The sequence below is a fragment of the Woodsholea maritima DSM 17123 genome (genome assembly GCF_000382325.1).
GTDB classification, from domain to species: Bacteria; Pseudomonadota; Alphaproteobacteria; order Caulobacterales; family Maricaulaceae; genus Woodsholea; species Woodsholea maritima.
This window is the reverse complement of sequence record NZ_KB908060.1, coordinates 111,813-169,483: the sequence shown is the minus strand read 5'-3', so window position 1 is coordinate 169,483 and position 57,671 is coordinate 111,813. Positions and strand designations below refer to the sequence as shown.

Annotated in this window: 49 protein-coding genes and 1 pseudogene (2 of these 50 cut by a window edge); 21 read left to right on the top strand and 29 right to left on the bottom strand. The window is 54.5% G+C overall.

From position 1 onward, the window contains the following. From H151_RS0112850 to rsmA, 4 genes are all read left to right on the top strand, one after another. Positions 1–750, top strand: the 3' portion of a protein-coding gene (locus H151_RS0112850) for an LPS-assembly protein LptD (protein ID WP_019962072.1). The gene continues 1,506 nt to the left of window position 1, outside the view; the window shows 750 of its 2,256 coding nt (coding positions 1,507–2,256); the start codon falls outside the window, past its left edge; the stop codon is at positions 748–750. A gap of 79 nt (positions 751–829) precedes the next feature. Further along, the gene (locus tag H151_RS0112845; RefSeq protein WP_019962071.1) at positions 830–2,068 is read left to right on the top strand and encodes a peptidylprolyl isomerase; all 1,239 of its coding nucleotides are present in this window, start codon (positions 830–832) and stop codon (positions 2,066–2,068) included. Continuing rightward, positions 2,068–3,063 (top strand): 4-hydroxythreonine-4-phosphate dehydrogenase PdxA, encoded by a 996-nt coding sequence (pdxA, locus tag H151_RS0112840; RefSeq protein WP_019962070.1) that lies wholly within the window; start codon positions 2,068–2,070, stop codon positions 3,061–3,063. The genes H151_RS0112845 and pdxA overlap by 1 nt, the downstream gene beginning before the upstream one ends. A 9-nt stretch (positions 3,064–3,072) precedes the next feature. Then, a complete protein-coding gene (rsmA, locus tag H151_RS0112835; protein ID WP_019962069.1) occupies positions 3,073–3,927 on the top strand; it encodes a 16S rRNA (adenine(1518)-N(6)/adenine(1519)-N(6))-dimethyltransferase RsmA in 855 nt (284 codons plus the stop codon). 29 nt (positions 3,928–3,956) lie between these two features. Here the strand turns inward: rsmA and H151_RS0112830 are convergent, their stop codons facing one another. The 8 genes from H151_RS0112830 to fabD form a co-directional block, all read right to left on the bottom strand. Further along, the gene (locus H151_RS0112830; RefSeq protein WP_019962068.1) at positions 3,957–5,876 is read right to left on the bottom strand and encodes a S9 family peptidase; all 1,920 of its coding nucleotides are present in this window, start codon (positions 5,874–5,876) and stop codon (positions 3,957–3,959) included. A 70-nt stretch (positions 5,877–5,946) separates the two neighbouring features. Next, complete coding sequence (gene gmk / locus H151_RS0112825; protein WP_019962067.1) at positions 5,947–6,624, bottom strand: guanylate kinase; 678 nt, start codon at positions 6,622–6,624, stop codon at positions 5,947–5,949. After that, on the bottom strand, positions 6,614–7,507 hold the full coding sequence (locus H151_RS0112820; RefSeq protein WP_019962066.1) for a YicC/YloC family endoribonuclease: 894 nt from the start codon (positions 7,505–7,507) through the stop codon (positions 6,614–6,616). The genes gmk and H151_RS0112820 overlap by 11 nt, the downstream gene beginning before the upstream one ends. Positions 7,508–7,528: 21 nt before the next feature. Then, the gene (mltG, locus tag H151_RS0112815) at positions 7,529–8,566 is read right to left on the bottom strand and encodes an endolytic transglycosylase MltG (protein ID WP_019962065.1); all 1,038 of its coding nucleotides are present in this window, start codon (positions 8,564–8,566) and stop codon (positions 7,529–7,531) included. Between the two features lie 17 nt (positions 8,567–8,583). After that, on the bottom strand, positions 8,584–9,873 hold the full coding sequence (gene fabF, locus H151_RS0112810) for a beta-ketoacyl-ACP synthase II (protein ID WP_019962064.1): 1,290 nt from the start codon (positions 9,871–9,873) through the stop codon (positions 8,584–8,586). 14 nt (positions 9,874–9,887) lie between these two features. Beyond that, the gene (locus H151_RS0112805; RefSeq protein ID WP_019962063.1) at positions 9,888–10,124 is read right to left on the bottom strand and encodes an acyl carrier protein; all 237 of its coding nucleotides are present in this window, start codon (positions 10,122–10,124) and stop codon (positions 9,888–9,890) included. Between the two features lie 177 nt (positions 10,125–10,301). Further along, on the bottom strand, positions 10,302–11,039 hold the full coding sequence (gene fabG / locus H151_RS0112800) for a 3-oxoacyl-[acyl-carrier-protein] reductase (protein ID WP_019962062.1): 738 nt from the start codon (positions 11,037–11,039) through the stop codon (positions 10,302–10,304). Continuing rightward, positions 11,039–11,989 carry an ACP S-malonyltransferase gene (gene fabD / locus H151_RS0112795; protein ID WP_026354007.1) on the bottom strand — a complete coding sequence of 317 codons (951 nt, stop codon included), beginning with the start codon at positions 11,987–11,989 and terminating at the stop codon, positions 11,039–11,041. The genes fabG and fabD overlap by 1 nt, the downstream gene beginning before the upstream one ends. 316 nt (positions 11,990–12,305) lie before the next feature. Here fabD and rpsF point away from each other — a divergent pair, with 316 nt between their 5' ends. The 11 genes from rpsF (at position 12,306) to H151_RS0112740 (ending at position 22,214) form a co-directional block, all read left to right on the top strand. Then, positions 12,306–12,665, top strand: a complete 360-nt coding sequence (gene rpsF, locus H151_RS0112790; protein WP_019962060.1) for a 30S ribosomal protein S6 — start codon at positions 12,306–12,308, stop codon at positions 12,663–12,665. Positions 12,666–12,677: 12 nt separating this feature from the next. Then, positions 12,678–12,929, top strand: a complete 252-nt coding sequence (gene rpsR, locus H151_RS0112785; protein WP_019962059.1) for a 30S ribosomal protein S18 — start codon at positions 12,678–12,680, stop codon at positions 12,927–12,929. Positions 12,930–12,942: 13 nt separating this feature from the next. Further along, positions 12,943–13,527 (top strand): 50S ribosomal protein L9, encoded by a 585-nt coding sequence (gene rplI / locus H151_RS0112780; RefSeq protein WP_019962058.1) that lies wholly within the window; start codon positions 12,943–12,945, stop codon positions 13,525–13,527. 190 nt (positions 13,528–13,717) lie between these two features. Beyond that, a complete protein-coding gene (locus H151_RS0112775; protein ID WP_019962057.1) occupies positions 13,718–15,202 on the top strand; it encodes a replicative DNA helicase in 1,485 nt (494 codons plus the stop codon). 4 nt (positions 15,203–15,206) lie between these two features. Then, the gene (gene alr / locus H151_RS0112770) at positions 15,207–16,298 is read left to right on the top strand and encodes an alanine racemase (RefSeq protein WP_019962056.1); all 1,092 of its coding nucleotides are present in this window, start codon (positions 15,207–15,209) and stop codon (positions 16,296–16,298) included. 51 nt (positions 16,299–16,349) lie between these two features. Beyond that, the gene (locus tag H151_RS0112765; protein ID WP_019962055.1) at positions 16,350–17,129 is read left to right on the top strand and encodes an MlaE family ABC transporter permease; all 780 of its coding nucleotides are present in this window, start codon (positions 16,350–16,352) and stop codon (positions 17,127–17,129) included. 9 nt (positions 17,130–17,138) lie between these two features. After that, positions 17,139–17,897 (top strand): ABC transporter ATP-binding protein, encoded by a 759-nt coding sequence (locus H151_RS0112760; protein ID WP_019962054.1) that lies wholly within the window; start codon positions 17,139–17,141, stop codon positions 17,895–17,897. A gap of 81 nt (positions 17,898–17,978) precedes the next feature. Continuing rightward, entirely contained in the window at positions 17,979–19,364 is a 1,386-nt protein-coding gene (radA, locus tag H151_RS0112755; protein WP_019962053.1) for a DNA repair protein RadA, read from the top strand. Positions 19,365–19,399: 35 nt separating this feature from the next. Next, entirely contained in the window at positions 19,400–20,038 is a 639-nt protein-coding gene (locus H151_RS0112750) for a CvpA family protein (RefSeq protein ID WP_019962052.1), read from the top strand. After that, a complete protein-coding gene (gene purF, locus H151_RS0112745; protein ID WP_019962051.1) occupies positions 20,035–21,501 on the top strand; it encodes an amidophosphoribosyltransferase in 1,467 nt (488 codons plus the stop codon). Before H151_RS0112750 ends, purF begins: the two co-directional genes overlap by 4 nt. Beyond that, complete coding sequence (locus H151_RS0112740) at positions 21,498–22,214, top strand: SDR family NAD(P)-dependent oxidoreductase (protein ID WP_019962050.1); 717 nt, start codon at positions 21,498–21,500, stop codon at positions 22,212–22,214. The genes purF and H151_RS0112740 overlap by 4 nt, the downstream gene beginning before the upstream one ends. Before the next feature lie 95 nt (positions 22,215–22,309). Here the strand turns inward: H151_RS0112740 and H151_RS0112735 are convergent, their stop codons facing one another. The 11 genes and pseudogenes from H151_RS0112735 to H151_RS0112685 all read right to left on the bottom strand — a co-directional run bounded on the left by H151_RS0112735 (position 22,310) and on the right by H151_RS0112685 (position 31,063). Then, positions 22,310–22,618 (bottom strand): hypothetical protein, encoded by a 309-nt coding sequence (locus H151_RS0112735; RefSeq protein WP_019962049.1) that lies wholly within the window; start codon positions 22,616–22,618, stop codon positions 22,310–22,312. Positions 22,619–22,799: 181 nt separating this feature from the next. Further along, positions 22,800–24,224, bottom strand: a complete 1,425-nt coding sequence (der, locus tag H151_RS0112730) for a ribosome biogenesis GTPase Der (protein WP_019962048.1) — start codon at positions 24,222–24,224, stop codon at positions 22,800–22,802. 17 nt (positions 24,225–24,241) lie between these two features. After that, complete coding sequence (locus H151_RS0112725) at positions 24,242–25,612, bottom strand: PQQ-binding-like beta-propeller repeat protein (RefSeq protein ID WP_019962047.1); 1,371 nt, start codon at positions 25,610–25,612, stop codon at positions 24,242–24,244. A 2-nt stretch (positions 25,613–25,614) separates the two neighbouring features. Then, the gene (locus H151_RS0112720; protein ID WP_019962046.1) at positions 25,615–26,382 is read right to left on the bottom strand and encodes a tetratricopeptide repeat protein; all 768 of its coding nucleotides are present in this window, start codon (positions 26,380–26,382) and stop codon (positions 25,615–25,617) included. 153 nt (positions 26,383–26,535) lie between these two features. Then, the gene (gene panB, locus H151_RS0112715) at positions 26,536–27,357 is read right to left on the bottom strand and encodes a 3-methyl-2-oxobutanoate hydroxymethyltransferase (RefSeq protein ID WP_019962045.1); all 822 of its coding nucleotides are present in this window, start codon (positions 27,355–27,357) and stop codon (positions 26,536–26,538) included. Positions 27,358–27,478: 121 nt separating this feature from the next. Continuing rightward, a complete protein-coding gene (locus tag H151_RS0112710; protein WP_019962044.1) occupies positions 27,479–27,853 on the bottom strand; it encodes a beta-ketoacyl-[acyl-carrier-protein] synthase family protein in 375 nt (124 codons plus the stop codon). Beyond that, entirely contained in the window at positions 27,850–28,368 is a 519-nt protein-coding gene (locus H151_RS0112705) for an RNA polymerase sigma factor (RefSeq protein WP_233354583.1), read from the bottom strand. The genes H151_RS0112710 and H151_RS0112705 overlap by 4 nt, the downstream gene beginning before the upstream one ends. A gap of 48 nt (positions 28,369–28,416) precedes the next feature. After that, a complete protein-coding gene (locus tag H151_RS16460) occupies positions 28,417–28,839 on the bottom strand; it encodes a hypothetical protein (RefSeq protein ID WP_019962042.1) in 423 nt (140 codons plus the stop codon). A gap of 42 nt (positions 28,840–28,881) precedes the next feature. Continuing rightward, positions 28,882–29,484 carry an NnrU family protein gene (locus tag H151_RS16455; protein ID WP_019962041.1) on the bottom strand — a complete coding sequence of 201 codons (603 nt, stop codon included), beginning with the start codon at positions 29,482–29,484 and terminating at the stop codon, positions 28,882–28,884. A gap of 108 nt (positions 29,485–29,592) precedes the next feature. Then, a pseudogene (locus H151_RS17845) lies at positions 29,593–30,359 on the bottom strand (YggS family pyridoxal phosphate-dependent enzyme). A gap of 2 nt (positions 30,360–30,361) precedes the next feature. Continuing rightward, positions 30,362–31,063, bottom strand: coding sequence for a glutamine amidotransferase (locus H151_RS0112685; RefSeq protein ID WP_019962038.1), 702 nt, complete (start codon positions 31,061–31,063; stop codon positions 30,362–30,364). 61 nt (positions 31,064–31,124) lie between these two features. Here H151_RS0112685 and H151_RS0112680 point away from each other — a divergent pair, with 61 nt between their 5' ends. Continuing rightward, entirely contained in the window at positions 31,125–32,420 is a 1,296-nt protein-coding gene (locus H151_RS0112680; RefSeq protein ID WP_169336759.1) for an aminotransferase class I/II-fold pyridoxal phosphate-dependent enzyme, read from the top strand. A gap of 17 nt (positions 32,421–32,437) precedes the next feature. Here the strand turns inward: H151_RS0112680 and H151_RS0112675 are convergent, their stop codons facing one another. Continuing rightward, complete coding sequence (locus tag H151_RS0112675; RefSeq protein ID WP_019962036.1) at positions 32,438–32,932, bottom strand: TlpA disulfide reductase family protein; 495 nt, start codon at positions 32,930–32,932, stop codon at positions 32,438–32,440. A gap of 187 nt (positions 32,933–33,119) precedes the next feature. On the opposite strand from H151_RS0112675, the gene H151_RS0112670 reads away from it, so the two are divergent. Next, positions 33,120–33,575, top strand: a complete 456-nt coding sequence (locus tag H151_RS0112670) for a carboxymuconolactone decarboxylase family protein (protein WP_019962035.1) — start codon at positions 33,120–33,122, stop codon at positions 33,573–33,575. Between the two features lie 11 nt (positions 33,576–33,586). Next, positions 33,587–34,543, top strand: coding sequence for a sigma-70 family RNA polymerase sigma factor (locus H151_RS0112665; protein ID WP_019962034.1), 957 nt, complete (start codon positions 33,587–33,589; stop codon positions 34,541–34,543). Here H151_RS0112665 and soxR read toward each other — a convergent pair. Continuing rightward, complete coding sequence (gene soxR, locus H151_RS0112660) at positions 34,504–34,983, bottom strand: redox-sensitive transcriptional activator SoxR (RefSeq protein WP_019962033.1); 480 nt, start codon at positions 34,981–34,983, stop codon at positions 34,504–34,506. The genes H151_RS0112665 and soxR overlap by 40 nt on opposite strands. Positions 34,984–35,059: 76 nt before the next feature. Here soxR and H151_RS0112655 point away from each other — a divergent pair, with 76 nt between their 5' ends. Further along, on the top strand, positions 35,060–35,638 hold the full coding sequence (locus H151_RS0112655; protein WP_019962032.1) for an NADPH-dependent FMN reductase: 579 nt from the start codon (positions 35,060–35,062) through the stop codon (positions 35,636–35,638). A 37-nt stretch (positions 35,639–35,675) separates the two neighbouring features. Here the strand turns inward: H151_RS0112655 and H151_RS0112650 are convergent, their stop codons facing one another. Further along, positions 35,676–37,127, bottom strand: a complete 1,452-nt coding sequence (locus tag H151_RS0112650) for an alpha/beta hydrolase (RefSeq protein ID WP_026354006.1) — start codon at positions 37,125–37,127, stop codon at positions 35,676–35,678. Between the two features lie 141 nt (positions 37,128–37,268). Between H151_RS0112650 and H151_RS0112645 the strand changes: the two genes are divergently transcribed. After that, the gene (locus H151_RS0112645; RefSeq protein WP_169336758.1) at positions 37,269–38,804 is read left to right on the top strand and encodes a LytTR family DNA-binding domain-containing protein; all 1,536 of its coding nucleotides are present in this window, start codon (positions 37,269–37,271) and stop codon (positions 38,802–38,804) included. Here H151_RS0112645 and H151_RS0112640 read toward each other — a convergent pair. After that, the gene (locus tag H151_RS0112640) at positions 38,760–39,257 is read right to left on the bottom strand and encodes a DUF2938 domain-containing protein (protein WP_040759600.1); all 498 of its coding nucleotides are present in this window, start codon (positions 39,255–39,257) and stop codon (positions 38,760–38,762) included. The two genes, H151_RS0112645 and H151_RS0112640, sit on opposite strands and share 45 nt — an antisense overlap. Before the next feature lie 98 nt (positions 39,258–39,355). Here H151_RS0112640 and H151_RS0112635 point away from each other — a divergent pair, with 98 nt between their 5' ends. Next, positions 39,356–40,000, top strand: a complete 645-nt coding sequence (locus H151_RS0112635) for a metalloregulator ArsR/SmtB family transcription factor (RefSeq protein ID WP_019962028.1) — start codon at positions 39,356–39,358, stop codon at positions 39,998–40,000. 3 nt (positions 40,001–40,003) lie between these two features. On the opposite strand, the gene H151_RS0112630 is transcribed toward H151_RS0112635, so the two are convergent. The 6 genes from H151_RS0112630 to H151_RS17590 form a co-directional block, all read right to left on the bottom strand. Further along, entirely contained in the window at positions 40,004–40,504 is a 501-nt protein-coding gene (locus tag H151_RS0112630; RefSeq protein ID WP_026354004.1) for a MarR family winged helix-turn-helix transcriptional regulator, read from the bottom strand. Between the two features lie 751 nt (positions 40,505–41,255). Further along, the gene (locus tag H151_RS0112620; protein WP_019962026.1) at positions 41,256–42,023 is read right to left on the bottom strand and encodes a SapC family protein; all 768 of its coding nucleotides are present in this window, start codon (positions 42,021–42,023) and stop codon (positions 41,256–41,258) included. Positions 42,024–42,101: 78 nt separating this feature from the next. Next, entirely contained in the window at positions 42,102–55,547 is a 13,446-nt protein-coding gene (locus H151_RS0112615) for a filamentous hemagglutinin N-terminal domain-containing protein (RefSeq protein WP_169336757.1), read from the bottom strand. A 66-nt stretch (positions 55,548–55,613) separates the two neighbouring features. Further along, entirely contained in the window at positions 55,614–56,033 is a 420-nt protein-coding gene (locus tag H151_RS0112610) for a hypothetical protein (protein WP_156823501.1), read from the bottom strand. A gap of 14 nt (positions 56,034–56,047) precedes the next feature. Further along, complete coding sequence (locus H151_RS0112605; RefSeq protein ID WP_019962023.1) at positions 56,048–57,586, bottom strand: putative porin; 1,539 nt, start codon at positions 57,584–57,586, stop codon at positions 56,048–56,050. Positions 57,587–57,610: 24 nt separating this feature from the next. Beyond that, positions 57,611–57,671, bottom strand: partial view of an energy transducer TonB gene (locus H151_RS17590; RefSeq protein ID WP_019962022.1) — the 3' portion only. 623 nt of this gene lie beyond the right edge of the window; 61 of the gene's 684 nt are visible here — the last part of the coding sequence; its start codon lies beyond the right edge, outside the window; its stop codon occupies positions 57,611–57,613.

Sequence of the window (57,671 nt, the reverse complement as noted above, 5' to 3'; positions counted from 1 at the left end):
ATTCGCCCGACACAATGGGGTCATGTTATTATATCTCCGCGTATTCAAGCACGAATTTCAGGCGGTTTAGATGATAAATTCCCCTCTATCTTAGAAGATAGCACCAGTCTTGATCTCGACCGCTCCACCCTTTTCGCGCGTCAACGCGCCGCAGGCTATGATGTCTGGGAAGATGGCGCTTACCTAGACTACGGTGTTGAAGCCAGCCTCACCCATTATGCCTGGAACACTGACGTAGAAATCTTTGCCGGTCGCAGTTACCGCATGGAAGGCGATGCAACCTTCTCCGCCGCCTCGGGCTTAGAGCTCAGCCAATCGGATTATGTCACCGAGCTGTCGGTGAATACAGGGCCATTTAATGTGAATGCCCGCGCGCGGATTGATGAAGACAGCAACGACCTTAACCGCCTGGATCTCAATACCGGGCTCAATGTGTGGCGAGTGTCATTCAATGCCACCTATACGCGTCAGGCCGATGACGATGCGCCCTCCGGGCGCCGACTAGAAGAAATAATCGGGGCTCTCAATGTCAAGCTCACCGATAATTTCTCCACCGGTTACCGTCTGACCCATGACTTAGATAAAGACAATACCCGCAAGCAACAGGCCCATATCACCTATCGCGACGAATGTTCTGAATTCAAAGTGATCTGGGAACGCGAAAACTTCCAAATCGGCGATCTTGGCCCAACTTCGTCCATAAAGTTCCGATTTAATCTCTACACTTTGGGTGGTTTCAACGGTGAATAAGACAATTGCAGTACCCGGTCATTGCATCTGCGGCTCCGTTAGGTATCTTCGCTAAAATTTCAAGTTGGGCAGGGTCTCCATGGCGTTAAAAAAAATCTACGCGTTCGCTTGTTTAGCCTGTAGTGCATTTGCGCTTCTTTCAAATGCGCAGGCACAACAGGTCGAAGGCATCGCGGCCATTGTAAACGATAGTCCGATCACGACCGTAGATGTGCGCAATCGTATGCGCTTGATTCTTGATGCGGCCTCTGTTCAGCTGAGTGAAGAAGCCCTGCAGCGCGTTCAGGAACAAGCCCTTGATGGCCTTGTTGATGAAACGCTGCAATTACAACAAGCCCAGGAATTTGATCTTGAAATCGATGCCGGCGAAGTCGATGCCGCGCTGTCTGATATCGCGGCGCGTAATGGCTCGACCCTCGAAGAGATCAGCCAAGAATTAGCCCAATCCGGGGTAGATGTTGAAACACTGCGCCAACAAATTCGCGCTGAGATCGCGTGGCAAACCCTGGTTAACGGGCGTTATCGCTCGCGCGTGCGGATTTCAGATCAACAAATTGATCTCGCCTTGCAGCGCTATGCCTTAAGCGCGGCTCAGACACAGTACCGTGTCGCTGAGATTTTGGTTGAAATCCCCAGTGCAGGCAATGAAGAGCAAGCCATTGGCGTTGTGCGCGCCATTTATGAGCAGCTTAATCAAGGCATTCCCTTCCCAGCCCTGGCTCAGCAATTCTCCGATGCGCCGTCCTCCTCCACGGGCGGGGATACAGGTTGGCTCACCACAAGCCAGATGCGTCCGCAAGTGCTGCAAGTTGCCCAGCAAATGCAATCGGGACAAATCTCCAACCCGATCCGGGTTCCTGGTGGCGTCATGATCATCGCGGTTATTGATAAGCGCGAAGGTCAATCGGTTGAGCAATATACACTTAAACAAGTCACCCTCACCCCGTCGAATATTACCCCGGAGCGTCGTCAGGCACTGACCCGCGCCCTGGGTCGCCTTGAGGGCTGCGACAGTGTTGAAGCCACATTGGGCGCGGTTGATGCCGCGATCGTCACCGATCTAGGCCAAATCAGCGCCAATGCGTTGATCCCACAGGTTCGCAATGCCTTAGCGGATTTGGAACCCGGTCAAGCCAGCGCGCCGATGGAAACCGCGGCCGGTATTCAGTCTTTCATTCTGTGTGATCGCTCCATCGGGGGGCCAGGCGTCCCCTCGCGCGAACAAATTGAAGATCAATTGATCGACCAGCAAGTTTCATTGTTAGCGCGCCGCTGGCTGCGGGATTTACGCCGCGACGCTGCGGTCATCTACCGTTAATGCCCAAGGCTCTTGCCCTTTCTTTAGGTGACCCTGATGGGATCGGTCCTGAGATTGCGGTAAAGGCCTGGAACGCCTTACGTGAAGACCCCCACGCGCCCCGCTTCATTGCGATTGGGGCGCGTAATGCTGTAGAGGCCGCGTGTGCGCTTCTTAAAGTGCCTGCACCGCAAATTTTGGAACACTGGGACGATATCGAAGCGGTTTTTCCCGAGCGCCTACCGCTCCTGGCTCTGCCTCGCGCAGAAGGCCCTAAAGGCAGCGCCGAAGTCACCATCGCGGCCATAGAGCGCGCGGTGGGCTTGACGTTAGATGGCCAGGCTAGCGGCGTGGTTACCTGCCCCATTTCCAAGGCACGTCTTTATGAGCAGGGCTTTCGCCATCCCGGTCATACCGAATTTATCGCGCAGCTTTGCCAGAAGACCCCCTATACAGGCACACCAGGCCCCATCATGATGCTGGCCGCGCCGGAATTAAAAGTCACACTGGTGACGATCCACCTCTCCTTAAAAGACGCCATTGCCGCCTTAAGCCCAGATCTCATCACCCGCACGATCCGCATCACCCATGAGGCGCTAAAGCGAGATTTTGGCCTCGCGAACCCGCGCATTGCTGTTGCCGGGCTCAACCCCCATGCCGGTGAAGGCGGGGCCTTGGGCCATGAGGATGAGGCGATCATTCGTCCCGCGATTGAGGCTTTGCGCGCTGAAGGTCTAGAGGTCTTTGGCCCCTTACCGCCCGATACGATGTTCCATACTGAGGCCCGCGAACGCTATGACGCCGCCGTGTGCATGTATCATGATCAAGGGCTGATCCCGCTCAAAACCCTCAATTTTCATGGCGGGGTTAACACCACTTTAGGCTTGCCGATCGTGCGCACCTCACCCGATCATGGTACAGCCTTTGATATTGCCGCTCAGGGATTGGCCCGCGCCGACAGCCTGATTGCTGCGCTGCATCTCGCCCAGACCATGGCCGACAACCGTTTACGATAAGAAGACCTGATGAGTGAAGATCGCCTGCCCCCCTTACGTGATGTGATTGCGCACCATGGCCTGGGGGCCAAAAAAAGCTTTGGTCAGCACTTCCTGCTGGATCTCAATTTGACGGGTAAAATTGCCCGTCAGGCTGGCGATTTGCGCGCGCTGACGGTTTTTGAAATTGGCCCTGGACCGGGCGGTTTAACCCGCGCCCTGCTGGCCCAAGATGCCAAACAGGTCATTGCCATCGAAAAAGATCCCCGCTTTTTGGATGCGCTAAACGAGGTTTCTGAAGCGTTTGATCATCGCCTGAAAATCTTAGAAGGCGATGCGTTGGAGGTGGATGAGCGCGCGCAGGCAAGCGATGATGGCCCCTTCGCGATTGTCGCCAATCTTCCCTATAATGTGGGAACCCCTTTGCTGATCAAATGGCTGACTGCGGACCCCCTGTGGTGGCAAAGCCTGGTCTTAATGTTCCAGAAAGAAGTCGCAGAACGCATCGTCGCGCGTCCAGGCGATAAGGCCTATGGCCGCCTTGCGGTCATCTCAGCGGCGCGCACCAAGGCGCGCTATGCCTTCACCGTTCCCGCCCGCGCCTTCACCCCGCCGCCCAAAGTCGATAGTGCGATTGCGGTTCTTGAACCATTACCCGAAGATCAACAGTTCAAAGACTTGGATGCATTGGGAATTGTCACCGAATCGGCCTTTGGCCAGCGCCGTAAAACCTTGCGCAAAAGCCTGGCTCAAGCCGCCACGCAGATCCGCATAACTCCGGATGAATGGCTGGCAAAGGCTGAAATTGAGCCCAGCCGGCGTGCCGAAACCTTGACCATTGAAGAGTTTTTCACCCTCGCACGGCTTTGGCGAGCAGCGCGCTAGGCTGCCGCCTTGGCCGCTTGTCCTTGCGATTAACGCCCCTGTTGTTTGAGATATGTGTCAAGGAAAGAAACATAGGCTTGCGAGGCTGCGATCTTATTATCGCGATTTCTAAAGCCATGACCTTCATCATCAAAAAGAAGATACTCTACCGTTGCGCCATTGGCGCGCGCGGCCTCAACTAATTCATCACTCTCCACTTGCAGCACACGAGGATCATTGGCCCCTTGTACGACCAAAAGGGGTTTCGTGATGTTATGGGCGTGAAACAGCGGTGAAATGGCGTGATGCCGTTCTGCATCACTCGCAGGGTCCCCCATCTCATCATAAAGCGCTTCTTTAAAACTCTCCCACCAGGGTGGGATCGATTGTAAAGTACGCACCCAATTCGTGACACCAAAGATATTAATGCCAACATCAAATTCTTCGGGATGAAAGGTTAAGGCCGCTGCCGTGATAAAGCCGCCATAAGACCCCCCAATGACCCCTACTTGATCATCACGAACCCAGTCTAACCCGCGTAAATACTGCCCGCCCGCTACGATATCGCGCAGATCTTCCTCACCATGACGGCGATCATCCATGTGGAAGAAAGTTTTGCCATACCCAGAAGACCCGCGATTATTTACAGCATAAATCGCGTAACCATGATTGACGAGATGTTGGATGGCCGCTGAATACCCGACGCGACTTTGCCCTCCAGGCCCACCATGGACCCAGACCAGTGCAGGAACGGGATGATCTGCACTCGCGCCCAAAGGTTTATACATAATTCCAGGAATCGTCAGTCCGTCAAAGCTTTGAAAACGAACCACTTCAGCTTCTACTAAGTCCTCAGGGGTGATCGCTGGATTTAGTGCACTCGTAAGCTTATGAGCCTCCTCTTCACCTAAGACATAAGTGTAAATATCTGAAGGTGATTTTGACGAGCCAAGTGTAAATGCGATCAGGCTTTCATCTTTATTAAAACGCAAGCTGCCCATATCACCTTGCGGCAAACTTTCAGGTAAGCTCAATGGCTCACCCGTTTGGAGATCTATTATTGTGACCTCAGTTATCCCATCGGCATTTATACCACTGATACGATATCGACCCTTTGGGGAATACGATACAAAAGACACATCCCATGGGGCAGTGAGATAAGCCTCACGCTCGCCTGTATCCAACTGATAAGACCACGCTGAGTTAAACTCCCCATATTCATTGGTGGCATAAATCAACGCAGAACTGTTAGGTGAGAAAGTGTAAGCACTATGGGCAATATTGCCTTCATGCGCCGTAATCAAATACGGTTTTTTTTCAGCACTTTGTAAGTCGACAATATAGATATCGCTATCGGCGGAAGTTCGGCTTTTATCTAAAGCAAGCCAGCGTTCATCCGAACTCATAACGGACAAGCTCATTGCCTCGGTATTTTCAAAAACCAAGACCCGTTCAAATCCATCCAAGCTTACATGATACAGATCCATGGCCTGAGGGTCACGCGCATTGGATTCCATCCAAAATCCTGCATCGGCTTTATCCCACCCCCGAAAAAACGCACGGACATTCTCTCCCGGCGTTAAATCCTCAAGCGTTCCATCTTCATGACGCACAAAGATATGATAAAGCTCGTCCCCACCGCCATCAGCCATAACTAAGATACGATTATCGTGCGGAAACCAGCTTAATGCATTATGGGCGGTTGTTTCAGATGTGGTCAACGCAGTGCGCTGGCCTTCCTCAACATCGACCTTATAGGCATTATAAATACCGGTTTGATCTGAGGTGATCAGCAGGTCTCCCTCATCATTAAAGGCATATCCAACACTGGCAGGTAGAATAAAGGACGTCGTTTGAAAAAAAACCTCTGCGTCATACACTTGGCTTGGCCCTTCTTGGCTTTGCGCGTAAGCGCCAGTCAAACCCACACTCGCCATAGCCAGGGCGCACGTCATTAATGTCAATTGCATTGCTCACTCCCCTTAATTATTTTTCTATCTTGATAGGTTTATGAGGAGAGGCAAAGGAAAATTAATCGCTTTAAGATCGACGCGGCGGTAATTCTTCTTTCATCAGCGCTTCGACGAAACCTTCCACCCAGGGGTGGCGGATGCGTTTGAAGCGTTCTGAATGCAGAACTAGATCCAGTTTTTCCAGCGCCCGGGCAAAGTCATCATTGATGATGACATAATCATATTCGTGCCAATGCGAGATTTCCTCGCGCGCGCGTGCCATACGGCCCGTGATCACTTCATCACTGTCTTGGGCGCGCTTATCCAGGCGCTGGCGCAACATCGCCATGGACGGTGGCAGGATAAACACCCGCACCACATCATCTGGCGCGGCAGCGGCCAGGGAACGTGCACCCTGCCAATCAATATCAAACACCAGATCACGCCCATCATTGAGCGCATCTTCGACCGTGTCCTGCAAGGTGCCGTAATAATGGTCGAACACCTTGGCCCATTCATAGAAATCTCCGGCTTCAATCTTGGCCTTAAACTCATCCTCGCTGAGGAAATGGTAATCAACGCCATCCACCTCACCTGGGCGCGGCTTGCGGGTCGTGGCCGACACAGAGAGCACCAGATCGGGGTTTTGCGACAACAAACGCTTGGCTAAAGTCGTCTTTCCCGCCCCTGACGGCGAAGACAAGACAATCATGACACCGCGGCGTTTACCGCGCCAGACAGGTCCGCTTAATCCATCACTCGACATTTTGAATTTGCTCCCTGAACTGATCAATTGTGGCCTTCAAGGCCAGGCCGATATCGGTTAAACCAATATCTGCGGATTTCGAACATAATGTATTGGCTTCGCGGTTAAATTCCTGAGAGAGGAAATCCAGCTTGCGCCCGATGGGTGAGCCCTTGGCCAACAGATCACGCGCGCTGGCGATATGGGCTTTTAGCCGATCAATCTCTTCACGCACATCCGCCTTCACCGCCAAGGCCGCCGCTTCAACCGCGAGGCGGTCTTGATCCAGGCCCTTGGTCAAAAGCTCATCAAACTTGGCCTGAACCCGATCGCGCAGACGCTCGCTCTGACCAGCCGTATGGGTTTCAGCGCGCGCCGTCAGGCTCTCAATCTCATCAATATGGCCCAGAAGAACGGGGCTCAGCGCACGGCCTTCGGTTTCGCGCGCCTCTTTAAGCGCCTTGAGCGCTTCGGCCAGGGAGGCGAGGATATGTTGATCAAGCGCTTCACTTTCCAACTCTTCGCTTGCCTCGCCGTCATCAGCGATAATGACGCCCTTTAGGGCTAGCAAACCATCCAAGTTCGGCGTCAGAGCCAAGCCTTCATCGACCAATACCTGACCGGCTTCGGCATAGGCGCGCAATTGGTCGATATTGATGCGATAGCGCCCCTCACCGGTCTCGGTTTGCAAGGTCAGCGTGGCTTGAAACGATCCGCGTGAGAAGACGGTTTTCAGCAAGGCCCGCAGGGGATTATCCAGCCGGTCAAAGCCCTGGGGCAGACGTGCGCGCACCTCCAGCCCCTTGCCGTTGACGGATCGAACCTCCCAGGTCCAGGCATAAATATCAAAATGGGCACTGGTCCGGGCAAAGCCGGTCATGCCAGACAAAGATGTATCGGTCATAATGGTCTAACGCGTTGAGGGTTAGCGGCGTTGGCGCTCAATACGACGCCATTCGCGTACATTGCGCAAGTGTTCATTATAGCGCGCGGCAAAGGCATGCCCGCCCGTGCCATCGGCCACGAAGAAAAGATAATCGCTCTGCGGTGGGTTTAAAACAGCCGCAATGGCCTCGGCCCCCGGATTGGCGATCGGTGTCGGGGTCAGGCCCACGACATGATAGGTGTTATAGGGGTTGGCGGCGTTATCAAGCTCAGACCGGCGAAGACCACGGCCCAAAGGCTCGCCTTGCGTGATGCCATAGATGATGGTCGGATCACTTTCCAAACGCATACCCCGGCGCAGGCGATTGACGAACACGGCGGCCACTAAAGGACGCTCTTCTGCCAGGCCGGTTTCCTTTTCCACGATGGAGGCGAGAATGATCGCCTCTTCGCGGGTGGTGAACGGAAGATCTTCCGCGCGCGCGTCCCACAATTCATCCAGCAGTGCACTTTGTGCGGCCTGCATACGGTTAAGCACGCTCTGGCGCGCGGTGCCGCGATCGACCATATAGGTCTCCGGCAGCAATGTGCCTTCAGCAGGGATGTCGCTAATCTCGCCGGTCAGAACTTCAGCTTCGTTCAAGATCCGCACAATCATGGCCGAGGTCAGTCCTTCAGCCAGAGTAATCGGATGCTGAATGATATCGCCTTCGCGCAAAATTCGATAAATCTCAGCCATCGAGGCCCCGGCGGGGATAGCAAATTCGCCCGCGCGAAGACTACGCTCGCCGCCCTCCAGGGTGATCTTTAAGCGAAAAATCCGTGCATCACTGATCAAGCCCTCGCCCTCAAGATCTGAGGCGATAGCAATCAGGCCCTTACCGCGTTCGGAGAGATAGATTGTGTCATTTTGGGAGGGGCCTTCAGCTTCAAACTGATAGCCCAGCCAGGCATAGCCCCCGATTACGGCCCCACCGGCGGCCAAAGCCAGGCCGATGAGGACCATAAACGCGATCACCAAAAGCTGCACCACATTGAAACCCTTGCGGGTCTTTTCAGGTTGAGGCTCTTGGCTCATGGGGTCTTGCCTATCGTTTAGTCAACGGCCTTGAAAACCACTGACGCATTGGTCCCACCAAAACCGAAGCTGTTAGAGAGCGCAGCTTTCACCGGCTTCGTAACGGCTTTATGAGGAGCCAGATTGATTGATGTTTCAACCGATGGATTATCAAGATTTAGCGTCGGCGGGCAAACGCCATGTTTAATGGCCAGCACCGAGAAAATCCCTTCAATCGCACCTGCAGCGCCCAGCAAATGGCCCACCGCAGACTTGGTCGAGCTCATCACCAGATCATTGGCGCACTCACCAAACAGACGCTCAACGGCGCGCAGTTCGATCTCATCGCCCTTCGGCGTAGATGTCCCGTGCGCGTTGACATAGTCGATATCCGAGGCGCTCAGGCCTGCGCTTTTCAACGCCGCTGACATCGAACGGAAACCGCCATCACCATCTTCTGCCGGTGAGGTAATGTGGAACGCGTCCCCTGAAAGGCCATAGCCAGCCACTTCGGCATAGATGGTCGCGCCGCGGGCCTTGGCACTTTCATACTCTTCCAGGATCATAACCCCAGCGCCCTCACCCATGACGAAACCATCGCGGTCTTTGTCATAAGGGCGTGAACCCGCTTTAGGATTATCATTAAACCCGGTCGATAGCGCGCGTGCCGCGGCAAATCCGGCCAAGCCTAAGCGGCAAATGGCGCTTTCCGCACCGCCGGCCACCATCATGTCCGCATCACCATAGGCGATCAGACGCGCAGCATCCCCAATGGCGTGCGCCCCGGTTGAACAGGCCGTCACCACCGAATGGTTCGGGCCTTTCAAGCCGTGCCGGATCGAGACCTGACCGGAAGCCAGATTGATCAACATGGCAGGGATAACGAAAGGAGACAGCTTACGCGGTCCGCGCTCATTCAAGAGCACAGAGGCGTCATAAATGGTTTGAAGCCCGCCAATGCCCGAACCGATCAGCACGCCTGCGCGATGCTTGTCCTCTTCGGTTTTGGCTTCCCAACCTGAATGGGCCAGCGCTTCATCCGCTGCGGCAATCGCGTAGAGAATAAACTCATCAATACGCTTTTGCTCACGCGCAGGTAGAACCGCATCGGGGTCGAAGGAGCCCTCGATCTCGGGACTACCGCCATTGCGGCCATCCACACGAGGTACGATCCCGGCAATCTGACAGGAAATATCCTCAACTTCAAAATGCTCGATGCGGGAAAGGCCCGACTGACCAGCGATCAGTCGGGACCAAACGATATCCGTCCCGCAACCAAGCGGCGTGACCAGACCTAGGCCTGTGACAACGACGCGGCGCTTCGTCATGGAATATCCTGGCCTTAGCCTTGCTTCTCAGAAATGAATTTTACCGCAGCACCCACAGTTTGGATGTGCTCAGCGGCATCGTCAGGGATCTCGATGTCGAATTCTTCTTCGAAAGCCATGACCAGCTCAACATTGTCCAAAGAATCAGCGCCGAGATCGTCGGTGAAGCTGGCTTCTTCGGTAACTTTGTCGGCGTCCACGTCCAGGTGCTCAACAACGATTTTCTTTACGCGCTCAAGAATGTCAGACATTTCGGACCCTCTATTTTTACTGTATCACGGCCCCAATGGCCGCTTGGGTTTATGGTCGGGGGGGTGGGCCCGAAAGGCCATCCCAACCCCAGGATGGGCGGGCTGATACCACGCTTATCAAGACGATGCTAGCAGCCCAACTGACGAACACGACATCACAAAGGATGTCAATGAACCTTAGATCATGGCCATTCCGCCATTGACGTGCAAGGTTTGACCGGTGACATAACCGGCTTCCTTACTCGCCAGATACACAACCGCAGAGGCAATATCGCCGCCCGTACCCAGATCACCGGCTGGGATTTTGGCGAGAATCGCGCCGCGTTGCGCATCATTTAATTCGTCGGTCATGGGCGAGGCAATAAAGCCCGGCGCCACACAATTGACCGTCACCCCGCGTGAGGCGACTTCCTGGGCCAAAGCCTTTGAAAAGCCGATCATTCCCGCTTTTGAGGCGGCATAATTGGTTTGACCGGGATTACCTGTCACACCCACAATAGAAGTAATGCCGATAATACGGCCCCAACGCGCCTTCATCATACCGCGCATGGCCGCCTTACACAGGCGATAATGAGCCTCGAGATTGACCTTAATCACGGTCTCCCAGTCCTCATCCTTCATGCGCATCAACAACTGGTCGCGGGTCACACCGGCGTTTGACACCAGAATATCCAGCCCGCCCAGCTTTTCCGAGGCCAAACCCGGCAAAGCATCAACGGATGCCGAATCAGACAGGTTACACGGCGCAATCACCGCGCGCTCGCCCAGCTCATCGGCCAGGGCTTGCAATTTCTCTTCGCGCGTTCCAGACAGCGCGACGTGTGCGCCCTGGGCGTGAAGGGCTTTGGCAATCTCGCCGCCCAGACCGCCGGTTGCGCCGGTGACGAGGGCTTTCTTACCGGTTAAGTCAAACATTATGCCTCTCCCTTCAAGGTCTTTGCGAAACTTTCTAAATCTGCCGCTTCGTTGAGCGCAACCCCTTTTGCACCCTCGGTGGTACGTTTCAGCATCGTCGTCAGGACTTTACCCGCCCCGGCTTCGGCCAATTGCGTGATGCCCTGATCAACCATCCACAAGACCGATTCGCGCCAGCGCACCTTGCCCGTGACCTGCTCAACCAATTGCTGGCGGATGGCCTCTGGATCGCTCACCGAAGCGGCCGACACATTGGTCACGACCGGAACTTTAGGCGCATTGATGGTGGTATTGGCCAAAGCCTCAGCCATCGCATCGGCGGCCGGCTGCATCAAAGCACAATGGAAAGGGGCGGATACAGGCAAGGGAATCGCCTTCTTCAAGCCCTCGGCCTTGGCTGCTTCCATCGCAGCCTCAACGGCGGCCTTCGCGCCAGAGATCACGATTTGACCAGGCGCATTATCATTGGCGATCTGAACCGCGCCGTGCGCTGAGCCCGCCGCCACCGCGCGCAAGGCCAGATCTTCATCAGCCCCCAGCAGAGCCGCCATCGCGCCTTCGCCCACAGGAACCGCCTTCTGCATGGATTGACCGCGTAGCTTTAAGAGCTTTGCCGCATCTTCCAAAGAGAGAGCCCCCGCCGCGGCCAGCGCAGAATATTCACCCAATGAGTGACCGGCCACGAATTTCGCCGCACTCACATCAACGCCGAACTCAACCTCCAGCGCGCGCATGACGGCGATAGAGCTGGCCATCAAAGCGGGCTGGGCGTTTTCCGTCAGGGTCAGGGTTTCAATCGGGCCGTCCCACATGATCTGGGAGAGATTTTGGCCCAAAGCCGCATCGACGCGCTCAAACACCTCACGCGCACTGGCAAAAGATTCGGCGAGCGCCTTGCCCATGCCCACGGCCTGCGAGCCCTGGCCTGGAAAAATAAAAGCTAAAGTCATAAAGTCCTCCCCGATCTGGCTTGGCTGTAACATTTCATCTTCCGATAGACCGCGATCACCCAAACTGGCAAGCCTTGACCTGACAGCTTTGCCACAATCGGTGCAAAATGACTGCGAAACAAGGCCATTACAGCCCTTCGCGCTTGCCAGAGCCCTCTCACTCCTATATACGGCGCGCTTTCCGCATGGATTGCGGTCTGATGGGACGCAACGCTTCGGCAGGGTGCCGGATCGGTCTTTTCAGAGCCATCGCTTATGAACGACGCAAACCCTTCGCCGTTCAATGCGCCGCAATCAAAGGATGAAGGGAGCCGAAATGGCCTTTTACGAACACGTCTTTATTGCGCGTCCGGACCTCGCTCCAGCGCAAGTTGAAACCGCTTTAGAAGAGATCAAAGCTTTGATCGAAGAAAAAGGCGGTAAAGTCGGCAAAACCGAGTATTGGGGTCTGCGCACGCTGGCCTATCGCATGGATAAAAACCGCAAAGGTCATTACGGCCTGGTGGATATGGAAGCCGATGCGTCAATCCTCGAAGCCATCGACGTTCGTCAGCGTTTCTCTGACGATGTCATCCGTTACTTGACGATCCGCCTTGACGAGCTGCCTGAGGGTCCATCTGCGATCCTGCGTAAGGGCGAAGAGCGTCGCCGCGGCCCTCGCGCACCACGCAATTAAGGGGAAACACTTATGGCTGATGCAATTTCAAACATCCCTGCCCGTCGCCCCTTCGCGCGTCGTCGCAAAGTCTGCCCATTCTCAGGTGAGAGCGGTCCAGTCATCGACTATAAAGACATCAAGTTGCTGCAACGCTTCTTGTCTGAGCGTGGTAAAATCGTTCCAGCCCGCATCACTGCGGTCTCAGCGAAAAAACAACGTGAGCTAGCTCGTGCCATCAAGCGCGCGCGTTTCATTGGCCTTTTGCCATACGCAATGGATTAAGGGAGATCTACCCATGCAAGTTGTTCTCCTCGAACGTGTTGAAAAACTGGGCCAAATTGGCGATGTCGTCAATGTAAAGCCTGGCTATGCGCGTAACTATCTGTTGCCACAGGACAAAGCCCTGCGCGCAACGACGGCCAATCTCGAGCGCTTTGAGCGTGAGCGTGAAGCGATCGAAAAACGCAATGCCGAGCGTGCTGAACAAGCGCGTGACCAGGGTCAACACCTGGACGGTGCGTCTTTCACCATGATCCGTCAGGCTTCAGAAACCGGTTATCTCTACGGTTCTGTATCGGCCCGCGACGTTGCGGACATCGCCTCTTCTGAGGACTTTGCCGTTCGCCGCTCAATGGTGGATATGCAGACTGCGCTGAAAACTCTGGGCGTACACGAAGTTCGCCTGGTGCTTCACCCAGAAGTGTCTGTCACGGTGACCATCAACGTGGCGCGCACCCCTGAAGAAGCTGAGCGTCAATTGCAAGGTGAAGACGTGATCGCAGCCGCCGCTGAAGAAGACCGCGCTATCGCGGACGCTCAAGCCGCTGAGCTGGAAGAAAACGCGCACCAAGACGATGGTTTCGATTCAGACGACGAGTAATCGTCTCTCTTTCAAACCTATGGAATAAGGCGGACCTGGCTAGGTCCGCCTTTTCTTTTATGAATTGCCAATATTCCCCGCTGTTTTTCACAGGTGGAAAAGCCATCTGTTGAAAACTAGCTGTGCGCAAATGCTCGCCTAGAAATTTCAAGCCTCCCATAACAGTTAGGGATTTGTTAAATTTATTACCATGACCGCAGACCTCTATGATCCCGCTCTCGAGCCCCAAGACGATCCTCATGCCCCGCCCCATAATATTGAGGCTGAGCAAGCCTTCCTAGGGGCTCTTCTCTATGAGAATGAGGTCTATCACCGGGTTGCCGACTGGCTGCGGGTAGATCATTTCTACGACCCCGTCCATGGCCGGATCTTTGAAGCCTGTACGGAATTGATCCAACGTGGCTCGCTGGCTGATGCGGTGGTGTTGAAAAACCGGTTTGAGCGCGACCAAGGCTTACGCGAAATTGGCGGCGCGGCGTATCTTGCCGATTTGATGCGCGATAGCCCAGATCCGGCTTCCGCGCCGGAATATGCCCGATTGGTCTATGATTTGGCGCTGCGCCGTCAGCTAATCCAGTTGGGCTCTGAAATCCAAAAAGACGCAAGCGATTCAGGCGTCAGCACCCAGGCCCGCCAGCTGATCGAGCATGCCGAGCGCTCCCTCTTCCGTCTTGCCGAAAGCGGCTCCACCTCCAAGGGCTTCGTCGCCTTTAAAGACGCGCTGGCGGATTCCGTGGAAATGGCCCATGCCGCGTTCAAACGCGGCGGCGGTCTCTCTGGGATTTCTTCCGGGCTTAAAACTCTCGACGCCAAGCTGGGGGGCTTGCACCCGTCTGACCTTCTTATTCTGGCCGGGCGTCCCTCTATGGGGAAAACTGCGCTTGCGACCAATATCGCGTTTAACATCGCCAAAGCCTATCAGGCCGAGGAATTGCCCGATGGCACGCGCAAAACCGTCGCCGGCGGCGTGGTGGGGTTCTTCTCTTTGGAGATGTCTGCCGAACAGCTCGCCACGCGTTTGATCGCGGACCATACTGGAATTTCCGGCTATCTGATCCGCCAGGGTAAAATTGACGCCACGCAATATGAAGATATTCGCGACGCCGTGACCCAGATCCAGACCATCCCGCTGTTTATTGATGACACCGGGGGCATTCCCATCGGCTCTCTGGCTGCGCGCGCGCGCCGCTTAAAGCGCACCCATGGGCTGGATCTGATTGTCATTGACTATCTTCAACTGGTCACGGCCTCTGCCAAGTCCAGCGGCAGTCGGGTGGAAGAGGTCTCCGAAGTCACCATGGCGCTGAAATCCTTGGCCAAAGAATTGTCAGTGCCCGTCATCGCCCTGTCGCAGCTGTCACGCAAAGTCGAAGAGCGCGATGATAAAAAACCGCAATTGTCGGACTTGCGCGAATCCGGTTCGATCGAGCAGGACGCCGATGTTGTGCTATTTGTCTATCGCGAAGCCTATTATTTAGAGCGTTTGGAGCCTAAAGAAGGATCTGAAGAGCATCTCAAATGGGAAGATGAGATGCGCGACATCCGCAAAAAAGCGGAAGTCATTATCGGGAAACAGCGCCACGGGCCTATCGGATCGGTGAAACTTGCCTTTGACCCAGACACAACCAAATTCTCCGATCTTGCCGAAAGCGAACGCTACGAATCCTCCTATTAAACCTATGGATTTGACACAGGCCCAGCCGCGCGCCGAGGTCATCATCGACCGCGATGCTTTGGCTGCGAACTATCGCACCCTGACCCGCCTGGCCCCGAAATCCAATGTCGCCTGCGCCATCAAGGCCGATGCCTATGGCCTGGGCGCTGAGGCCGTGGGCCCGCGCCTGGCCCGCGAAGGGGCGAAAACCTTCTATGTTGCCAGCTTGGAAGAAGGCGTGGCGCTACGCATTGCCTTCGACGCGGCCGGGTACACAACGCCAGAGATTTTGATCTTTTCGGGCTTTTGGCCCGCTTTCGCCGATCTCTATACCCACCATCGTCTCAGCCCCGTCATCAATTATCCTGAGCAATTGAAAGCGTTTCAGGCCCATGGCGGCGGCGCGGCCGCCCTGTTCCTGGATACCGGGATGAACCGGCTGGGCTTTAGTCCTGAGGATGCGCGCGCCCTGGCACACAGCCCGTCGGCCTTTGAGGGCATAGGTCTCACGCGCATTATCTCGCACATGGCGTGCGGTGATGAAGCTTCGCATGCGCAAAATGCTGCGCAGCATACTCTGTTCACTGAACTCACTTCGCAGTTGCCACAAACGGCGCTCAGCCTCGCCAATACCGCGACCACCCTCTTGGGAGAGCGCTATCATTTTGATGAGATCCGCCCCGGCGTTGGTCTTTATGGCGCGAGCCCGGTGGGCCTCAATAATCATCCCTTCCAGCCCGTGGTGACAATCCGCGCGCCGATCCTGCAAATTAGACCTCTTGGACCAGACCAGCCGGTCGGCTATGGGGCCAGCTATCACACAGACGCCGCCAAAACGCTGGCCACGATTGCCTTAGGCTATGGCGATGGCCTGCTGCGTTCAACCAGTCCGGGCGGCTATGGTCTGGTCAAGGGTGCCCGTGCGCCGTTTTTGGGCCGGATTTCCATGGATTTCAGTGTCATTGATGTCACAGGGCTGGATGTCAAAGTCGGCGATCACGTGGAAATTCTGGGGGGAGAGATTGATCGTCTCGCCGCAGCGGCCCATACCATTGGCTATGAATATCTGACGCGTTTGGGAAGCCGGTTGGCGCGGGTCTATCGCGGCGCGCCTTAACCCGCAGAGCCGCCAAACAACGCGTCTTTGCAAGGATGATCCGGGGGACTTATGTCCATTATATTCTACCCTTTTCAGGCCACAGGCCGGGCGGTTCTAGGCTTTTTAAGAGCGCTGGGCGCGATCAGCCTATTTGGCGCGCAGGCCCTGTGGGCCATATTGATCCCGCCTTATTATCCCGGCCAGCTGATCCGCCAGATGTTTCGCATCGGCTATCTCTCCTTACCTGTCGTGGGCCTCACAGCCCTCTTCACCGGCGCGGCGCTGGCACTGAATATCTATACCGGCGGTTCGCGCTTTAACGCTGAACAATTCGTCCCCAATATTGTCGCCCTGGGTATTGTGCGCGAGCTGGGCCCCGTCATCGCCGCGATTATGATCGCCGGGCGGGTCTCCTCTGGCATTGCCGCCGAAATTGGGGCGATGCGCGCGACCGAGCAGATTGACGCCCTGCACACCCTCGCCACCGATCCGGTGCGCTATCTGATTGCGCCGCGGGTTCTGGCTGGGCTGTTGGTCCTTCCGCCCCTGGTCGTGATTGCCGACATTATCGGCATTATGGGCGGCTTTATGGTCGGCACCTTGCGCCTCGATTTCGTTGGCGCGATCTATATCCAGAACACCTGGGACATTTTAGAACCCTTTGATGTCATCTCGGGCCTGATCAAAGCGGGCGTCTTCGGGGTGTTGCTGACCTTGATGGGCTGCTATCACGGCTTCAATGCTCAGGGCGGCGCGCAGGGCGTGGGCCGGGCCACCACCGATGCCATGGTCTCAGCCGCCGTTCTGATCATCGCGGCCAATTTCCTGCTCACCTCGGCCTTTGTGTAGGGGGATAAGATGAGCCAAGCCCCAAATTCACCCGCCACAAAAATCCGCTGGTCCAATGTCTGCAAACGCTTTGGCGACAAAACCGTCCTTAACGGCCTCAATTTAGAGGCTAAAGAGGGCCGTTCCCTCGTCGTCATCGGCGGCTCCGGCACCGGTAAATCGGTGTTGTTAAAATGCGCACTCGGCCTTCTGGCACCCGACAAGGGCCGTGTGGAGATAGATGGCAAAGCCGTCAAAGCCGGGCGTCATGATGATCCCGGCATCGCCCAAATCGGCATGCTGTTTCAATCCGGAGCTTTGTTCGATTCCCTTCCCGTCTGGGAAAATGTCGCCTTTCGCCTCATCCAACACGATAAGGTGAAACGCAGCGACGCCAAAGCGCGCGCCATCGCGGCTTTGGGCCAGGTTGAACTGGGCGCAGATGCCGGGGAGAAATTCCCCAATGAGCTTTCTGGCGGCATGTTGAAGCGCGCAGCCCTGGCGCGCGCGATCGTCTCGAAGCCGAAAATCTTGTTCTTTGATGAGCCCACCACCGGCCTAGATCCCATCACGGCCGATGTCATCAATCATCTTATTCGCCAGCAAGTCAGCGAGCTGGGCGCGACAGCGGTTTCCATCACCCATGACATGGCCTCCATGCGGGTGATCGCCGATGATGTGGCGATGATTGATCAGGGCGAGATCCGCTGGCAGGGTGAGCTGTCTACGATTGATGCGTGTGAGAACGAACGGGTTCGCGCCTTCATCACCGCCGGTCAGCACGGCTAAGCTGAGACGGGCGCGGCGCGGCCCTCTCGAATCGCGGTGATTGCGCTATAAGGCGCTCTCAACTCTAAGAAAGGCATTTGCATGGCGCGCGTGGAAAGCATCTATGTCTGCCAATCGTGCGGCGGGGTTCAGGCAAAATGGGCCGGGCGCTGTGATGCGTGCGGATCATGGAACACGCTGCAGGAAGAAACGCCGTCTGCCCCCTTGGGCACCAGCGCCAGTAAAGCCAAGCCCGCCAGCGCGCGGCGATCGAAAATGAATTGGGTCGATCTGGGCTCTCAGACCGAAGACCCGCCACGCTATCAAACCGGGATCAGCGAGCTGGACCGGGTGTGCGGCGGCGGAATTGTACCGGGCTCAGCGCTGTTGGTGGGCGGCGATCCGGGGATCGGCAAATCGACACTTCTTTTGCAAGTCGTGGCCAAGTTAGCGCAAAATGGGGCCAAGGCGGTCTATGTCTCGGGCGAGGAAGCCAATGATCAGGTGCGTCGGCGCGCCAAGCGCTTAGGCCTGGCCGATGCGCCTGTGGCCCTGGCCAGTGAAACGGCCCTCTCGACCATTCTCGATGGCCTAAAAGCCGAACAACCCGACATCGCCATTATCGATTCGGTGCAAACCCTGTGGAGTGACCAACTGGCCGCCGCACCCGGCACTGTGGCCCAGGTACGCGCCTGTGCGCAGGAGCTGGTGCGCTTTGCCAAAAAGCGGAACACCGCCATCATTCTCGTTGGCCATGTCACCAAGGATGGTCAGATCGCAGGCCCGCGTGTGGTTGAGCATATGGTCGATGGCGTTTTGTATTTCGAGGGCGAGCGCGGTCATCAATTTCGCATCTTGCGCGCGGTAAAGAACCGCTTCGGACCGACCGATGAAATTGGCGTATTTGAGATGAGCGATCTGGGCCTGCGTGAGGTGGAAAACCCCTCCGCCCTCTTCCTGGATGGTCGCGGCGGCGATGCCTCAGGCGCAGCCGTCTTTGCCGGCATGGAGGGCACGCGCCCGGTCCTGACTGAGATCCAGGCCCTGGTCGCCCCTGCCGCATTCGGCACGCCGCGCCGCGCGGTCGTAGGCTGGGATTCAGGCCGCCTCGCCATGGTGCTGGCGGTATTAGAGGCGCGCTGCGGGCTCAATTTTGGCGGGCGCGATGTGTATCTTAATGTCGCAGGCGGTTTTAAAATCAACGAACCGGCCGCCGATCTTGCCGTTGCGGCGGCGCTCGTCTCCTCGCTCTTTGATTCGCCCTTACCACGTGACAGCGTGGTTTTTGGTGAATTAAGTCTTTCAGGCGATGTTCGACCCGTAGGGCGAACCGAGCTTCGCCTGAAAGAATCAGCTAAGCTGGGCTTCACGCAAGCCTTTGCGCCTGCTGGGATCGAGCAGGACACGCTGCGAATTTATGGTATAGACACCATACGCGCTCTGGTCGAACAGCTTGATCGGGGCCAATCGCGAGACGATGACGCTTGAGGGGTTAAGCGTTTAACGGGGTGAAAGGATCGGCCATGGAAAGCGGGTTTAGTGGCTTTGATATTATCGCGCTTGCCGTGATCTTTATCTCCGGCGTGATGGCCTTAACGCGCGGCTTTGTCCGCGAAGCCCTGACCGTCACCGCCTTCATCGCTGCTGCCCTCGCCGCCCTGTGGACCCGCCCGGTTTTTGCTGGCCTGATCCTAGAGCTCACCTCCTCCTATCTGCTGGCCAATATCATCGCGATGGCCTCGACCTTTGTGCTGGTTTATCTCGCGGTCAGCTTTGTGACCTCCTCGCTCTCGCGCGATGTCAAACAGGGCGAAGATGTCAATGTGGTTGACCGGACACTGGGCTTCGTTTTTGGGGTGATCCGCGGACTTATTCTTTTAGGACTTGTTGTGCTTGTCTTTAAGAATACCACCCTTGCGGGACCCCCGACATGGCTGCGCACGGCGCGGATCTACCCTCTGGTGGAAGCAACCTCTAACCTCTTGCAATCTTTAGCGCCTTCAGGATCCTGGGCGGCGCAAAGCCATGCAGAAACTGCCCCGCAGACACCCCCTCACCCCCAGCCGACACATGATCAGGATACAGAAAATACAGATACCCCCCTTGACCCTGATCCAATTGGCAGCCTTATCCAGTCCAGATCACAGGACGATGACGGATGACCTTTCCAATTCTTGCTTATGATACCGAGCTCGATTTGATCCACGAAGAATGTGGGATCTTTGCCGCGCGCGGTGTAGACCATGCCAGTGTCCTCGTAGCGCTTGGTATTCACGCCCTCCAGCACCGCGGTCAGGAAGCGTGCGGGATCACCAGCTATGACAATGGCCTGTTCCACAGCGAACGCCATCAAGGTCTGGTGATGGAGCGTTTCACCGAACAAGCCGTTCTCGACCGGCTCTCGGGCTCCATGGCGATTGGGCATACGCGCTATTCGACCTCCGGCGCGCCGACCCTGCGCAATGTTCAACCGCTTTATGCCGATGTGCGCGGCGGCGGTTTGGCGATTGCCCACAATGGTAATCTGACCAATGCGCGGACCTTGCGCGAACACTTGGTCAGCCAAGGTACGATTTTCCAATCGACCTCAGATTCAGAACTGATCATCCAGTTCACCGCCAAATCTGAGAAAGCCACCCCACAAGAGCGCTTCATTGATGCCCTGCAACAGATCGAAGGCGGCTATGCCATCGTCGCGATGAGCAATGAGATCATGATGGCCGCACGCGATCCTCTGGGCATTCGCCCCCTGGTGATGGGGGAGCTGGATGGCGGCGTTGTCTTCGCGTCTGAGACCTGTGCGCTGGATGTGATTGGCGCGCGCTATCTGCGCGATGTCACCCCTGGTGAGGTGATTTTCATCACCGATGAAGGCGTCGATGCGCGCCGCTTTGCGCCGGAACAGCCTGCACGTCCCTGCGCCTTCGAATATATCTATTTCGCCCGCCCTGACAGCTATATGAATGGGCGTAGCGTTTATGAAACCCGTAAGCGGATGGGCCGTCGCCTGGCGCAAGAATGCCCCGCCGACATTGATGTCGTGGTGCCGGTTCCTGATAGCGGTATGACATCCGCGTTGGGTTTTGCCGAAGAAATTGGCAAGCCCTTTGATCTGGGGATTATCCGCAGTCACTTTGTTGGGCGGACTTTCATTCAGCCCACTCAAGCGCGCCGCGATCTGGGTGTGCGCCGCAAGCATGCCGCCAATACCTCAGTTCTGGCCGGTAAGCGGGTCTTACTGATCGACGATTCCATCGTGCGCGGCACAACCTCGCGTAAGATTGTCCAGATGGTGCGTGATGCCGGGGCCAAGGAAGTGCACTTCCGCTCGGCCTGCCCACCGATCAAATTCCCAGACTTCTACGGCATCGACATGCCGCTGCGTGAAGAGCTGATGGCCTCCAGCCATGATACCGAAACCATGCGCCAGCATTTGGGCGCGGACAGTTTGGGCTTTCTTTCCGTTGAGGGGCTTTACTGGGCGGTCTGCTATGAAGCGCGCAATAATGAAACCCCTCAACTGGCCGATCACTATTTCACCGGCGATTATCCGACCCGCTTGGTCGATATGACCCGATCGCAATCGTCCAAAGATCAACAATTATCCTTCCTGGTTGAAGCATGAGCGAACACAAACTGTTAGACGGCCGCGTTGCGCTGGTCACCGGGGCATCGCGCGGGATCGGCTATGCCGCCGCCAAGGCCCTTGCCGCCCAAGGCGCGCACATCATTGCCACCGCCCGCACCCAAGGCGGCCTGGAAGAGCTGGACGATGCCATCACCTCAGCCGGGGGCAGCTGCACCCTAGTGCCGATGGACATCACCAGCCCGGACGGTATCGAGAAGCTGGCCGAAGCCATCACGGCGCGCTGGGGTAAGCTGGACATTCTGGTCTGTAATGCTGGGGCTTTAGGCGTGTTACAACCTGCCCACCAGATCACCGCCAAAACCTGGAACGAAGTGCTGGCCGTCAATGTGATCGCACCCGCACGCTTCATCAAAGCCTTTGAAGGCCTTCTGCGTGCCTCTGACGCAGGCCGCGCCATCTTCACCACCTCAGCCGCCGCGCAAACCCGGCGCGCCTATTGGGCCAGCTATTCAGCCTCTAAAGCCGCGCTTGATGCTCTGGTGCAAAGCTGGGCCAAAGAGCTGGACGAAACCTCGGTCCGCGTCAATCTGCTCGATCCCGGTCGAACCCGCACCGCCATGCGCGCGAAAGCTGCACCCGGTGAAGATCCCATGACCCTGCCCCATCCTGATGACATTGTTGGGGCCTTCGTGGAACTGGCCCGCGCTGAAGAAACTCGCCATGGTGTGATTGTTGAGGCGCAGGCCTAATCCACTCATGCATTTGACGTTCAAAAAGCCTCGCCAGATCGCTCTGACGAGGCTTTTTGCTGGCTGTTGATCGGGGGAACCAAAATTTATAAGACTTACGCCTCAATAACATCCACAATAGGCGTTGCAAGGGGAGCGTCCTCAGCCCGCACCTTTTCTAAAATAGCGTTAAGGCGTTCTGTATCTAGGCCTTCATCGGTTAGCCCACCCTGACAAAAGGCCGGTGGACGAGGGCTGCACCACGTCCCATCTGGGAAAATCTGGGCTTGCGCACACCAGAACCAGCTATCACACCATTCATCCTGCCAATCGGCTTGGCTTGGCGCGCTAACGCTCATCATCAATCCCAAGCATAAAGCAGTACCGGTCACCAGACCTGAAAAACGGTTTACAATCTTAGACATAACGCACTCCCCTTTGATTATTGTATAGGTTTATGACCCCTACAGGCTAAAGGAGAAAGCCTCGTATAATCAACCAAAATGCGAGCGCAATGAACAAATTACCTTCCGGGAAGAAAATCAACTCACTATAGGCATAGCTAAAATAAAACCCCGGACATGCCGGGGTTTTAGAAGGTTTTGATTAGCGCTTTTTCTTTGGCGCATAGGGGTTTTCACCGCCCTTCACTATCAAGCGGATCGGCACTCCGGGAAGCTCGAAGGCTTCACGCAAACCATTGATCAAATAGCGCTTATAGCTATCCGGCAGGTATGACGCACGCGAACACATCAAGACAAAGGTCGGCGGACGGCCCTTGGTTTGTGCCATATAGCGCGGCTTGACGCGGCGCCCATCCACAGCCGGAGGCGGGTGGCGCGCAATCATTTCGTGTAGCCAATCATTCACATCGCGGGTCTTGACCTTGGCGGCCCAGTTGCGATGCAGCGCCATAACCGCAGGCATAATTTTATTCAGGCCAATGCCGGATTTTGCGGAGATCGGCAGCAAAGGCGCGCCCTTGATTTGTGGCAGCAAACGATCGAATTCTTCGCGTAAATAGCGCAAGGTCGCTGGCTTATCCTGAACTAAATCCCATTTGGAAATCAGAACCACCAGGCCGCGCCCCTCCTCCACCACCTTGTCGGCAATGGTGAGATCCTGCTTCTCGAACGGCCGCTCGGCATCCACCAGCAACAAGACAATCTCGGCGAATTTCACCGCGCGCAGGGTATCGGCCGCGCTCATCCGCTCCAGGCGGTCATCGACCCGACCGCGCTTACGAAGACCAGCCGTATCGTGCAAACGCACCTTATGGCCATCCCATTCCCACGGCACAGCAATGGCATCGCGCGTCAACCCGGCTTCAGGCCCGGTGATCAGACGTTCTTGGCCAATAAGGGAATTGATCAGCGTGGACTTCCCGACATTGGGCCGGCCTGCGACCGCAATGCGAAGCGGGGGTTTATCCTCATCCGCGATCCCCTCATCCTCGGCGTCGGGATCGAAATCCTCATCGGTTTCGCTCTCAATGACATCAAGGTCTTCGTCCAGCGACACCGGATCTTTGCCAAAGCCTTCAAGATAGTCAAAAGCGGCTGAATAAAGCTCGCTCATACCTTCGCCATGGGCGGCAGATACCGCGATCGGCTCCCCCAGGCCCAGGCTATAGGCTTCAAGGAAGCCAGATTCGCCTTTTTTGCCTTCACACTTATTGACCAGCAACAGAACCGGGGTGCTGGCGCGGCGTAGCACCTCACCGACCAGCTCATCCATCGCGGTCACGCCTTCGCGCCCATCGATCATGAACAGGCACAAATCCGCCTCGGCAATGGCGGCCTCGGTCTGGGCGCGCATGCGCACTTCAATACCGTGATCGCTATCTTCATAGCCCGCAGTATCAATCAGCTTAAGCTCGAAATCGCCAATGCGCCCACGCGCTTCGCGCCGGTCGCGCGTTACCCCCGGACGGTCATCAACAATGGCCAGCGGCTTTCCCGCTAAACGATTAAAAAGGGTCGACTTTCCCACATTGGGGCGGCCGACCACGGCAACAACCGGTAAGGTCAAGGTCTATCCATGCTCCGCTAGCGCAGCGCGATCAGATGAGCCTCATCTGTGAGAACATACACAGTCTCATTCGCGACAATCGGAGCGATATACACCGCCTCGCCCAAATCGCGAGTCTCCATGACAGTTCCGTCCGTAGGGTTTACGAACACCAGATCCCCATTTGACCCAGCCAGGATCAAGCGGTTACCGGCCAAAATCGGCCCAGCCCACGCGATGCGGTCTTTGCGCTTATTGGGCTTTTCATACACGTCAAGTTGAGAAATCCACCGAATTGCCCCGGTCATACGCTCAAACGCGACGACTTGCGCTTCTGTCGTGACCAGGAAGAGATAATCCCCGGCCACCCAAGGGGCATTCAATCCGCCTGCAGGTTGTGTCCAGATCTGCTCACCCGAGGTGATATCAAAGGCGGCGAGAATGCCAGAATGGCTCATCGCATAAACCTGATCGCCCATAATCACCGGGCTGCCCGCGATATCATTGATCGAGGACATGGGCGTCAAACCACCCGCACGGGTCAAGCTATCCGACCATAAGGGCGTACCGTTCTGAGCCCGCAGGGCATAAAGTTCGCCAGAGGTATAAGGCACAACCAAAACCTCACCGGCGACGGCCGGACTTGGCGTCGTCAACAGACGCGCGGTTTCTTCGATGCCGCGGTGGTTCCACATTATATCGCCGGTATTGGCGTCCAACGCCAATAATTCATTATCATCCGTACCGACATAGACCACGCCGTTAAAAACGGTCGGCGCAGTGTGGAAAGGCGTAATCGCCTGCGCACGCCACAATTCTTCACCCGTTGAGGCATCGAGCGCGACGAAATAATTATATCCCGCATGGGCAAAGATCCGGCCACTGTCCGCCGCAATCGCACCGCCGAAAGAATAACGATCATTGTCGTTTGGACCTTCAAAGCGATGCACCCAAAGCTCCGCCCCCGTCTCAGCATTGCGCGCCGACAAACGCCCTACAGCATCCAGAGTATAGATGACATTGTCCAACAAGACGGGACGCGCGTTCATACGCTCACCGCGCGAAGAGCCTGTGCCAACGTCCACACGCCATAAACGGCTGAGATTTCCGCTCGCCTGCGTATGCTGCAAGGCATGGGTGGGATAGCCATCCGCCATGGGCCAGCGATCATTGGTATAGGCCGTGGGCAAGATCACCGGCTGATTGGTCGCGTCAGCGGCGCTGATACGATCTTGCAATTCCAGAATTGAAATCCGCTGCGAGGCCGCAGGCGCATTCGGATCATCGGTTTCTTCACCCTGGAAGGGATTGAGCTGGCCCAAACGCTCCCCCGCGCCACACGCGGTTAGAGACACACTGGCGAGGAGGATGGCCAGCAAGGCCGATCCGCGTTTGATGTGATGGGCCACGCTTAATTCTCCTGAGTGGAAGTAGTCAGAGGATCAGAGGTTTGCTCGCCATGGGTAGTATCACTGGCGGGCTCAACGCTGGCAGGTTGAGACGTCTCAACAGGGGCGGGAGTGGGGGCAGGCAAAGGTGCGTTTTGATTGATCAGCGCCAAGGCTTCGCGCGCGCGTTGATTCAATCCCGGCGCGTCCAGCTGGATCACCAAGATGTCGTATTGCGCGCGCGCTTCATCCCAGCGCCCAGCCTTCATAGCGGCGGCACCGATCAATTCACGCGCCAACAAGCCATAGGTCGCATTGCCTTCGGTCAAAGGACGCAAACGGATCACCGCATCGTCATAAGAAAGCGTTTCAAACTCAGCCAGAACGCTTTTATAGCGGGCCATATCGCGAATAATCGGATCATTGCTGCGCGTGGCCGCCTCGCGATAAAGGCTCGCCGCTTGCGCCGTATTGCCTTGTTCCAGCGCATAGGCCGCATTTTGCATCAACGCCAAAATGCCATATCCTGATGGCCCAGAGGTCGCCAGGTCACGCAAGGCCGCCAAGGCGGCTTCGTCTTCGCCGGCATCCAGGTTTTCTAACGCACCCAGATACTGGTCTGAAGCGCGCTCGGCCGCGACCTTATTGAAGTGCTTATACGCTTCAAACCCTGCCACACCCAGAACGATGGCCGTAACCGCGCCTAAAACCCACGGGCCATATTGTTTGAAATAAGCCATATAGCGTTCATGACGCAGCTGTTCTTCGACTTCATCAAAAATATCGGCCAAGGTCGGCTCCCCATAGTCCCATGCTCAGCCCTCAGAGAGGGGCCGCATTCCATCAAATCATGCGGACCCTAGCCGCGCCTAACGCGCGGGGCAATATCGAACACCCGTTAGGGATGGTCAAAATACGCTTTCTTGATGCTTTTAGCCCTGAATTTAAGACTTTTTCAGGGCATAGACCTGATTGGGGCCGGGAAAAGCGCGCGCGCGCACATCGCTGGCGTAAGATTCGGCCGCCTCGCGCATCACCTCGCGAATATTGCCATATTGCTTGACGAAGCGCGGGGTCCACTCAAACCGGCCCATCATGTCATCGGTGACCAGAACCTGGCCATCGCACTGGACCGAAGCCCCAATGCCAATCGTGGGGGCTTTCACAGTGGTGGTAATCTCCACCGCCAAATCCTCAGCCACGCCTTCGACCACGATGGCAAAGGCCCCAGCGGCATCGGCGGCTTTGGCTTCGCCGATCACCTTTTGCCATTCGTGCTCGCTGCGCCCCTTGGCCTTGAACCCGCCATCAACCAAAGCCGCTTGCGGGCGAAGCCCGACATGGCCCATCACCGGAATGCCGCGCTCCACCAAATAGGCGATGGTGTCCGCCACATAAGAACCCGCCTCGACCTTGACGGCTGTTGCACCGGTTTCACGCAAAACCCGCGCGGCATTGGCAAAGGCCTGTTCTTTACTGGCTTCATAACTGGAAAAAGGCATATCCACGACGACCAGCGCGCGCTGTGACGTGCGCATCACAGCCTGGCTATGCAAGATCATCATGTCCAGGGTCACCGGCACAGTTGAAGGCAGGCCATGGACCACCATGCCCACAGAATCGCCCACCAACAGGACATCACAAATCGGATCGAGCAGCGCCGCCGTCGGCGCATCATAAGCCGTCAACGCGACAATCGGTTCCCCGCCCTTGCGCGCATAAATATCCGGCACGCTTAAACGACGCGTTTGGGTGTGTTGAGACATGACCTGCCCCTCCCCTTCATCTTTATATGACGTTTTTCAGTCCTGGCGGGGAGGCTAGACCAGGATTGTGCACTTGCACATAGGGGGCGCTCACATTTGTGTCGGTTTTTTAAAAATCCGATTACGCGCGTTGTGAAAGCAGCAGCGAAACGCCCATCAACACCCCCCCGACACAGATCGACGCCAACAGCTGCGGTCCATAGCTGGGCATGGCTAACCCGGTCATCTGCTCCAGCGCCATCCAATCAATATCGAACAGGCGCTCTAATTGCGCGCCGCCGATCAATCCAGCCAGTGAGCCTGCACCGCCCAAGGTCAGGGTGCGAAAGCGCGAGGGCGCTTTGATGCGGTTTTCAACCCGCGCCACGAAGGCTTCATCGACCTCAGCCGGGGCCGTTTGAGCGAACAGAGAAGTCAAATGCGCATCAAAGACCATGTCTTCATCCTCAAGGCCTTGCGCCTCCAGATCCGGGTTCAAAGGGTCATGATCACTCATGCGGCGACCTCCTTCGGGGCGAAATAGGCTTTCAACTTGGCGCGGCCACGATTGATATGGGATTTTACGGTGCCCAGCGGCAGGCCCGTGGCCTCAACAATGTCGCCATGGCTCATGGAACAGGCATAACACATCACCACGCAAATCCGCTCATCCCCTTTAAGCTCGCCCAGCGCACGATCGAGGTCCTGGCTCATGCCGGCAGTTTCAGAAACGGGTTGCGCTTCATCATCCTGTTCCGCGCGATAACGCTCCAACAGGCGGGCACGTGATTTACGCTTGCGGGCCGATTGCAGAAATTCAGTGTAGGCGATCTTACAAATCCAGCCCTTGAAGCGATTATCGCCTTGATAGCTCGCCAGCTTCTCATGGGCCTTAATGAAAGTGTCCTGGGCCAGATCATCGGCTTCAGCGTGATTGGCACACAGCCGCATCAATAATCCGCGCACAATCGCCTGATAGCGCCGCACAAGCTGGCTGAAGGCGGCCTGATCAGAGGCCACCTTCACCAACATGACTAGCTCGTCATCACTGGGCTCCATCACCGACGCTCAGCTGATACGTCAAGCGTTATCGTTCAAATTTTGATCCGTCTCGCCGTCTTTACGGGTCAGACCAAACAAGATCAGGACCAAACCGATAAGCCCGGGAAAGCTGCCGATTCCGGCAAAGATCATCATCAAATTTGGCGCATCTTCATCCATCGCCATTTCAGGGATAGACAAGGTCATCGCATAGCCGAAGAACACCATCGCCAAGGCGATGGCGATCAAAATCGAGCCCGCCTTCAGATCTTTACGCTTGCTGGTGTCTGATTGAACGCCGAGCGCGCGCACAAAGGACGGGGTGACCGTCTGACCCGATTGAATGGCTTGCCTGACCGTCTTCAGCACATTCTCACGGCGGATAGTTCCAGCTGTTTGCACAGCAATAACGATACCCAGGATCATTAAGCACATGATCACGGGAGGTAATACGTCTTCCATGATGTCTCTCCTATCAGAGATTATTGTTATGGAGCCCCTCTTCTAGGGGGCTTCGATAGGTAAGATGCCCCACTCACCGAGTTTGGATGCAACATCGAACACCGCAACACCAAAAATATTCATATGGAAGTGCGCCACCAAAGCCGCTGCGGCCAAACCCACAACAATAACAATAAGATCAGAGAAAAACCCACCAGAGTGTTTAAATGTGCCGCCACGGGCATAAGCCTGAATACTGGCCAAAACAGACCATGCGAAGAAAGATCCAAACAGCACTGTTCCGGCCAAAGTGCCATTGGCGGCCACATGGCTGCCCGACCATAACACCGTCGCCAACATCATCGGATGGCGAATAATCGAGCGGATATGGCTGGGCACATAGGTCGCGATCAACAAAATGAAGGCGATCGGCATGGCAATCAACGCCACTTCACGGCCCAGCTCCGGCGGATACCACAACACCTCTGAAGGGTGGGCCAGGATATGGCCATAGACAATGAAGACCAAGCCGATGGTGGAGATGATCGAATAGATGACCATGTAAAGACCATCGCCAAAGAGCGCGAGCAAGAATTCGCGGATCCCCAGTAAGCGAACCGAGTGTATGCCCAAAAACAAGATCAAGCCGATGATTAAGACTGTCATGCGCGTCCCCTCGCCATGTTTCGCGCAGCATAGACTGATTTCTGGTCTCGGGAATAGACAATGCGGCAAAAACCCCTCACCTGTGGCAGAGATAGCGCTAGCGCGGGTTTAACCGCCCATTCCAGGCCAATAATGGGCATCGGGCAAGGGGCGCGGGCCGAAAATCGCCTGACCGACCCGCACTAAAGTGGCCCCTTCTTCAATGGCCCATTCGAAATCCCCTGACATCCCCATGGAGAGCTGATCATAGCTAAGCTCGGGCGGCCCGTCCTGACGAAGGCGCGCCTGAACGTGACGCATCCGGCGAAAACATGCGCGCACCCGGACTTCATCATCACTGAACAGCGCCAGGGTCATCAGACCTTTGACTTTGAGATGCGAAAACGGCGTCAAAGCGTGCGCAACGCCAAGGCCTCATCGGGATGGAGACCATATTTACTGGCTTCATCGGAAGAATTGATCTGAATAAAAACGTCCAGGCTGCGCCCTTCATGTTCCAAGCGACGATCCAAAACCTCCGCCGTTGAAAGCTTATCCAGCGCCTGAAATTCATGGGCGAAGCGCGCGACATATTTGGCTTTATTGCTCTGTAGATGACCAATCACCGACCAGCGAATGGGATAAGCGCTCAAGGCTTCTGCCTTCAGCCGCGCTTCCTGCACCTTGTTTTCGCCCAGATAAGTACACCCTGCTGCCAAGCTGAGCTTTAGCCGCTCAATCTCTACGGTTTTGCTGACGGGCAGCAAAATCACCTCTGATCGCGCCCGCCCGGCGCGTTGACAGGCGGCCGTAATGCGCGCCTCAACCGCGGCCAGATTGGCGCGAATATCCTCCACCGTTTGGGCACCAGGATAGTGACGCTTGGGCTGATCCATCCCTAAAACTCCAATTGTTGGAGCCAAGCGCTCATCACTTGATGGGCTTTGGCTTTCAGCTCTGGCGCAAAACGCGCGCAATCACGGCGCAACTGACCTAGATCAATCTTGGCGTGGGACAGCTCATGCGCATGCCCGATCAGCCAGCGCTCCATCTCTGGTGCGCAAAACTCCGGGTGAAATTGAACGCCAAGAATATTACGTCCCTTACGAAACGCCTGGTGGGGACACAGCGCGGTGGAGGCGAGGCTTTCACACCCCGCCGGCAGATCAAAATTATCGCCATGCCAGTGCAAGGTTACCGGCGCGTCAATGAAGGGAGCGAGCACACTGTCCTTACCCGCTTGTGACAATGTCACAGGATGAAAACCGATTTCCTTGTCTTGGCCCGGTGACACCCGCGCGCCCAGCGCAGTCGCCATCACTTGTGCGCCCAGACAAATTCCCAAAGTTGGCCGGTTCGCAGCCATGCGTGTACGCACTAAAGCTATCTCCTCATCAATAAAGGGATAGATCGCGCCCTCATAAGCCCCGACAGGCCCGCCCAGCAGGATGATAAGGTCGGTTTTAACGGGCTCTATCGTCCATAAATCGTGCACACCAACATCATAATAATGGACTTGATACCCGGCAGATTTCAGGGCCGGTTCAAATCCGCCCAGATCTTCGAACTGAATGTGGCGAATGGCAATTGCGGTTTTCAAGACAAAGCCCCTTGCGTTTTGTCACATGACAAATTAAGTTATGACCATGGACAAACTTTACATGACGGGCAGCAGCGCTGTCCAGATCGCCGATTCAATAGAAGATGCTATTCGCAATGGCCATTTGAACGGCGGCGACACCCTTCCCCCTGTGCGTCAAGCCGCTAAGGTCCTGGGCGTACATCATAATACCGTGGCCTCGGCCTATGCACGCCTTCGCGATGCAGGCCTTGTCCAGTCCAGCGGACGTGCAGGCACCTGGGTCAATGATATCGAATTGCCCTATGACGCATTGGCCAAGCCGATGGCCGAAGGTGTTGTTGATTGTGCATCGGGCAATGTGGATGTGAATTTCCTGCCCGATCCAGCCAGCGCGTTTAAGCATCTACCCTATCAACCCATCGGCTATGAAGTCGGCGGTATTGATCCGGGCTTTTCGGTATGGCTCAAGGCGCGCCTGCGCCGCGATGGTATTCCGCCCGATCATCTCGCGGTTATGTCCAGCTCCCTAGATGCGCTGGAGCGCGCGCTGCGCGCCCATGCCCATGCTGGAGATACCGTTCTGGTGGAAGATCCCAGCTGGCCGCCGATTCTGGCGCTGGTGCGGGCCTTGGGTCTGCGTATTGAGCCTGTGGCAATGACGCCGGATGGAATTGATCTCAACAGCCTTGAAAAGCGTCTGAAAACCGCCGTCGCCGTCATCATGACGCCGCGTGCCCATAATCCGACAGGCGTCGATTATACCCAGGAGACCTTGCAAGGGCTTCGTGATCTGGCCCAACACTCACCGCGCACCCTCTTCATCTTTGATGACCATTGGGGCGCGCTGACCGGCGACCCCCTGCCCTTCGCCTTTCAAGATGTCGAGCATTGGCTTTATATTCGTTCCGCCTCAAAGCCTCTGGGCCCAGACTTCCGTCTGGCGGTCTGCGCGGGCAGTGAGCGGATTATCACCCGTATGGCGCGCGCGCAGATCCTGGGGCCACGCTGGGTCAGCCATATCATTCAACGCGCCGTCCACTGGCTATGGTCCGATGATCGCCACACACCCCGCCTGGAAGCGGCCCGCGCCGCCTATCATTTACGCCGCGAAACCCTGCGTGATTGTTTGAGTGACCTGAAGATCAAGACCTGGGATGGCACCGGTCTTCATGTGTGGATCCATGTGCCCCATGAAGCCGATACGGTGCAGGCGCTCGCCCTTTCGGGCTGGGCGGTTCAACCCGGCCATCCCTTCCGCCTGCGCTCCAAACCGGGCATTCGGGTCAGTATTGCCAATATCTCGCCCATTGATGCCCCGCGTTTGGCGCGCGATATCGCGACCAGTATTCGGCCTCGCTCACGCTTGGTCACATAACTCAGCGTAAAGAGGGCCTAGCCCGCTTTCATCAATGCCATAATCTCCGCGCCCAACTGCAAATCCGGGATATGCCCGAAATGCTGGGCGCGGCGATCGCCCTTACGGTCAATCAACACCAAAGTCGGTGTGCCTTGCATATTATAGCGCGCCATGGTCGCGGGTAACATCTCGCCCTCAACGCCTTGATCTATGCCAATAGGAAAGCTCAACTGGTTTTCTTTGACGAAGGCTTTCAGCGCGGTGGGCGTCATTGCGTCATGGTGTTCAAACACCGTGTGAAGCCCAATCACCGCGACCTCCTCGTGAGAGAAGAGCGCATGCACCCGCTTGGCCTGCGGCAGGCTGGATTGCACACAGCCCGGACACAGCATCTGAAACGCCTCCAGCACAATCACCTTCCCACGCAGCGCCTTTAAGCTGAGCGATTGATCGGTGTTGAGCCAGCTTTCCACGTGCCATTCGGGCGCTGGACGCGGACGGGCAAAGGGCTGAGTTGAGTTTTGGGTCATGGCGATCTCCTTTGCTCCCACATAGGGCTCACAAACCCTCACCATCAGATACCCCCTCAGCTTTGCCTTCGTTTTTATTTCGCTTTCACACAGCCCCAGACATTTTCCAGCTTTTTTCAGCCCTGATGTCACAGGACGAGGCCCTATCGCGTCTTAGTCATAACAGTTGAGAAAAAGGAACCTCCCCATGAAACCCCGGATCAATCATTTCAATGCCAATCCCAAAGTCATGCAGGCCATGCTGAGCTTCTCAGAGCACAGTGACCACACCAGCCTGGAGAAAAAACTGGTCGAACTGGTCAAAGTGCGAGCCTCGCAGATCAATGGCTGCGCCTTCTGCCTGCACATGCATACGCGTGATGGCCGCGCAGCTGGAGACAGTGAAACGCGCTATTACCTGCTCGATGCCTGGCAGGAATCCCCACTCTATTCTGAGCGCGAACGCGCCGCGCTGGCCTGGACCGAAGCCTTGACCCGCTTGTCAGAGGCCACCATTTCGGATGAAGGTTTCGCCGCCGTTCGCGAGATGTTTTCAGAAAGCGAAGTGGTTGAGCTGACCTTACTGGTTGTCACCATCAATGCCTGGAACCGGTTTGGTGTGGCCTTCCGCCCCATCCATCCGGTTGAGCCCGAAATCGTCTAAGGACTAGAGATATGGCGCACGATCCTGACAGCTTTCACACCCACCGCCATCATCTGTTCGGTTTGGCCTATCGCATGTTGGGATCGGTCGCCGAGGCCGAAGACGCGGTTCAAGACACCTATCTGCGCTGGCACGCCCGCCCGGATGAGGACATTTTGAACCCCAAGGCGTATTTGTCCACCCTGATCACCCGGCTATGCCTGGACCGTTTACGCTCAGCACGCCATCGCCGCGAGCATTATGTCGGCCCCTGGCTGCCTGAGCCTTTGATCCATACCCATGAGCAGATCGAACCAAGCGCGGAGCTGAGCCATATTCGCGCGCAAGACGCCTCCATGGCCTTGATGATGGCGCTGGAGCGTTTGACGCCCTTAGAGCGCGCGGCGTTTTTGCTGCATGATATTTTCGACATGGATTATGACGCCATCGCCCAAAGCCTGGAACGCACACCTGCGGCCTGTCGCCAACTGGCGGCACGCGCGCGCACCCATGTGCAAAGCGCCAAGCCGCGCTTTGATGTCGATCAGAGCGAAGCGCGCACCCTCACCAATGCCTTCTTTGCCGCCTGTCAAAGCGGAGACTTAGCCGGCCTGACCCAGATCCTGCACAGCGAAGCCAATCTCTATACCGATGGGGGCGGCATCAAAACCGCAGCACTGAACATCATCAAGAGCGGCAACAAAATCGCACGCTTCTTTCATGGCTTGGTCCGTAAGGGCGACATTCAACCCCCGCTCTGGTCCATGCCCCTACAGATCAATGGGCTGGAGGGGCGCTTAAGCCTGGAAACCGATGGCACCTTGCAAACCACAGCCCTTGAACTTGCCGAGGGCAAGGTCCAGGGCGTCTATGTGGTACGCAATCCTGAAAAAATCACTCATTTGTGGGCTCTCGTCCCTGCGCATCTACGCCCAAGCGAGATATCCCCTCAAACCTCATCGGATTTAGGACCGGGATCCAGGAGTTGAGCGCCTGGCCCCTGTTTAAACAAGACATCATCGCGGTTGCGTAACGGACACTGGCCTGTGGTCAAACACCCACAGCCAATACAGCCCACCAGCTGATCCCTCAGCCGCGTCAGCTTATCAATTCGGTCTGTCAAATCAGCCTGCCAGCCTTGGGCAACACGGCGCCAATCGGCCCCCGTCGGGGCCCGATCCACAGGAATGGCCGCCAGTGCCGCTTTAATCTCCTTCAAGGGGATGCCCGCGCTTTGGGCGACTTTGATCACGCCAATCCGGCGCAAGACCGCACGGGGATAGCGCCGATGATTAGCCCCATTGCGGTGGGCCTTTATCAGGCCCTCGCCTTCATAAAAGTGCAAAGCCGAGATCGTAACGCCTGCGCGCGCCGCGACCTCACCCACCGACAACTCCTTAGAAAGTGGAGATGATTTCGCTTCTGACATTGTGCAGTTCCGCGCTTGACCTCAACCTTAGTTGAGGTCGTAGCGTCTCAAGGCTTCAAAGACAAGGGGGAGCCCCATGACCACGCCCAAACACACTCTCGCCCTGATTTACGGCAGCGCGCGTGAAGACCGCTTTTGTGACATTCTCGCGCGCTGGCTGATCGCGGCCCTCACCGATCACCCCCGCTTCACCGTGGCAATCATTGATCCACGCGATTATGACCTGCCGCTGACCCCGCTGAAACCCGCCTGCAGCGCCACCCTGCGCTTGTCACGCCAGCTGGATAAGGCAGATGGCTTTATCATTCTGTGCCCAGACTATAATCACAGCTATAGCGCGACCCTGAAAGCCATCATCGATAGCGCCTATATGGAATGGAAAACTAAGCCCGTCGGCCTTGTTTCCTATGGTGGCCAATCCGGCGGCCTTCGCGCGCTGGAGCGTTTACGCGGCGTTCTGGCCAGACTTGATGCCATTGCTATGCGCGAAAGCCTCAGCCTGGCCTATCCCTGGCGCGGGCTGGATGATCATGGCCAATGGACCAGCCCCCAGGGCGCAGATGAAGCGCTGGACCTGATGCTCAAACGCTTGGCCTGGTGGTGTAGCCTCCTCACCCAGGCCCGGCGCGAAAACGTGGATATGGAAGTCGTTTAAATACAAGACTGAAGGGGGCGTACGCCCCCTTCAGCTTTTACTCAAGGCCCGGTAACGCCACCACAATCGGATCCTCACTGACCGGTTCACCGGCCATAAAGGCTTCGATCCGTGTCGTAATTTCTGGCGAGAGCATAAAGACATTATGCCCGCCATGTTCCACCACAATATGGGTGAGGTTTGATAGTCCACGCACGGCTTGGCGCTGTTCTTCCAACATCGTTCGACCATCCAAACTGCCAGAAATCAACAAGACCGGAATATCGCTCACCGGATCCTGGCGGAAGCCATCCCCCAGATCCAACCCCTTAACCACACCAAAACCCGAATAGGCGTAAATATTGAGATAAGGTCCTACCAGAGAGCTGGGATAATCACGCTCAAAACTCTCACGCGAAGCATCGCTAATCCCAGAGGCCATGTCCATCAAAGCCGACATCGGTGAAAAGCTCAAAGGCTCATTAATCTCAAAAAACTGACCATAGGTATCTGAGAAAGCCTGATCCTCACGCGCGTCCAGCGCTTGGTAAAGTTGAAGAACGAGTAAAAAATGCTCTGGCGAACCAATGACGTAGGACATCATGTCCTGCAAATGGCGGCGCTGAAGGATCATAGTCGAGGTGGCGGCGCCTTCCTGTGCGATCTCCAGCGTTACAGGCTCCGCGTCCAGGCGCGCATGAACCCGCGTGATCAAATCGACAATATCTGGAAATTGCGCCTTCAAACTGGGCACGGCATCAATGGCCGCCTGCCAGCGCGCCATTAAAGCCCGATCATAGCGCGGTTGCTTAATCGTTTGATCCAGGCCTTCGGCGCTGGCGATCACGACTTTATCAAGGCGCTCAGGCATTTGATTGAGCGCGGCCAAAGCCATGTGTGAGCCATAGGAAATACCCCACAGGGTGATTTTATCCGCTCCAAAATGTGTGCGCACATCCTCTAAGTCGGCGACATTTTGCACCGTCGTATAGCCCAGCATGTCAAAGTCCGCGCCCGCCCATTGATCGGCACACTCACGGATAGCCGCGCGATAATGTGCGATGATCTGTCCATCACGCATCACCTGATCATCCGGTTCGCGAAGACTAGAGGTACAGTCTGAAAGCCCATTGCCCGATTGACCCGTTCCGCGTTGATCAAGTGCAATAACATCGCCATAGGCCCGCATCGCCATGAACAGCGGGAAGCGCCGCCATTTCGCCGTACGAATGCCCGAGCCCCCCGGCCCACCGGCCAGGTATACAATGGGCACCCCCGCGTGATCGCCTGTCGCCGCAAAGCGCACATAGGTAAGTTCAATCATGCGGCTATCTGGATTATTGCGGTTTTCCGGCACTTCAATCGTACCGCGAAAGGCCTGCGTCGTTTCTCCGCTATCAGCCTCAAATGTGATGGCCACCTCATTGCCGATCTGCGCCCCAGCGCCCGGTGCCATCAGCGCCGCCAGCGCACAGCTGGTCGCTAAAACCATCCCCAATACAGTCTTCATTCCCCGTCTCCTCCTGATCCGATCACGCTTGACATGATGTGGTATTGAGCGGCAAGTGTGATGGATGATCCAATCTTTGCAGGTCTTTATCGGCGAACGGTCATGATGGGCCCACGAACGGTCAGCCTTTGGCGCATTTTCATGAGCGCGGTTATCACGCTCTTCACGGTGAGCACGATGAGCGCAGCGCAAAACCTGCGCGCGCGCTTCCAGGATCAGATCCAGATATGCCCGGTCGCACCCGATCACACCGCCCCGCCCGCCGATTTTGCTGCGCCGGAATGTCAGGCAATCAGCCTAAATGCGCTGGACCCACAAGGACGCCATCTCTGGGTCGCAATAACAATCGACATCCCCGAAGCGCTCTTGGCCCAGCCCCGACCTTTAGGCTTTTTCATTTCAGGAAAGCAATCCACGCGGCTCTTTATCAAAGGTCAGCGGCAAGGGGAAAATGGGGTGCCCGGTGACAGCCCCAGCGCCGAACGCCCCGGAGCCATTGATGGTGTCATCTTTCTAGATAAATCCACACTGAGCGCGGGGGAGAACACGCTGGTCTTAGAAATATCTGCTCAGCACGGTATTTCACGCCTGGCCCATCCCATTCAATTAATGCGCATTACCCCCTATGGCGACCCCAAGGCCATGATCCTATCGCTTTATTCGGCGAGCTTTTTAACCCTGGGCGGATTTATCCTCGCCGCGCTCTATTTTGGCGGGGCCGCAATCTTAGGCTGGCAGCGCACTCAATCGCTCACCCTTTGCGCGCTTTCTCTCATCGCGCTGGCGCAGCTGTTATTAGAAACCTCACGCGGATTGATCGGTTATGCTTACCCCTTTCAAGATGTTCGCCTAATCGCGATCTTGGCCCTCTCCTTCATCTTCACGATGATTGTCCTGGCTTCAGTGACCGTGCGCTTTGCTCCTCGCCATCCCTGGGCCGGTGCGAGCATTGTGATTGCGAGCGGGCTTTTGACCCTTTGCGCCATCCTCCTCACCCCAGGTTTTGACGGCAAAACTTTGATCGCTCTCATTATGCCAACTAGTGTCGCCTTTGGCCTATGTGCCTGGGCGGGCTATCGCGTTCACCGCGAGGGCCTGATCCTGGCCGCCACCTTAGGGAGCTTTGTTGCCCTCGGCCTTCTCACCGCAGGGCAGTTTTTAGATGCCTATCTCTATTTCATGCTGTTAGGGGTATTGGCGGTGCTGTTTATCTTGCATGCACGCAGTCTAGTGCGTGAACAAGCCCTGCGCCGCAACGAGCAGGCCCGCGCCCATCAGCTGCAAATCGCCCTCGATCTCGCGCAGGAGAGCGCCAGCCCGTGCTATATCGACCTCTCCTCCACTGGTGAATTGCACCGCATTCCGGCCGACAGCATCAGCCATCTCAGCGCAGCGGGCGATTATGTCGAAATTCACCTGATCGAAGGGCGCACTCTGCTGCACAATGGATCCTTGACCAAGCTGGGCGAAGCCCTGCCTGCCAGCTTTTTGAAAATCCACCGCAGCCATATCGTCAATACGCGCATCATCGAAAAGCTTGTGCGTCATGACAGCGGTCAAGGCGAATTAAGCCTTTCGAGCGGCGTGCGCCTGCCTGTCTCGCGCCGCATTCTGCCCCAGGTCAAAAAGGCGCTACACCCCCAAGAGCGCGCTATATCCCAAAGCGGTGAGATATAAACCCACACCAAAAGAGGTGTGGGTGATGAAACTTTTAAATCGCGCAAACCAGGGCTTGGGCGTTTTGCACGCGGCAATTCCAGCCCCTAATCCTGGTTGCATTAAGAAAAACGGCGCAAGCAAGCCAATCCAGGCGACAATCAAAGCCGGTAATAGGGTCGGCGCGCTGGCCCATGCCACCCCCCAAATCATCAAAATAATAGCCGCATAGATAATGCCTGTCAGATAGTGGAAGCCCCAGCCCAGCATCGCCTCGCCGCGAATAGGATCTGAGGCCGCAATCGGACTATGGATAAATTTACCCCGCGGCATATGTCCCAACCACCGCCCCACCATCGCATAATTTAGCCCCGGTTGCTTCAACACCTTGGCCTGAAACAAAGCCCACAGATCCATAATCACTGTGCCGCCAACACCCAAAACAACAGAGAGATACATAAGTTTCAATATCATAGCCACAAACCCTCACAAAGTGGATTGCGGTCGGATCTTGACACCAATCCATCATTCAATTATTTCATTGATTGATACTTCAAAATAAGGCCCTGTCAATGCCCTCCGCCACCACACCCCCAGACTTACAAGACCACCTCGCCAATTTGGCGCGCGCGATCGCGCACCCACATCGCCTCAGCCTGCTGGATGCGTTGATCGAGGATGAAAGCGCCGTTGAGGCCCTGGCCACGCGGGTCGGCCTTAGTTTGGCCAATGCCTCGCAGCATTTACAACAGCTCAAACGTGCACAGCTAGTGCAAACCCGGCGCGAGGGAAAACAGGTCTTTTATCGCCTAGGCGATGGCCCGGTATTTGAAATGCTGTGTGCGTTACGCGATATGGGCAGCTATCAACGCCAACAGAGGGCCAGCCTGCTCCCCGGTCACGGCGAAAGCCAGGTTCGCCCCTTGGAAGGCATATCACGGCGTGATCTTCATACCCGCTTGAGCGAAGGCGATGTCATCATGCTCGATGTTCGCCCCGAAGCCGAATATGCTGAAGGCCATATCCCCGGCGCGATCAATATCCCGCTGGAAGAGCTACGCGCGCGTTTAAGCGAATTGCCCCGCGATCAAGACATCGTCGCCTATTGCCGGGGGCCCTATTGCCGCCTTTCAGTAGAGGCCGTGGCCGCATTAAAAGGCGCTGGGCGCACCGCCAAGCGCCTCACCACCGGCTATTATGCCTATGAATGCAGCTAAGACTTAATCGCACGGGTTATCAATCAAGCCTTTGATGAGCTTAGCAAGAATACGATCAAGCTCCACCTGTTCCTGCGCGCTCAACACGCTCAATAGCCTTTGCTCATTGGCAACATGGCGTGCGATCAAGCCGTCGATCAAGGCCCAGCCCGCCTCAGTCAACGCGATCAACTTCCCTCTACGATCCTTGGGGTCGGGTTGGCGCTCAATCAGGCCCGCTTTTTCCAACCGATCCAGACGGTTGGTCATCCCGCCCGATGAAATCATCGCAGCTTCATAAAGCCGGGTCGGTGACAGTTTATAAGGCGCGCCCGAGCGGCGTAGCGTCGCCAGCACATCAAACTCACCCGGCTGCAAGCCGTCTTCGGCAAACAGCGGGTTGAGATGATCACGTAAAACCCGGTCACCTGCCTCCAACAAACGCCCACATAAGGCCATGGGTAAGCTCGGCAATTCCGGGCGTTCCTTGGCCCATTGATCAATCGCCAATTGCGCACGATCCATAAAGCGGCTCCATAAATTCATATCTTGATAATAAGATACTTCAAGTATACTTTCCTGACGTCAAGATTATTCACGCCCTGAAAGCCTTTGAAAAGATCTTACCCTGGCAAAAGGGCTGTTTATCAACATGCCCGTACGTGATCTAGCGGCCTCCACCCGCTGTTATGAAGCCCTTAGTGAGCCTTGATCCGCAATTCAGCGACGAAGGGGCGGCCAATATGAAATTCACCGAACCTTCGCGGTCATGATGCTGAGGTCTGAACGCTATCGCCACTTTAACCAGCGCCCTATCGGGGATGTGCGTAAAGACAGCCAAGCCCTGCTCGCCCTCACAACCGACAGCCGTGACACCGTCACCGCCACCCTCGAAGCGGGCATTCAGGCTGGCGGCAATCCCGAGCCAAGCCCGCCCAACATCATGGCTTCATGGTCAATCGTACGATTGAAGACCCCGATGGCTATGTCTGGGAAATCGTCTAGATGGATATGAAGGCGTTTGCCGAGACCCAACAGCAAGATTAAGATACACGCACTAGGCCTTAGTCTTTCAGGTCAAGCACATTTACTCACCACGTCCAACATTATTGAAATGATGGGCTTGCAAGCCCCCAATCCACCAACTTGGTGTGCTTATGAAACATCACAGACTTGATTATACACCAATAAAGCAAAGACCCCGCCGATCTGAAATCGACGGGGCCTTGTGCGCCCTGCCCAGCAGGGGGGCGGCCTGAACAGGGCGAGGAACGGATTAGCCCAGACGCGATTGACGGCGCATCAAAGATTGGAACCGTTCCAGGGATGTGAGATGAAGGTGGATAAGCCCCAACCAGCCTTTGCGATGCCAATCGAGGACACGCGCATCATCAAGGTTGGAAAAACGCTCAGGGTCAATCACTTGAAATCCTGCCACACCCAGCTTGCCCCCTTCATTGGGCAAGGTGACATCCGCGCGCCGGTCCACCAAAAGATCCGCCTCTTTCAAAGCTTCACTAAAGGCGAGAGTACGCATCGCATCGTTATGAAACTGCTCACAAAAGGAGAGCATTTTTTTCAAGAAATCTGAAGGCTGGCGGTCATCAAACAAAGCCATCCCTTCATCTGAAGGTGATTGGGCATCCGCTTGAACAACACGCTCGCTAGCCGCATCAATCATCATCACCGGCTCAGAGGTCTCATCAACGCGCACCGCGCCAAAAGGATAGCGCCGAATATACGCCGGGATATACAGCGCCTCATCCCATTGGCCATCTGCGATAGACAGGTTTTTGTCCTTTAATCCTAAAAGCACAATCGGCGCAGCATTATTGGCGGCAAAAACGATCGGGTAATCACGCCCAGCTGCAGAAAATTCACTAACAGAAACAGGCACGCTCACGCTCTGTTCTGTGAAACCATACCCCCCTGCTTTCAAGCGCCAATCCTTATGAGCTTGAGAAGAAAGAACAACAGGGTTCTGGAAAAACAAGGGTAGGGCTGCGTTTTGTTGCCCCGATGGAGGCGTTTGAAGTTCAGACATTGTGTCTCTCATTTTAGGCTGAATGGAGGTCACGCCGCGTTATTCACAGCGTGACCCAGAAGACAAAGACAAGCAGGTTTAGGATTTCGGCCGGATCATAACGGTGCGATCTTCGACCAGAACGGCCTCCAGATCATGACCCAGTACCAGGTTCAGAGCGTCCTGCATGGTCATTTCACCTTGCAAGGGGCGTGAGGCCAAATCGCCTGCGATAACCCGCGCATCGTAGAGAACGTTATAGCCTGCAGACTGACTGATCTCGCGCACTGCGTGATCTAGAGGCTGGCGCGCGACATCAAAACGCATCACCTCTTGCTCCCAGGCAATCTGGGCCTCTGGCGAAACACTCACCTCATCGCCAGCACGCGGTTGAATGCGCTCTCTGTGACAATTTGGGTCCTCGTCAGGATCACACGCTTCATCCCCGTAACCTGTGACTTGAACCTCGATCAAAGAAGGGGTCACGATGGTGCTGGTATCGCGCACTGTGCGCAACGCATCATCCAGCGCTTCACCTGCCCCTAAGGACTTAGAGCCTAGATCCCCAACATCCAGCGAGGTTGGTGGTACGGCTGGCGCTTCCGGCAGACCCGTGACACGCCCAACCACATCAATATTGTCCGCCCCAAGAATTTCCAGAGCATAGACATTAAAGTTGCCCGAGACACGGATCCCGCTATCGCCTGCATCGACAATGCCGTATGAGGCGATCAGATCAACATCGGCAGGCGGTGTTCCTGGTGTTGAGGCCAAGGTCCCGATCCCGGCCCCGCTCGGCAGGCCTGCCGGTGAACGGTTAAGGTTCAGCAAGCTATCCAACCCATATTCATACTCATTGGGTGCGATCGCCGTTTTTGCGCCATTGCCCGCGGCAATGTCACCATAAGACGACCAGATCAGCAAATTACCGCCCTGAGTGGTCAAAATCCGCGATTGGTTCACATCCACACTGCCATGAGAGAGGATATTCACCGCACCCCCATCTTGGGTAATGATACCGGCGCGCAAGGCATCACCATTGATGTCGTTCTGAGAGGGCTGGCCGGTTTGCTCATTCGTGGCCGCGATGGATGCCAAGCGGAAGAAACCGCCAGGGGCCACCACATCCACATCACCTCCACCAAAGGACATGACCCGGCTGGCATAGGTTTCGAAGCTCCCCGCCCAGCGACTTTCGCCGTCATCAAGGGCTTCATCTACGCCCTTTTGAGCCCCAGGATACAATGTCGCAATGGCATCATAACCCCGATTGACGCTTTCAAAACGATCACTCTTAGCATCATTGGCTTCGCGGCTAGCGGTGCGCAACTCCAAGAACAAAGTTGAGCGATAGAAGGCAGCTTTATATTCGGTGCTCAATCCTTGCCAATATGCCATCGCCTCATCGAGATAAGCCAGTTGCGCTTCAGCGCCTTCCAGAGGCTCCAATCCTTGCATCTCACGGACATGATTGATGAGGCCGGTGCGACGCTCAGGCAAGAAGAATTCCGGTTTCAAGCCCTCGGCTTCACGCGTACTTGAACGCGGCATCAGGTCATCATAAGGCGTTTGTTGAGTGGTAGGCAGAGCCAGCCAATACGCCCAAGCCGTGTCGAGATAATTACGGATCAAGGTCTGATCGTCTAACACCTCCAAACCTTGTAAAGTGCGAATATAATTGACGAAGTCACCTGCCATATCTGCCGTAACAAGTTTACTGCTCGCCCCATTACCCCGCGCATACATCTGATCGAAAAGATAAGCCGACAAGAGACGTCCATCCCCTGCATCAACGCGAAGATAATCAGCCATCGCATCGGCAAAGGCCGGGTCAAGATAGGCTGCATCAAAGGCCGCATAGTCGGGCTGTTGATTATAACCCACGCTGATCGCGATATCGGCCGCGATGCTTTCTGGCTTCCATACGACTTCTGTCGTTTCGTTAAAGCGCTCGACCTTTTGATAAATTCGGTCCGATGTAATCCCTACACTATTGCTTGGGATCCAAAAATCGCGACCTGTTTCGATCTCAAGGCGACCTTCCCCGGCCACGTGGATCTGACTACCAAAACCGATCTGGTCAGGATAAACATACTCCATAAAGTAGATGCCATTACCCGCCTGAATAAGGCTGAGATCACCTGGGTTATTGTGTTGGATCACATAATTCGGGAAGTAAACATTATGTCCGGCCTTTACCCAAAGAGCTTCAGGCGAAGTAACCTCTGTTGTCGTGATAACATCGCCTTTAGCGGCATAAATCCGACTAGGTGTAAGATCACCCGCATGCAGATCAAGCATCAAAGCTGGGTCATGTACTGGAGCGAACTCCCCGCTTGCCCCATAGGTTTTAACAAAATAGCCCGCATAGAAGTACGCTGAACGATCGCCTATCTTCTGCTCATTCATGACTAACCCGAGCAAGTTAGATCTGTGATTGCTCTCGAAGGTATTGAGGAACCATGCTCGATCCGAACTATTGCGGGGAATAATATCATCAGCACGATCATGATGTCCGATTTGAACATTATTCTGGGCGAGAATATCAACATTGCCATGCGCCGAAGGAGCGATCGACATCCCCCCCAGGACATTCACACTCCCCCCCGCAGCAATCATGGAGACGTGACCAGGCCACAACATGTGTCGACCATTCGTATTAGGCGTATTTATGCCATTATTGTAACTGAAGTAGAAAGGAGAGGCAGGAAAACTTAGATCTTCTACAGCCGCAATATTAAAGTGATTATTCCAGACCTTAACATCACCCCCAGCAGAGAACAATTCAGTTGCATCATCAGCATACTGGAATATAGCATCCATATTATAAAGCGGATTCATTACCGCATCTACGTTCAAATCCCCTCCAGTTTCAATATGTAGATTTCCACCATTTTGATAAAACAGAGAGTAAACCTCAAATTCCCTTAATGCTCCACTTGGGTTTCGATCCCAACACCCCCAACTCGACATGATATTACAATCAGAATAGGGCTTTTGAGGATCGGAAGCGCGAGACATCGAATGGAAGGCCTCAAGCTTATTGTCCGATTGCAAGCTACCACCCGCACGCACATAGCCCTCACCCCCCATGACAGTATAACTACCACCGCGTATATCGCCGCCCGCGATCACTCGAACATTCCCGCCACCTTGTGTATTCAAAGTATAGTCGGAAAGATCCTCACCTTCACCGACAAGGCGCGCATTCGTAGCCGATGAAACTGATAGATTATGAATATCCCCGCCAGCCTGAAGCGTGACATGACCGCCGCCGAGAACACCAATACCGGCTTCATAATTCGATAAATTAACGTACCAACTCGGTGAGAAGCCCTCATAATTGTTAGGCTTACGCGTAACCAGCCAGCCGCGCGGGGTCTGGGGCAGATCAGAACTGGCGAGGACATCCGCCCCCACTTGCACATTCACATCCCCGCCATGCTCTGCGTAGCGAGCTTCTAGCTCTTGAACATATCCGTCAATCGCGGCCCCAGCACGCCCAGATGTGTAGATTACAGATGGACGTTGCTCTAAAATTAGGTTCTGCGCGGCAGCGACATTGATATCCCCAGTTCCGCTGCGCACCACATATCCGCGTGGCGCATTTACCTGGGCTTGTAAGCGATAATACTCGTGAGGCTGATTAGGTTCATGCCTGACAATCCAATTAAGGGCCTCAAGCCCATAAGCTTCAGTCTCACGATATTCAGTCTCACCCGGGGCATAAGTAATCGGAGCATTCGTGTCTGGGTGTAAATAGAAACCAGTCGCCGGATCACGCTCTAATTCAGAGCCAAGACTTCCGTCTGAATAGCGCGCAAAGAGCTTACTTTCGTATCCATTAACCCTTAGGTAATAAGGCGCAGCATCTAGATGACGCAACCAAGATACGATATCAGTTTCAAAATAATCACGATATTCTTCGTAGAAGAAGGTATTGAGCTGTATAAATCTATCCTGATCGCTTAACGTCAAATCCGCCAGTATCGCATCATATGCTGCAATGTTATCCGCACTCATACGCGGGCGAAGATCGTAGTCCACCCAGCTTGTTAAATTGCGTATCGCGTTAAAATAACTATTCGAAGTATTAAATCCTGATGGGTCATTCTCCGCGACGTGAGTGAAGACATAATTATATCCATCTTTATATGATAATTCACCATTTTCGATACGATCATTTGTCTCAGTGAGAATTACAAACGACGCTTCACTTAAGAAGCCTCGATTATAATTTCGATTTAATCTTGAATATAGCGTGTTCCAACTTTGCGTGTAGGACACCCCTTGCGTCACCTGCGTGAGATCGTAATCATCAGGATTGAGGCTCGCATAATCCAAACGATCTGCTTCACCCCCAATAATAATGGAGCCTTTGCCAACTTCGAGTTGAGAAGGGTTAGCAGTTGCAAGCACATGCGGACTTTCGACATTAGCCCCCGCAACTAGATTAATGGCCCAGTTCCAAGCCTCATCCAAAAGCGAACCTTGGCGTCCAGCTTGATCAAACCCATCGCTGAGATTAGCATTAATCAAAATATCGCCCGTAGCCCGAAGCGAAAGTACGCCCGCCACTTGATTGGGACCATAGCGCATGGCGTGCAGATCCCAATCCGTAACGAGCTCAATGTCACCATCATTACGAAGGTCAATACCTGGCACCAAGGTCGCGGCACCTAGTCGATCTTGAACCGCATTCGCCTGGGCCGCAGCCATAAACGCGCGCGCATCATCATCCACCGTATCAATGACATTTTGGTCTATACTTTCTACATCCGTATAGATCCGGAAAGCTTCGGCTAAAACCTGCCTTGCACCTTTAATCGTGCCCGCAAGCGTACCGATCGCAACATCATTTCCATTGATCTGCGGCGCACGGAAATAAACCTTACGCCGGCCTTCACCCTGACCACTCACATCGATGAGCGCCCCGCTGGCCATACGGATTTGCCCGGCATTTTCACCATTGGTTTCAATGCGCACCAAACCACCTGAGCGCTCAGGCTTGTTTGCTGCAGCGATAAGCCGAGCGGTATCGCTTAATGTCACATCACGCGCTGCGGCCAAGGCGATGACCCCACCCTCGTCACGCGTTGTGCGAACCGTTCCAGTAACAGTAATTGCACCTTGATGAGCGATCACAGACAGACCATCAACCTCTGTCACCCCATCCAAGATGACATCGCCATGATCAATTTCAAAATCTCGCTGACCTAAGAAACCACCCAGAGCTAAGCGCTCATTTAATTGCGCGAAATTATTAAGCTCACCAATGCGCAGACCAAATCCTGCATCCGTACGCCCTTCACCGGCCTGACCGCGAAGCTCTCCGTCAAGAACCACTTCCCCTTGAGAAACGCGAACATCTAAACGTCCAGCATCCGCATGCTCACCACCAGAAACATCAACAATGGATCCAGCCTGGAGAACGACATCACCGTGGTCAGAGATGAAAGCGACACGGCCACCGTTTACACCGATGTTTTGATCAAAAATCGCTGAATTCAAGCCACTCGCATTAATCAAAGCCCCTTCACCAAGCGTCACATCCCCTTGGCGCGCCTGCAAGAGCACACTGCCCGCGCGCATATCAATGTGTCCATTCTGCTGGATACTCTTGCCTTGGATTTCCAAAATAGCACCGAGAGTTTCAAAATCGTCATCTAAAACAACGTCTGAACTTTCGATTGAAACGGACTGCCCCGCCTTCACGGCCAATTTATCGCCACGCGCGACGCTGAGTGCACCAACCTCAAAGGTCAGATCCCCCGGAACACTCAAACCACCCGTATCATACCCAATTAAACGACCTGGCGTCGTAAAGACAACATTGCCTGCGCCCGAGATCGCCTTATGACCACCGCGCAACTCTATGGTGTTGCCAATCAGCGTCAGCTCGCCCTCACCACCTTGATTTTGGATCTCACCCCCTGAGGTGTTGGTAAGGGTCAAGGTTTCGGCTTTAAGCGTCACATTTTGACCCGCATTTGCCATCGGCGTAATAACATCGCCGCCCTGGCCCATCTGCGCGCTGGCCCGGCCTTCGAGCAAACGCAAGCTTGGCGCATCCAGGGTCAAGCCCCCAGCGACATCAAGATCAAAGTTGCCGTAAAGGTCGATGCTTGTATAACTCTTCAGAGCAATATCTTTGGCCTGTGATAAGCTCTCTGCGGTAGAACCTGCGAAACTGAGACCCGAAAGACCATCCGGAACCTCACCGATGCTAACCCGTGAGCCACCCGCCGTAATCTGGTCTGCACTCAAAGTTACACCAGACGCTAGGGATGTATCCCGCGTCGCGTCTAACACCAGTGATTGAGAACTGATTAGCGACACATTGTCTTCTAGGGTAATTGTACCCATCGCCGGATCCAGCGGCGCGAGCCCCCGCAAAACACGTATGGCATTAATTTCTGCCAAGCGTTGTGGGTTATTTGCTAATTCATACAGACGATTTACCGCCTGGCCATCGCGTATAAACGCAGTGCGCTCGCCAGCAGAAACATGAACAATAGCGCCATGATCCATTACCTGATGGGTGTAAACATCGTCGCTCTCCCAAGGGGTACCTTGATCATCGATGAACTCACCCACAGCAGGTTTTATGAAATAAGCCTCGGCTGGCCGGTTGAGCGATCCGGTCGTTTCTATTTTTGAACCAGATTTGACCTGAACTTGATCGATCGAGGTCAAGATTAGATCTGTGACTGCAAATGTCTCACCCGCCGTATCAATCACAATATCGCGCCCGCTGACCTCAATTGCGGTTCCGGCTTCGACCTGTTGGCGCTCACCCCCTAAAAGTAGGCTTTCTGCACCAAAAGCCTCTAGATTTTTCGCGTCTAACTGCAAATAGCCGTCATAAGTGCTGGTGTCCGTATTCTCACTCAAAACAACCAGGCGTTCCGCGGCAATATCAACATACCCGCCGCGCCCATTCTCACCAGAACGCGCATCGACACGCCCCTCTAGAACAAGCTCCGAACCCGCAAGAAGCGCCAATCCACCCCCATCGAAAGGATTACGCGGAGCGCTTGTGATCGCGAGATTCGTACGCTCCGCGCCTCGCAGATAGGCGTCGGACGAATAGAAGCTCGAGGCAAGCGCACGATTATATTGCGACCGCTTACCAAGCGTTTCCATATTCATAACTAAGAAGCCATCTGTACGCTGATCACGCGTATAGAGACTGCCATCTGAGTTTGGCGTGAAACGATAACCCGCATGAATAACCGAACCATCAGGCTTTCTCGCTGATGTTCCCAAAGCCATATTCATATACGAACCATATTGGTGATTACGCGTTACGCGATAGGCACCCGGCAGTTGGGCATAATATGCTGGCAGTAACGTATATTCACCCTCTGGCAGTTCCCCATTTCCGGAAAGATAGATTTTGCCGAGATTTGTAGCTGTGTAACCATTACCCGTTCCAAGAGGGGTCACTTCAGCATTGTAGCCAGGTATGATCGCGAAGACTTCACTCTCATCACTGATCCAGTCATAATTTTCATTACGATAACCCGTAAGCCAATCCGTCGAGCCCCCAACCCCAGGAACAAATTCACTCGCCAGAAGGTCACCGCCGCCTTTAATATCAACTAAGGCTCCCTCGGAAAGAACGACACTGTCCGCGCTCAGGCGAACTTCACGTTCTGGCAGAAATGCCAGTTCACGCCCGGTATACGGATCAACCCACGTGTCGCCATTCACTAAGCGCCCGAAGGCAATGACATTTCCGTCAGCAGAAATAGAGGTTACGCTGCCATCAAGAAGGGTAATCTTGTTTGAATCTTCTGTTCCATCATCAAACGCTTCCAGAGCGATACTGCCTAAGGGCGAGCGAATAATCCCACCTTGAACGATGCGCGGCGCGCGCAAAGTTAACTTCGCGCCCCCCTCCAAAGGTGCGGCATTGACATACCCCCCTTCATCTTCAGGCATTACCGTGATTGTACCACCAGCTTCGATAGTGAAGACACGCCCTGAAGCGGCATAAATCTGATCGGCTTTAAAGTTTAGGTTTCCTGCTGTGGTGATTGAGCCCGTAGGTGTTTCAAACTGCTCATAAGGGTTGGTCGCAGTAAAACGGATATCCCCACCGCTCGAGAAGCTAGCACTTTCGAACCCTGACAAATTCGCACTCGTGATATCCAGCACGATACCCGCATCGATTAAGATCTGCGTCCCCAGATTGTCATCGGACACACCAATTTCTGCTAAAGCCGCCGCAAAACGAGCCGGATCAACATCCCCACCCGTTGGGTAATTTCCATCCGTTCCACCGTTATCCGAAATTAAGACACGATTAGCGTATAAGGCGAAGTCTGCATCCTCTAGCGCCGATAAGATGGGCGCCGATAAGGTCAGTGTATCGATTGCATATTGCCCATTCTCACTAATGTCGCCTAAACGAGACTGGCCCGCAAATACAATGCCTGTTGCCGCAGCAATCGTGACATCAGAAAACCCACCGCTCGCCAAGTGGGCTGGCGAAAGAACCGTTTGTGTTTGAGACTGCGGAAGCGACACCTGCTTATATCCCACTTTTTGGTAGAGCCTCATAAAAATGGGATTAACTAAAGGAGGGGTAGCCGGTTCAAAATCTGGCAGCTCGATGTCACCAATAAAGAATAAAGGAGTTGGCGCATTTTCAGCCGCTTCATTATTGGAATTTATGACTGCAACTAAACTCTCACGATCAGGTAAAAATGTGCCCGGTTCGAATTCTCCGACATTCCATTGCGTTCTTTGGAAGTCAATGGTTGAAAGGTCTTGACCAAAGAGACCCCTTACGGTTGTGCCACCCGTTTCTGGGTTCGAATAACCTGATTTATAATAGAAATAATTATTTTCTAGTTGATTTGCAACAGCTTCACCGCTTGCACTCGTCAATGCTGGGTAATCAGTGGACAACCATTGATAGGTAAACTGCCCGCCCTTAGCGCCATCGCCGCCTGCAAAAGCACGCAGCGTTAAGTTGTTGATATCCATGGCATAGCCATAGAACTCCATCACCCCACCGTCTGAAGCTAAGGTCCGGCGGCGGCGTACCACTCCTGCGTGCTCAAGAACAGGAATATCGATCTCAGCTTGAGTACCAGACACGTCAAAGACAGCACCTTCTTCAATAACTAAAGGTACTAATTCATCACTCCAAGCATAAATCCGTCCGCCTGAAAGCACCTCACCGTCAACAAGTTCACGGCCAGTATTATCGATCAACCGCTCGGTAATACGCAATGCACCTTTTGCTAAAACTTGGGCTGTACTACGAATAACACCCCCAATTTTAATTTCACCTGCCGGTGCATTTAAAGTCCCCCTCAGGTCTCCAAAGAAATTGATGCGACCACCTGCATTAACCCCTATACTTGAATTAGAGGACAAAGTTGTTTGCGAAACGGCTTGCGCACCGTCTTCCCCCTCACCCTCGAAACCCCAAGGCAATAAAGCGTAAATACTGATCTTTTGAGTTTCTCCAGGTGTTGAGAACTCAAGCGAAACACCATCGCGAAGACCTTCCGCTCGCAGACCAGGATCAATGTAACTTATCATTGTCACATCGCGAATATCGCTTCCAGAAGGTGCTGCCCAAGCTGTTGGCACCCCATTATCCAAAGTGGCTGGATTAATCTGCATAGTCGCCTGGGTCGCAAAAACATCAACTCCGGGCTCAACCGTTACGCTCGGCGCATACAGGCTTACAGTAGAAAAACCCATCTCTTCAAAAAATTCAGGACGGATCATCCAAAGTATTGGGCGCTCTTGCGCATCATCGGGTGAAGAGTTCCCAATATAAATTTCACCACTCGTTTCGAAGCGGAAGCCACCATTGCCGCCCAAGCCAAAAGCTTCCACATTTTCTAGAGCAGACAGGTCAACATCTTGATCCAATTTCATATAATTGCGGATCTCGATATTCCCGCCCTGTCCAGCACTTAACTCGCCTTCACGATTAATCCAACCGCCACCATTCGCAGTAAGCCGCATGGTTTTCGGCATGACAAAAGCAAAATGATTGTCTTGATCCTCAGGATCATTCCACCCGGCATAGAAACTGGTGATCGAGATGTCACCGCCATGAATGCGCGGGGCTTGTGAGAGCGGACGTGGCTCGTATAGCTCGTAATCAGAATACCATTTAGCACTGGTATCGATAAAGCTCGCATCACCAAAGGTAATGCCTTGACCGCGCAAATAAACATCCCCACCGCCCGTCGTGATCGAGCCCAGCATATTCATTGCACTGGTCCCAAAAATCCGGAAGGATGCGCCTTGGGCGAGATTTAAGTCCACACCTTCTTCAATAGTGATAAAGTAATCATCCATCGAAGACGGGGTGTCATTGGTGGGCTCAAGCGTATCGCCTAGCCACCACTGGGTGATTTCATATTCACCCATAGTCGAGCGATTGAAAAAATCTTCTGAGAATAAAGACAAATTGCCTTTTGGGTCGCTACCGGTTCCAAAGTTTGGATTTTCTTGATCGTACTCGTCTCCAAATAAATCCCCAAAAGGAATTGTGAGACTGTCGTAGAGGCCAAAGCTTCCTCCAAGAAGCATTTCAATATCGCTGATCAAAACACGCTGACTGATATACTCTAAATCATATTCAGTTTCACGGTTGATAATCAAACGCCCTGCGCTCGGCATGTTGGAGTTTTGATACTTTCCAACAGTAACGCCGCCCAGGAACGTCCCTTGATAAAGCCCGTCCGGAGCCCAAATCTGAACCGAACCAGCATCCCCACCCTCGACATAGCTTTCTTCAAATCGCCCACGCGATGAGGAAATTAAAGGAATATAATAGTCTTTTTGCTTACCCCATTTGAGATCATAATCGCTCCATTGGTCCGCTAAACCCATATAGACTTCATCTGGATCGGCTTCGCGGATATCAATGACACTGCCATCCAAACGCCGCAGCATAGTCGTATAGACATATCCATCTTCATAAGTAACCGAGCCGCCTGAGACATCAATGACCGAGCCTGATTTCATGATCAGGTCATCACCGCTGGCGATCAATAAAGTTCCGCCATTGATCAGCAATTGATCCAAGGTCACTTGATTGAGGTTATCAAAGCTTTCCCAATCAACGACATTCGTGCCATACCGCCGGTCGACATTAATTTCTTTGCGATAAAGCGGTCCACCATCTTGCACTGGTGTATCTTTAAGCTGTGCAACAAAAACCCGGCCTGAGACCTGATGATAGCCCATTTCGCGGGTAACATCCCAGCCTGAAAGATCGATCGTCGCTCCACTTTCCATCATGAAGCGTGAACCATCTTCGCGGTCAGTATTTCCTGATGCACCAATTGGCGCATAAACATGGATGCCATTATCGAGGTAAATCTCGACTTCACCAGATGGCATATAGATCAGCGCATCTTCTTTTAAGTGCGCACGCTGAGCATTAATCAACATATGCCCAACAGATTGGCTCCCTTCAGTTAGAGGTAAAGTATCGCTCGCCTCTAAATCGGGAGTAATTTGAGTTAGACTGCCTTCACCAAAAAGCACCGTACCGTTGCCACTGACAATCGGACCGTCACGTTCGCCAAAAACATTGTAATCTTGAATTACCGCTTGAAAGCTTAAACCTGCTCGGAAATTCGCCGTTGATGTTAATGTAATCGCGCCATTTTGCTCCAAATTGAAGCCGCGAAAATCAACATTGCCCCCGCGACGCGCATCAATAATGCCTTCATTTCGTGCGGTGAAACCAACTTCCGCAATACGCTGCGCCTGACGATCATTGATGAATTTACCAATCAAGCCGCCCTCGACATACAAGCCGTCAAAGGTAGCATTATCAATCATCTTCATCGCGAGTGCTTGAGGCAAGACATCACCGGCGGCAAAATTCTCACCTGTGATAATATTGACGAAGTCCACCCATTCTTCAGGAATAACACTATCTTGAACGACATATCTGCGGAGGCCACTTACCCAGACAAATCTCATAAAGTAAGGGGCGTAAGTATCACTTCCTGCAAAACCGCGACGCGCGTCAAAACCATTAAATGCGCCAGTATGCACATCGAGATGAATGCCATCCAAGCTATCAATGTAGATATTATCGCCCGCAGCTAAAATCACCTGGCCTTCATCGCGCACGCTAAGCTGACCTTGATTGAGCACATTAGGCCCGAAGAGCATGATCTTGCCTTGCTCGCGCGTACTCACGTGTCCATCGAGCCCAACAGTCACATTATAACGCAACGGATCATTTTCATCATGAGCCGCTGGTAGCTCTTTGATTAAATTTAGATAGCGATCGGTTCTAGACTTTGGGTCAGCATCAGGACGAGCACTGGTCGCATATACCCAAGTATTGCTAAATGTCGGATCTACGCGCTGGTAACTTGTACTTGTTGTAGAAGAGTATAACCCTTGAGGGAAATTCCCCGGAAGAAAACCATTGAAGGCATCATCGCGAATATCCAAGGCGGATAAAATCACTTGCTGGGCTTCGATAGTCCCATTTAGCGCGATCCCTTCACGCGCAATGATTAAAACCCCACCATCGGCCTCGATCGTGCCATCTAGAGTTAAAACATCACCGCTAAGATCGCGATTAAGCGCCATCCAGCTTTCATCAGCCTGATGAATAGTTAGTTTTTCATCCGCGTCTAAATTAAGGTCGCTCCAATTAATGACTGCGGCCTCGCGCGATTGCTCGATGATAACTTCATTCTCTGTAACATCTAAATCCGCTACACCTTGGGTAAGGAAGTAACGTCCTGCTTCAATCGAGGCGTCTTCACCAATGCGAAAACCGGTTTCATCATTGATGACGACAATACCATTGGCACGAATAGTCCCGTCAATCGTGACATCGGCCTCACGCTTCTGGTTCGCATTTTTAACATTCTCAGGCTCGCTCAAATCACGGTTGATAATCAACCAATCTGAAGAGGCTTGCTCGAATTCAAGAATTTGATCCGTGGCAACTTCAAACTTTTGCCATTCCAGCTCGGCTTTAGCCTGGCTTTGCACAATTGTTGTCGTATTTCCGTCGACATTGACATCGCTGACCCCACTCCCGACGACCAATTGGCGCGTATTAATCTGCGCATCCTCGCCGATCAGAACACCATTGTCATTTAGGATATAAACCGAACCGGGCGCGCGAATTTCACCGTGAATTTCCGCTGCATGATTGCCATGCACCCGATTGACAGCGATCCAGTCTTGTGAAGCCTGTTGAAACTCAAGTATTTCATTGGTCTGTAGACGGAAATCTTCCCAATCCAGTACCGCTTTGGCCTGGGTCTGCTCAATCGTCATCAAATGACGATCACCTTCCATGCCTATAACAGGACGATTGGCCCCACTCCATTGCGAGACCTGACCATTAGGGCCAATCGTACGCCCCGTTTGCATACCTACCATGGTCCCGAATGGGGCCTGGGCGGAGGCGAGCGAGGGCAATAAGGCCCCCGCAGCAGCGAGCGCGAGAAGGCTCGTGCCCATTTTGAGGGTTTTCATGGAAAAGCGTTTTGCGTGAAAACCAGCGACATTCGAAGACATGACAGGAATCCTGCTAATAATAGGGCGTAAGATGATTTCGCGAACCAGATCCAAGCGTGATGCGCTCTAGTTCAGCTCTTCTTCCATGCGTTGACGCACGCTCGGCGGCAGCGTCGTTGAATACAGACGGGCATTGCGCGCGCGATCCTCAAACTCTTGTTTAAGATTCTCCATCTCCACACGTTTCATCTGGAGGAAGGGTTCGCGCGAATTACGGTAATGACCGGCTTCGATAACTTCGCTGGCCAGCGCATAAAGTGCGCTATTGCGTTCAATCGCCAGCTCAATCAATTCCTCTTTCAGGGCCAGCTCAGCGCGCAAACGCTCAACTTCCTGACGGGCATTGTCGGCGATCTGAACCTGGCGCTCTAATTGAGCCTCAAGACTGATTGCGGGTGCATCCACCGCGTCTTGAGCTTGGGCGGAGGTAGGCAGGGCCGCATAAAGCGCGCCCATAGCCAAAAGTGCGTGAAGTGTCCGTGACATAGATCCCCCTCCCCTTAGAAGCTGACGTTTAAGTCAAAGTGGAGGATGTCGAGCGAATACGGAGCCCGTTCGATGGAATCCGATGACAACCAGCGCAAGGCTAAATTGGTGTTATCATAAACGCCGTAGATCGCTTCTAATTCATAGCCTTCGACATCTGTCCCGCCCAAGGCAAAATCTGAATCTGTAAAGATATCTAGAACCGCATCGGTTTCAACATGACGATACCCCGCCATCAACCGCCACTGGCCGGCCTCTTCAACCTGGCTATGCCCGGCGAATGCGCGAACAGTCCAGCCCAAATCGCCCGGCTTCACACCAGCTTCGCCGCGCAATTGCGCAATGTCACTCTCATCCATGGCAAAGTTTTTGGCGACTTCACCGATCAGTTTGAACTCGTGAGCGCCAGCGGTGTAACCGATCTCGGCTGTCAATGCGCCAACCTCAAACTCTGAAGCCAAACCGGCCAAGGTCGTCAGCCCGTCAGTGCGCATATTGAAGATCGAGTTGCCTTTGCTGAGAAATTCTGGCGCGCTCCAGTCTGTAAGGCGCGAACCATCATCAGCATTTTTCAAGCTTTGAACGTTTTCATAATGATAATAAGACAGTCCGGCTTTAGCGAAGAATGACGACGCAAATTCAACTTCACCGCCCAACTGGCCAGCATAAAGATAACTATCGTCAAAAAGTTCACGCTCTTGCAGCGGGAAGACCCCGGCCGTTGCAAACACATTTGCGCGTTCACTAAAGCTATAGGCACCTGTCAGCGCAACGCCTTCCGGATTGATGTCCTCATCCCAAACCAATGTCGTGGAATAGAACGGATTGGGCATGCGGCCCGCAAGGAAATGCACGCCTTCAATTGGTTCAACATCCACAAAGGCCTGATCTACCCACAGCGTGTTGCGATCGAAATAGTTACCGAAAATCGAATTGGTTGAGATCGCACCGGGCGCGTCACCAGAGGCAAAGCGTATGCCCACTTTCACCTTGTCCGTGACTTGGGCTTCAACATTCAAACGCGCACGATACAGTACGCGGTTACGATCAAATGTTGAATTTAACAGCGGAAAGCCTTCAGTATCGAGAACCCCACCTTGTTGATTGATGGCATTTGCATCAGGGAAGAAGGGAAAGTTATCGTCGGCGTAGTTTTCCCACTGACCGCGCACGCGTAAATCGCCCGAAATGCTAACCCGCTGGGTCCATTCTGGTAAGGTATTCGGCGCAACCCAACCCTCAGCCTGGGCGGTTTGGATAACGTCTGACTTGATACTCTCAGCGATCTCAGTGCGCACCGTTTCAGGCACGTAAGGCACATTGATCACATTTTCGGCCTGAGCTGCAGCCTGGGTTTCAGCACGCAGAGCCGCATTGCGACGCGCCGCATCTAATAAGCCTTGCGCGCGGTCAAAAGGAATAACGCCCTCATCCACCAAGAGCTGAAGAATTTCAACACCCAGGTCATCATTGGACTGCGCAAAAGACGGGGTTGAAGCGATAGCGGTTACCGCAAGGGCAGCACCACACAGAAATAGATTACGAAGTGTCATAGCGTTTCTCTGTTTGTGTTGGGCTTAATCAGCCCGTCTAAGATTGATGGCGAGATTGGTGGTTTCGCTGACGCCCGGCGGGCGC

What these genes read in the sequence shown, in the direction of transcription:
- H151_RS0112830 (WP_019962068.1), bottom strand. Translation starts at nt 5,876, where the DNA reads ATGCAATTGACATTAATGACGTGCGCCCTGGCTATGGCGAGTGTGGGT.
- H151_RS0112765 (WP_019962055.1), top strand. Translation starts at nt 16,350, where the DNA reads ATGTCCATTATATTCTACCCTTTTCAGGCCACAGGCCGGGCGGTTCTA.
- H151_RS0112630 (WP_026354004.1), bottom strand. Translation starts at nt 40,504, where the DNA reads ATGGATCGTGCGCAATTGGCGATTGATCAATGGGCCAAGGAACGCCCG.
- H151_RS0112670 (WP_019962035.1), top strand. Translation starts at nt 33,120, where the DNA reads ATGAAACCCCGGATCAATCATTTCAATGCCAATCCCAAAGTCATGCAG.
- panB (WP_019962045.1), bottom strand. Translation starts at nt 27,357, where the DNA reads ATGTCTCAACACACCCAAACGCGTCGTTTAAGCGTGCCGGATATTTAT.
- H151_RS0112610 (WP_156823501.1), bottom strand. Translation starts at nt 56,033, where the DNA reads ATGTCACGGACACTTCACGCACTTTTGGCTATGGGCGCGCTTTATGCG.
- alr (WP_019962056.1), top strand. Translation starts at nt 15,207, where the DNA reads ATGGATTTGACACAGGCCCAGCCGCGCGCCGAGGTCATCATCGACCGC.
- H151_RS0112675 (WP_019962036.1), bottom strand. Translation starts at nt 32,932, where the DNA reads ATGACCCAAAACTCAACTCAGCCCTTTGCCCGTCCGCGTCCAGCGCCC.
- H151_RS16460 (WP_019962042.1), bottom strand. Translation starts at nt 28,839, where the DNA reads ATGGAAGACGTATTACCTCCCGTGATCATGTGCTTAATGATCCTGGGT.
- rpsF (WP_019962060.1), top strand. Translation starts at nt 12,306, where the DNA reads ATGGCCTTTTACGAACACGTCTTTATTGCGCGTCCGGACCTCGCTCCA.
- fabD (WP_026354007.1), bottom strand. Translation starts at nt 11,989, where the DNA reads ATGACTTTAGCTTTTATTTTTCCAGGCCAGGGCTCGCAGGCCGTGGGC.
- H151_RS0112650 (WP_026354006.1), bottom strand. Translation starts at nt 37,127, where the DNA reads ATGAAGACTGTATTGGGGATGGTTTTAGCGACCAGCTGTGCGCTGGCG.
- H151_RS0112820 (WP_019962066.1), bottom strand. Translation starts at nt 7,507, where the DNA reads ATGACCGATACATCTTTGTCTGGCATGACCGGCTTTGCCCGGACCAGT.
- fabG (WP_019962062.1), bottom strand. Translation starts at nt 11,039, where the DNA reads ATGTTTGACTTAACCGGTAAGAAAGCCCTCGTCACCGGCGCAACCGGC.
- H151_RS0112645 (WP_169336758.1), top strand. Translation starts at nt 37,269, where the DNA reads ATGAGCGCGGTTATCACGCTCTTCACGGTGAGCACGATGAGCGCAGCG.
- mltG (WP_019962065.1), bottom strand. Translation starts at nt 8,566, where the DNA reads ATGAGCCAAGAGCCTCAACCTGAAAAGACCCGCAAGGGTTTCAATGTG.
- H151_RS0112655 (WP_019962032.1), top strand. Translation starts at nt 35,060, where the DNA reads ATGACCACGCCCAAACACACTCTCGCCCTGATTTACGGCAGCGCGCGT.
- H151_RS0112750 (WP_019962052.1), top strand. Translation starts at nt 19,400, where the DNA reads ATGGAAAGCGGGTTTAGTGGCTTTGATATTATCGCGCTTGCCGTGATC.
- H151_RS0112740 (WP_019962050.1), top strand. Translation starts at nt 21,498, where the DNA reads ATGAGCGAACACAAACTGTTAGACGGCCGCGTTGCGCTGGTCACCGGG.
- H151_RS16455 (WP_019962041.1), bottom strand. Translation starts at nt 29,484, where the DNA reads ATGACAGTCTTAATCATCGGCTTGATCTTGTTTTTGGGCATACACTCG.
- purF (WP_019962051.1), top strand. Translation starts at nt 20,035, where the DNA reads ATGACCTTTCCAATTCTTGCTTATGATACCGAGCTCGATTTGATCCAC.
- gmk (WP_019962067.1), bottom strand. Translation starts at nt 6,624, where the DNA reads ATGTCGAGTGATGGATTAAGCGGACCTGTCTGGCGCGGTAAACGCCGC.
- H151_RS0112620 (WP_019962026.1), bottom strand. Translation starts at nt 42,023, where the DNA reads ATGTCTGAACTTCAAACGCCTCCATCGGGGCAACAAAACGCAGCCCTA.
- rpsR (WP_019962059.1), top strand. Translation starts at nt 12,678, where the DNA reads ATGGCTGATGCAATTTCAAACATCCCTGCCCGTCGCCCCTTCGCGCGT.
- fabF (WP_019962064.1), bottom strand. Translation starts at nt 9,873, where the DNA reads ATGACGAAGCGCCGCGTCGTTGTCACAGGCCTAGGTCTGGTCACGCCG.
- H151_RS0112680 (WP_169336759.1), top strand. Translation starts at nt 31,125, where the DNA reads ATGACGGGCAGCAGCGCTGTCCAGATCGCCGATTCAATAGAAGATGCT.
- H151_RS0112760 (WP_019962054.1), top strand. Translation starts at nt 17,139, where the DNA reads ATGAGCCAAGCCCCAAATTCACCCGCCACAAAAATCCGCTGGTCCAAT.
- rsmA (WP_019962069.1), top strand. Translation starts at nt 3,073, where the DNA reads ATGAGTGAAGATCGCCTGCCCCCCTTACGTGATGTGATTGCGCACCAT.
- H151_RS0112845 (WP_019962071.1), top strand. Translation starts at nt 830, where the DNA reads ATGGCGTTAAAAAAAATCTACGCGTTCGCTTGTTTAGCCTGTAGTGCA.
- pdxA (WP_019962070.1), top strand. Translation starts at nt 2,068, where the DNA reads ATGCCCAAGGCTCTTGCCCTTTCTTTAGGTGACCCTGATGGGATCGGT.
- radA (WP_019962053.1), top strand. Translation starts at nt 17,979, where the DNA reads ATGGCGCGCGTGGAAAGCATCTATGTCTGCCAATCGTGCGGCGGGGTT.
- H151_RS0112710 (WP_019962044.1), bottom strand. Translation starts at nt 27,853, where the DNA reads ATGAGTGATCATGACCCTTTGAACCCGGATCTGGAGGCGCAAGGCCTT.
- H151_RS0112665 (WP_019962034.1), top strand. Translation starts at nt 33,587, where the DNA reads ATGGCGCACGATCCTGACAGCTTTCACACCCACCGCCATCATCTGTTC.
- H151_RS0112705 (WP_233354583.1), bottom strand. Translation starts at nt 28,368, where the DNA reads ATGTTGGTGAAGGTGGCCTCTGATCAGGCCGCCTTCAGCCAGCTTGTG.
- soxR (WP_019962033.1), bottom strand. Translation starts at nt 34,983, where the DNA reads ATGTCAGAAGCGAAATCATCTCCACTTTCTAAGGAGTTGTCGGTGGGT.
- H151_RS0112775 (WP_019962057.1), top strand. Translation starts at nt 13,718, where the DNA reads ATGACCGCAGACCTCTATGATCCCGCTCTCGAGCCCCAAGACGATCCT.
- H151_RS0112805 (WP_019962063.1), bottom strand. Translation starts at nt 10,124, where the DNA reads ATGTCTGACATTCTTGAGCGCGTAAAGAAAATCGTTGTTGAGCACCTG.
- H151_RS0112605 (WP_019962023.1), bottom strand. Translation starts at nt 57,586, where the DNA reads ATGACACTTCGTAATCTATTTCTGTGTGGTGCTGCCCTTGCGGTAACC.
- H151_RS0112615 (WP_169336757.1), bottom strand. Translation starts at nt 55,547, where the DNA reads ATGTCTTCGAATGTCGCTGGTTTTCACGCAAAACGCTTTTCCATGAAA.
- rplI (WP_019962058.1), top strand. Translation starts at nt 12,943, where the DNA reads ATGCAAGTTGTTCTCCTCGAACGTGTTGAAAAACTGGGCCAAATTGGC.
- H151_RS0112735 (WP_019962049.1), bottom strand. Translation starts at nt 22,618, where the DNA reads ATGTCTAAGATTGTAAACCGTTTTTCAGGTCTGGTGACCGGTACTGCT.
- H151_RS0112640 (WP_040759600.1), bottom strand. Translation starts at nt 39,257, where the DNA reads ATGATATTGAAACTTATGTATCTCTCTGTTGTTTTGGGTGTTGGCGGC.
- H151_RS0112635 (WP_019962028.1), top strand. Translation starts at nt 39,356, where the DNA reads ATGCCCTCCGCCACCACACCCCCAGACTTACAAGACCACCTCGCCAAT.